Source organism: Streptomyces sp. NPDC050423, assembly GCF_040655445.1.
Taxonomy (GTDB): Bacteria; Actinomycetota; Actinomycetes; order Streptomycetales; family Streptomycetaceae; genus Streptomyces.
On the sequence record NZ_JBFAJY010000013.1, the window covers coordinates 1 to 56724 of the forward strand.

Below are 56724 nucleotides of genomic sequence, written 5' to 3' on the forward strand. Positions count from 1 at the left end.
GCTAGGTTTATTTTTTTTCATTTCCCCAATAAAATAACCCTCTATTTTTCTCCCCGCCCCCCCGACTCCATCGGCGGACCGTCACGAAACTTCGAGGCTAGGCCATTCATCTGCCAAGATCACACTCGACACCTACGCACACTTCATGCCCGGAGCCGGGCGACGAGGGGTCGCAGCCATGGATTCGTGGCTCGCCCAAGACCACGGTCAATAAGTCCCCGAGAAGTCCCTGGCGATACCCGGCATACCCGGCATACCCGATCTTCTCGCTGAACAGCAGGTCAGAGCCCTGGCTGCCCGTCGCTGTCCGATGTAGATCAACTACAAGGGGCGGCGGGGGCCGGGGGCGGCGTCGTGACAACGGGGCGATGGCTGCTGCAGGAGCCCTGATCGGGCATCTCTCTCCTTGGCCGGCCGGGGGTCATCGCGACCGGTGAGGCCGTTCCCGTACGACTTCGGCCGCGGCCCTGTCCGGCCGGAGCCCCAGAAAGCGCGGATGGCGCAGCATTCCGTCGCGGGTCCATTCCGTGAAAGCGATCTCCGCCACGAGGACGGGCTCGACCCAGTGGATGTTTCTTTCACGCACCGGCGTGGTGAAGGGCGAGGTGGAAACTTCCAGTGCGTCGAGCCCTTCACGGAGCCCGGCCAGGGTGGCGTCGTCGAAGCCGGTGCCGACCTTGCCTGAATAGACGAGACGGCCGTTGTCGTAATGGCCGAGGAGCAGCGCGCCGAATCCGGTGCGCGCCCCGGCCGGTTCCGTGAAACCGCCGATCACGAGTTCCTGCCCGCTCGCGCACTTGAGTTTGAGCCAGTCCGGGGAGCGGCGGCGCCGGTAGCGGCTGTCGGCGCGCTTGGCGACCAGGCCCTCCCAGCCTCGGGCGCAGGCCTCATCGAGCTGACGCTGCCCGCCCTGGTTCCTGTGCGAGGTGAAGCGCACGGGAGCGTGGAAGTCGAGAGCACGCCGCAGGAGAGACTTACGGGTGCGCAGCGGGAGCCTGGTCAGGTCGATCCCGTCCAGCCGGAGGATGTCGAAGACGTAGTACGTGACGGCGACCCCAGTGGCCCGTGCCCGGCGCGGGTCGGTGAGCTGCATGCGCCGCTGGAGACGGGCGAAGTCGGTACGGCCGCGGTCGAAGGCGACGATCTCGCCGTCGATGGTGAAGCCCTGGCTCGGCTGCCCGGCGAGTGCCTCGGCAATCTCCGGAAAACCTCCCTGCACCGCACGGCCGGTGCGAGAGAGCAGGCGAACGTGGTCCGCGTCGCGGGTGGCCAGCACCCGCATCCCGTCGAGCTTACGTTCGAATAGCCAGCCGGAGCCGAAGTCGCGCCGGTCGCTGAGAACGGCAAGCATCGGGTCGGCCGCGGACTCTCCCGCGGCCGGTGCGACAGTCAGCAGCCGCTGCTGGGCCTCGGGCAGTGCCCGGAGCAGTTCATTCATCCGGCATTCTCCAAGTCCTCTTCGGCGACCGTTGCCGTTCGCGTCCGCTGCCTCCACGTCCAGCGGGAGGAGTGCCGGCTTCCACTGTCGCGCCTCGCGGCACCGCTCGCACGTGGCTCATCCCCGATGCCGGCATCTCGCGGGACCAACGGATGGGCGAGCGGAGCACACGGCATATCTGCGGGCCACCCGGCGGATTCTGAGCTGCGGCCTCGCTCCGGATGCGGTAGGGCCTGCCAGGGCCAAGGATCGAGGTACGGGCGGTGGCCGGGCCGCGTCGACGGCGGCCGCCGCTCCGGCCGGCGCACCGGACGGCAGGGGATAAACAACTGTTCCTATTTTTCTTTCAGTGGTTGCGCGGCATTGTCTGCGAATATGCTGATGTGGTGAAGCTCCGCGAAGCCGGCTCACGCTGTGGTGCGGCGAAAGAAAAGCTGCTCCTGGGCGTGAGGGTCTTCGAGTGCGACACCGGCGTTCTTGTCCTGCAGTCCGAGACGGGAACGCCGGATACAACCGTTCGCCCTCTCAACCGCAACGCTTGCCTCACAGGTACCGGAGTGGCCGGAGACCTGGGCCCCGCCGTGGTGGCGGGGTCGAAGCCCCGTGGAGCAGACCGTAGGACCCGCACCACCTGTTCGTGCCGCGAGGCACGGGCGGGGCGGGCAGGTGGCGAAATCTCCGGCCCCTCGGCCGGGACGGAAACGGGAGACCGCCAACAGGACACCAGGGCGCAACCCGCGCTCCAATGACACCGTTACGGACCATTCCGACAGAAACGCCGGAATTGCCGAGAGCTACTGATACTCAAAGCAACGGCTATGGAGGTGAGTGCGTATGCCGCGGCCATTGTGGACCGGCGCCATCAGCTTCGGCCTGGTCACGATTCCCATCAAGATCGTCAGCGCCACCGAGGATCGTTCGATCCATTTCCGTCAGGTCCATCTGGAGGACCTGGGGAGGGTCCGTACGCGCAAGGTCTGCTCGATCGACGACGAGGTTCTGCCGCAGGACGAGATCGGCAAGGGCTACGAGGTCACCAAGGACGACCTCGTCCCCGTCACCGACCAAGAGCTCGATGACATGCCGCTGCCGACGGCGAAGGCGATTGAGATCGTCTCGTTCGTCGACGCCGGCAGCATCGACCCGATCCGGATCAGTGACAGCTACTACCTCGCGTTCGACGGCCAGGTCGCCAAGAAGCCGTACACCCTTCTCCGTAAGGCCCTGGAGCGGTCCGACAAGGTCGCCGTCGCCAAATTCGCCTGGCACGGACGGGAACGCCTCGGGCTCCTCAGGGTCCGCGAGAACGCCATTGTGCTGCACGCGATGCACTGGCCCGACGAGATCCGCAGCCCGGAGTCCCTCGCGCCGAAGGCCGTCGACCTGGACGACGACGAGATCGAGCAGGCGGTCAGGCTCACCGACACGATGGCCGCCGACGACACCTCGGAGTTCCGGGACCACTACCGCGACGCCCTGGAGGAGCTCATCGAGGCCAAGGCCGACGGCAAGGAGATGCCGGAGCCGGCGGAAGGCGGAAAGGAGGGGTCCGGGAAGGTCATGGACCTGATGGCCGCGCTGAACGCCTCCGTGAAGACGGCCAAGGAGAACCGCGGCGATGGCAAGGACGCCACCGTCCACCCCATGCGGCCGGGCAAGAAGAGCACAGCGAAGAAGAGCACGGCCAAGAAGAGCACGGCGAAGAAGTCCGCAGCGCCGAAGTCGACGACCGGGAAGACCACGGCCACCAAGAGAGCCTCGGTCAAGAAGACCTCGGCGAAGAAGCGCAGCGCGTCCTGAGGAATGGCCCGCCGGCCCTGCGGCCCCGGGTCGGCAGCCCCGTCCGTGGTCTCGATCGTGGCGGCCTTCTCCGGGGCCGCCGGTACGTGGTCCCCACCGCAGGTGGCCGATTGCCGATGCCGCCACGGCGCGCAATGGTGGGACGGGGCGGAAAAGCCGTCCGCTCGGACGAGGAAGGACAAGCTGATGCCTGACCACGACGTGAGCGAGCGGAAGGTACTGGCCGTCGTCACCAACTACGGCGTCGAGCAGGACGAGCTCGTCGTACCGGTCGATCACCTTCGCGGATGGGGTGCCAAGGTCGATGTCGCCGCCGTGACCATGGACGACGTCGAGACCCTCGTCGGCGACAAGGAGCCCGGCAAGTCCGTCCGCCCCGATCTCACCCTGGACGACGTCGATCCGGCCGGCTACGACCTCCTGCTCGTGCCGGGCGGTACGTTGAACGCGGACACGCTCCGGCTGCGGGACTCCGCCACCCGGATCGTGCGTGCCTTCACCACATCCGGGCGCCCGGTCGCAGCCATCTGCCACGGCCCCTGGGCGCTGGTCGAAGCCGGGGCCGTCGCCGGCAAGCGGCTCACCTCGTACGCCTCGCTGCAGACCGACATCCGCAACGCGGGCGGTGACTGGGCCGACGAACCGGTCGTCACCGACGATGCGGGCGGCTGGCAGCTCATCACCTCGCGCAACCCCGGTGACCTGGAACCGTTCGTCCGAGAGATCGACGCGGCACTGGCTGTCCGGGACGGGTCGCAGAAGTAGCGTCGGCCGCCCGGACCACGCGAGGCGGACGGAACTTCTCGCACACGACCTGGACCTGCGGTAGGGCAGTGGCTCCGCTCCTGTCATCTGCGTCTGCGGTTGCCCGCCCGCCTGGGGAGGATTCAGCCGTACGGAAGCCCGAAGCGCTGCACGATTCGCTCAGGGAGGACGTCATGAGCGCCACGGCCACGCGCCGCAACACCGTCCGCGCACTGCTCGACAACCATGGGCAGACCTATGCGGCCCAGGCCGGGATCCGGCTCCGGGACACGCCCCAGCCGCTCTACCAGCTGCTCGTCCTCACCTGTCTTCTCAGCGCGCGAATCCGCGCTTCAGTCGCTGTCGACGCGGCCCGTGAACTGTTCGACGCGAACATGCGAACCCCCCACCGGATGCAGGACGCCACCTGGCAACAGCGGGTCGACGCACTGGGGGCCGGCCACTACCGGCGCTACGACGAGAGCAAGTCCACCACCCTCGGCGAAGGCGCGGCATTCCTCCGCGAGCGCTACGGAGGTGATCTGCGGCGTCTGCGCGAGGAGGCCGGCAAGGATCCCGCGCGTATGGAGGAGCTGCTCCAGGAGGTGCCCGGGATCGGGCCTGTCGGCGCCGCCGTCTTCCTGCGCGAGGTCCAGGGGATCTGGACCGAGCTGGAGCCCTGTCTCGATGGCAAAGCCGTCCAGGGGGCGCAGCGCCTCGGGCTGCCGGCGAACCCCCGCGAACTGGCGGAACTGGTGGCCCCGGAGCAGTTGGCCGTCTTCGCCGCGGCCCTCGTGCGGGCCGCGCTGGACAAGTCCGTGGTGGAAGACGTGAGGGAGAGGTCGGACACGGCCGCGCACACGTCCCGCGGCGACTGACCTGCCGCAGCCTGCCAGTCGGGTGGCGCAGCCGGCCGGGGCGGTCGCGCGTCGGTCAGGCGTTCACCAGGTGCAGTTCGGTTCCCGAGGCCCGCACTCCCTCGGCCGCCGCGTCGGCCAGAGGGCTGTCGGAGATGATCGCGTCGAAGGCGTTGAGGGGTGCCACGCGGTACTTGCCGAAGGTTCCGAACTTCGAGGAGCCCGCCACGAGCACGGAGCTGCCCGTGCACTCGCCCTGGACGGGCGGGCCACCGGCCTGACCCACGAGGCCCACCCCTCCGGGGACATCCGCCGGCCCGCGCCGAGGACGTCTCAGGTTCGGCCCCCGCCGTCGAACGGCCACGCCTCGATGTCGCGGTAGCGGACCGGTCCCGGGCCGCCGCCGGTCGTGCCGCCGACCAGGTGCAGGCGTTCGGCCGGCCACGGGAGGCCGGTGAACCCGGCGAACGTCGCGGCGATCTCCGCCACCGAGGACCGATCGCCCCGGCGGGCACGGGCCAGCGTCAGGTGGGGTCGCAGGGGCCGGTCCTCCAGGGCCACGCCGCAGCTCCCGACGGCGCTGCGCACGTCGGCGGCGAGTGCGTGCAACGCGTCGAGCTCTCCGTCGACGCGGCTCCACAGCACCCGGTCGTCGAAGTTGCCGCCGTCGCCCAGGGCCAGCCGCAGTGGCCGCCGGGCCGCCGCGAGGGCGGCGAGCGGCCCCATCAGCGGGGGAACGGCCGCGGCGGGGAGCTCACCGAGGAACGCCAGGGTGATGTGCCAGTCCTCGATACGGTTCCACCGCATGTCCGGGTGCGTGGCGTAGGCGGGGCGCAGCTCCCGGGCGAGTTCCTCCTTCGCCCGGTCGGGCGGAGCGAGCGCGATGAACAGGCGAAGGGTCGCGGGCCGGATCTGTTCGTTCACCCGGAATTCGTACACCATCCGGCTGGACGGGCGACGAGCGGGTGACGCGGAGCCGCGGTCCCGCTCGTGGCACGCCCCGCACGACGAGCAAGTGAGTACTTGCCTATGATGCGGTGGTGGCCGACGACCTCTTCAAAGCTCTGGCCGACCCCACCCGTCGCACCATCCTCGACGAGCTCACGGAGAAGTCCGGGCAGACACTGTTCGAGATCTGTTCGCGGCTGAGCACGAGACACGGGCTCGGCATCTCGCGTCAGGGGATCTCGCAGCACCTCGCCGTGCTGGAAGCCGCCGGGCTCGTCGAGACCAGACGGGAGGGCCGTTACAAGTTCCACGACCTGCGTACGGCTCCGCTGCGGCGGATCACCGGGCGTTGGCGCGTGCCCGATACATCCGGACCGGAGGAGAGCACCTCATGAAGATCCATCTGACCAGCGTCTTCGTCGACGACCAGGACAAGGCCGAGCGCTTCTACACCGAGATCCTCGGCTTCGTGAAGAAGCACGACGTCCCGGTGGGCGAGACCGACCGGTGGCTGACCGTCGTCTCGCCCGACGAGCCCGGCGGTACGGAACTCCTCCTGGAGCCCCTCGGCCACCCGGCCGCCAGGATCTACCGCGACGCGCTCGTGGAGGACGGGATCCCGCTCGCCCAGTTCGCCGTGGACGACGTGAAGGCGGAGTACGAACGCCTGAGCGGTCTCGGCGTCCGCTTCGTCCAGGAGCCGCTGGAGACGGGCCCCGTCACCACCGCCGTCCTCGACGACACCTGCGGCAATCTGATCCAGCTCGCGACTCAGCCGCGGTAGGAGCCGGGCGGTTCCGGCGGCCGGATACCCGCCCGCGGTGGGCCGTCGGCCGGGCCGCACGTTGCCCTCGGCGTCACCGCGTGTCGGCGGTGATCGCCCAGCGCTCGTGGTCGCGCCAGCCTCCGTCGATGAAGAGGAAGTCCGGCGAGAAGCCCTCCAGCCGGAAGCCGGCCCGGCGCACCAGTGCGAGCGAGGCCTTGTTGCCCGGCTGGATGTTGGCTTCGAGGCGGTGCAGGCCGAGGGGCCCGAAGGCGTGCCGCAGAACCAGGTCGAGCCCCTCGGCCATCAGCCCGCGCCCGGTCGCGTGGGCGAAGGCCCCGTATCCGAGGGCGCCGCAGCGGAAGCCGCCGATGACGATGTTGTTGATGTTGATGAAGCCGGCGATGGCACCGTCGGCCGCGCCCTCCGCGCCGTACCGCTCGCACACGAGGAAGCCGGCCTTTGTCGGGTCCTCGATGAGCACGGTCGCGTACGCGGCGTACCTGTCCGGATCGGCGGGCGGGAACAGCCAGGGCCGGTGCAGTTCGCGGCTCTCCCGGGACCGTGCGGTGAACTCGTCGGCATCCGCGAGGGTGAAGGGGCGGATCGCCGTGCGCGACCCCTCGGCCAGGTAGGTGGTGTCGGACATCGGCCCAGCGTAGGTGCTGTACTCGGGACGGGCCGGTGCTACTTGGGCCGCCTGCGGAAGACGTAGGCGCCGCAGGCCATGCCTGCCACGAACATCACGATCAGCGCCACGTAGAGCGGCATGGTCACCAGCGGGATCAGGAGGCGGACCGTCACGTCGCCGGTGTTCTCCGCGATGAACACCACCGACAGGACCGCGACGACGAGAACCAGAATACGGGCCGGGGTGAACGGCCCGGTGCCTCTTGTCCCGCCGCTCGACACATCTTTCGGGCTCATGAACCGGCCCCTTCCCTGCTCCTGGCGCGCCTCCGCCCCCGGAGCACCAGGATGACTCCGTCCGGGTGCCGGCGGGCGGTCCTGTACGCCCATACGGGTGGCAGGGGCGGGGCAGGCGCTCGCCTCATCGGTTCACGGTGCCGGCCCCGGTTCGGGCCGGGAAGCCCCCGCCCCGCTCAGACCAGCGCCGGCACCTCGACCGTGAGGGTGGCCGGCCCGCCGTCCGCGGGCGCGTCCAGCACGGCCGGTACCCCGAGCGGAATCGTCAGCCCGGTGGGGCCGTGACCGAAGCCGAGCTCCTCGACGACGGGGACACCGAGGCCGCCGAGCCGGTCGGCAAGCACCGCCCGCACCTTCGCGTACGGCCCGCAGCCCGCCCAGGAGCCGCAGGCCACCCCGGCGATATCGTCGAGCGCCCCGGCCCGCAGCAGCTGGGTGAGGATGCGGTCGATGCCGTACGGGTCCTCGGTGGTGTCCTCGATGACCAGCAGCCCGCCGCGGGCCGACCGCCGCGCGTGCGGGGTGCCCAGATCGGCGGCCAGCAGGCTCACGCAGCCGCCGTAGGTGATCCCCCGGGCCCGGCCGGGCACCATGACCCCCGCTCCGTCGAGCCCCAGTGTCCGTACCGTCTCGGGCTCGAACAGGGTGGCCCGCAGGGACTCCTGGGTGCGCGGGTCCTTGAGGAAGGCCTCGGTGCCGACCATGGGGCCGTGCAGGGTGGCGAGCCCGGCCCGCAGGGCGAACGCCTCGTGGAGCACGGTGATGTCGCTGTATCCGACGAACACCTTGGGCCCGGCGGCCCGCATCGCCGCCCAGTCGAGCAGATCGACCATGCGGTGCGCCCCGTACCCGCCGCGGGCGCAGATCACCGCGTCGACCGACGGATCGCACCAGGCGTCCTGGAGGTCCCGGGCGCGCGCCTCGTCCGTACCGCCGAGGTAGTCCAGCTCCGGGTGCACGTCCAGGACGTGCGGCAGCGTCACGGGGTCCAGGCCCCAGCCGCGCAGGACGTCGAGGCCCGGCTCCAGGCGGTCGACGGGCACCGGCCCGCTCGGGGAGACGACGGCGACCCTGGCGCCCGCGCGCAGCCGGGCCGGGCGGGTCAGGGGTGCGAGGGGTGCGGAGGGCGTGAGGGTCACTTCCGCAGCTCCAGCCGCGGCACGTCGGTCCGCTCGATACCGAAGGTCTGGGCGTAGAGGGAGAGTTCGGCCTCCAGCGCACTGATCATGGTGTCGGCGCGGCGGAAGCCGTGACCCTCGCCCGGGTAGGTGAGGTAGGCGTGCGGGATGCCGCGCCCCTCCACGGCGGCGAGGAAGCGTTCGCACTGCACGGGCGGGCAGATCGGGTCGTCCTCCCCCTGGAGCAGCAGGAACGGCGTGGTGAGCCGGTCGGTGCGGGTGATCGGCGACCGTTCACGGTAGCGGTCGGGGACCTCGGCGAGCGGGCCCACCAGCGACTCCAGGTACTGCGACTCGAAGTCGTGGGTCTCCCCCGTGCCCCAGCCGGTCAGGTCGAGGATGGGATAGATGATGGTGCCGCAGGCATAGACGTCGGTGCCGGTCAGCGAGGCGGCGGTCGTCCACCCGCCGGCGCTGCCGCCGCGGACGGCGAGCCGGTGCGGGTCCGCGGTGCCCTCGGCGGCGAGCGCCCCGGCGACGGCGGCGCAGTCCTCCACGTCGACGACGCCCCACTGTTCGCGCAGGCGGTTGCGGTAGGCCCGTCCGTAGCCGGTCGAGCCGCCGTAGTTGACCTCGGCCACGCCGATGCCGCGCGAGGTGAAGTAGGCGATCTCCAGGTCGAGGACGAGCGCGGCATGGCCGGTGGGGCCGCCGTGCGCCCACACGACGTAGGGCGGCAGTTCGTCGGCCGGTCCGGTCCGGTCGGGGCTGTGCGGCGGGTAGATGTGGGCGTGGATCTCCCGGCCGCCCGGACCGGCGAAGGTGCGGTCGGCGGGGCGAGGGTAGTACGCGGGGTCGACCGCGTCCTCGTGGGGTGCCCCGATGATCCGGGTGTGCCCGCTCGACGTGTCCAGCTCCACGATCTCGTAGGCGCTGTGCGGGCTCGCGGCGATGCCGATGACCCGGCTGTCCTGCACGGCGAGCGTTCCGGCCCATTCGGTCCAGGGTCCGGCGATGTCGACGAGACTGCCGGTCTCCGGGTCGAGGATGCCGAGCGTGGTGGACCCCTTGCCGTGCAGGGTGGCGATCAGCCCGTTCGCCAGCGGCCGGAACCAGCTGAGGCCGATCTTCCACAGCGGTCCGGCGAACTCCTCCTGCCTGGGACAGAGTTCCACCGCTTTGCCGTCCGGACCCGCGCGGTACAGGTTCCACCACCCGCTACGGTCACTGGCGAGGAGCAGCTGTCCGTCCGCGGCCCACTGGATCTGCGGTACCGATTCCTCCGGACCGCCCAGGAGGGTCCGGGGGGCGTGGAACGTACCGTCGTCGCCGAGGTCCGCGACGATCACCTCGGTGCCGTCCCACGGCATCCGCGGGTGGTCCCAGGCGATCCAGGCCGCCTGCCGTCCGTCGGGCGAGAGCTCGGGCCCGGTGACGAACCGGTGCCGGCCGTCGGAGAGTTCGCGTACCGCCGACCTGTCCCCGGCCGCCGAGCCGTCGAGCGGCACGGCGGCGATCAGCCTGCGCAGTTCGCCCGTTCCCTCGCCGGTGAACTCCTCCAGGACGCACCAGACCTCGCCCGACGCGCTCCGGTCCGGGTGCAGTCGCGGATCGACCCAGCGCAGTCCGCCGCCGACCGGAGAGAGGGGGGTGAGCGGCCAGGGTTCGCCGGGCCCGTCCGGCTCGTAGGCGTACAGCCGCTGGTCGTCGAAGTGGACGAAGACGATCAGCGGGCCGCCCTCGGCGCGTTCCGTGCCGGTCCAGGGCCGTCCGCCGTACTCGATGACCCGGCTGCGGACGTTCCAGGGGGCGGGCAGCTCCGCGGTGGTCCCGTCGGCCAGGCGTCGCACGAGGGCGCGCCGGCCGGCCTGGGCCGGGCGCGGCTCCGTCCACCACAGTTCGTCGCCGACCGCTTCGACGTACTCCGGCCGGCCGTCCCGCGAGGCGGCCAGCGCGGCGTCGATCGGTGACGGCCAGCTTCCGTAGGCCCCTGTGGTTGCCATGTTCGATTCCCCCGAGTGGGTCAGGCGGTGCGGAGATAGTGGTCCAGGACCCGGACGCCGAAGTGCAGCGCCTCGACGGGGACACGTTCGTCCACGCCGTGGAAGAGGGCCTGGTAGTCGAAGCCGACAGGCAGCTTCAGCGGTGAGAAGCCGTAGCCGGTGATGCCGAGCCGGGAGAACTGCTTGGCGTCGGTACCGCCGGACATGGAGTACGGCACCACGTGACCGTCCGGGTCGAACCGCTCGACTGCGGCCCGGAGCTTGGCGTACGTGGGTGAGTCGACCGGGGCTTCCAGGGCGATCTCGCGGTGGTGGAACTCCCAGTCGACCGAGGGGCCGGTCAGCCGGTCCATGGTGGCGTGGAAATCGTCCTCACCGCCGGGCACCGTCCGGCCGTCGATGAAGGCGGTGGCGTGGCCCGGGATCACGTTGACCTTGTAACCGGCGTCCAGCATCGTCGGGTTGGCACTGTTGCGGACGGTCGGTTCGACGAGGGCCGCGGCGGGTCCGATCTTGCCGAGGAGTTCGTCCACGTCGAAGCCGGGGGCGTCGAGGTCGGGGTGGATGCCGTGCAGTGCGGCGATCTCGGTGAGCGCGGCGCGGACCGTCGGGGTGAGGCGTACCGGCCATTCGTGTGCGCCGATGCGGGCGACGGCGGCGGCCAGCGTACTGACGGCGTTGGCCTTGTTGACCTTGGAGCCGTGTCCCGCTTTGCCGTGTGCGGTGAGCTTGAGCCATCCGGTGCCGCGTTCGCCCGCCGCGATGGGGTAGAGCGGCATGTTCGGTCCGGCGTGGAAGGTGAAGGCGCCGGATTCGCTGATGCCCTCCGTGCAGCCCTCGAAGAGTCCGGCGTGCTGATCGGCCAGGAAGCCCGAGCCGTCGTCGGCGCTGGCCTCCTCGTCGGCGGTGTACGCGATCACGATGTCGCGGCGGGGCCGGATGCCGGCCCTGGCCCAGAACCGGACGACGGCGAGGACCATCGCGTCCATGTTCTTCATGTCGATGGCGCCGCGGCCCCAGACGACCCCGTCGCGGACCTCGCCGGAGAAGGGGTGCACGGTCCAGTCGTCGGCCTCCGCGGGCACCACGTCCAGGTGCCCGTGGACCAGGAGCGCTTCGGCGGACGGGTCGGTGCCCGCGATCCGGGCGACCACGTTGGTACGGCCGGGGGTGCGCTCCAGGAGCACGGGGTCGAGTCCGGCTCCGGCCAGCCGCTCCGCGACGTACTCGGCCGCCGGGCGTTCGCGGCAGTCGCCGCCGCCCCGGTTGGTGGTGTCGATGCGGATCAGTTCGGAGGTGAACGTCACCGATTCGTCGAGCGCGAGGTCGTCGACGCGGTTCTTGGGGTTGGTCACCTCAGCCATACTGTTCCTCCACGGCGGAAGACACGATGGTCGTCACCGCCTTGAACGTGCGGATACCTTCGTACATCGTCTCGCTCGTGTAGGCGACACGCCTCTCGCCGGACGCCGCCGCGCCGGGTACGACGGTGGCTGCCGCGGCCAGGTGCTCGGCGTCGAACTCCAGCTCCACGGTGAACGGTCCGCCCTCGACCGCCGGGTACCGCCCGGCGAGAGCCGTCGCCTCCTTGGCCGCCGCACGGATGTCGGCGGCGGTACGGGCGGGGGTGCGGCAGACCGCGGCGTACCGCGAGACGTAGTCCTTGACCGCGACCGTACGGGCGTCGGGGGCGTACCCCCGCGCGTCCACACAGGTCAGGTCGTCCCCGGTGACGAGGACGACGGGGACGCCGTACTCGGCGGCGACGTGTGCGTTGAGCAGCCCCTCGCTGGCCCTGACCCCGTTCAGCCACACCCCGGTGATGGAGTTGGCCAGATAGGTGTGGGCCAGGACGCCTTCCGTGCCGGCACCCGTGTGGTAGCCGACGAAGGCGACCGCGTCGACGTCCCCGTGCTGGATGCCCTCCACCATGCTGAGCGACTTGTGCTTGCCGGTGAGCATCTGGACCCGGTCGTCGAGCCGTTCCAGCAGCAGGTTGCGCATGGTCCAGTGGGCCTCGTTGATGAGCACCTCGTCGGCGCCGCCGTCGTAGAACCCGAGGGCCGCGGCGTTGACGTCGGAGGTGAACAGGGAACGGCACCGCTCCCACTGCGGGGTGCCGGGCAGCACATCGGCCGGCCAGGTCACACCGGTGGCGCCTTCCATGTCGGCGCTGACGAGGATCTTCATGCGGCCACACGGTACGCGTCGCGGAACGGGCGGGCCAGGGCTGTCCGGACCTCCAGTGGTCCACTCCACTGAAGGAGGTCCGTTCCGCCGGAAGAGGGCCCGTCCGCCGCCGGGGGCCCGTCCGCCGCCGGCGGCCGGACCGGAGCGGGCCTCAGCGGCGCTTGGCGCCCTTCAACAGCTTTTCGATCCGGCTGAGTTCCTTGTCGCTGAACTCCAGGTTGCGGACCGCCTGGACGCTGTTCTCCAGCTGGGCGACGCTGCTCGCCCCGACGACGGCGGAGGTGACCCGGCCGCCGCGCAGCACCCAGGCCAGCGCCATCTGCGCCAGCGACTGACCGCGCTCGGAGGCAAGTTGGTCGAGCTCGCGGAGCGATCCGACCAACTCCGGGGTGACCGAGTCGGCGGACAGGAACGGGCTGCTGCCCGCCGCCCGTGAACCCTCCGGGATGCCGCGGAGGTATCGGTCGGAGAGGATGCCCTGCTCCAGCGGGGAGTACGCGATGGAGCCGGTGCCCAGCTCGTCGAGGGCGGCGAGCAGGCCGTCCTCGACCCAGCGGTCCAGCATCGAGTATCGCGGCTGGTGGATGAGCAGCGGGGTGCCGAGGTCCTTCAGGATCCGGGCGGCCTCGCGGGTCTGCTCGGCCGAGTAGTTGGAGACACCCACGTAGAGCGCCTTGCCCTGCCGCACCGCCGAGTGGAGCGCGCCCATCGTCTCTTCGAGCGGGGTCCCGGGGTCGGGCCGGTGGGAGTAGAAGATGTCGACGTAGTCGAGCCCGAGGCGGCCGAGGCTCTGGTCGAGCGAGGAGAGCAGGTTCTTGCGCGAGCCCCACTCCCCGTAGGGGCCGTCCCACATCAGATAGCCGGCCTTGGTGGAGACGATGATCTCGTCCCGGTGCCGGGCGAAGTCCGTACTCAGCGCGCGGCCCATCGCGGTCTCGGCGGAGCCGGGCGGCGGGCCGTAGTTGTTCGCCAGGTCGAAGTGGGTGATCCCGAGGTCGAACGCCCTGCGGAGGATCTGTCCCTGGGTCTCCGGCGTCCGGTCCCCGCCGAAGTTGTGCCACAGGCCGAGCGAGAGGGCCGGCAGCTTCAGCCCGCTGCGCCCGGTGCGCCGGTAGGGCATGTCCTGGTAACGGTCGGCGGACGGGATGTACATGCGGGGCTCCCCGGGAGAGATCGTTCCGGCCGCCGGGGACGCGCCGCTGTTCGGCTCCGCCCCGGCGAGGTTGCGGGGTCCAGGTTCGCCCACATCGATCCAGCAGTCCAACAGGAGATTCCGCTTGGATTCAGCGCCTATATTTCTCAATCATGGAGTTGCGCCAGCTGGAACATTTCGTCGCGGTCGCCGAGGAGCAGCACTTCACCCGGGCCGCCGAACGCCTCGCCGTGTCGCAGTCCGGCCTCTCCGCCTCCGTCCGGGCGCTGGAACAGGAGCTGCGGACCCCGCTGTTCAGCCGGACCACCCGCAGTGTGCGGCTGACCGAGGCCGGGCGCGCCCTGCTGGTGGAGGCCGAGCGCACGCTGGCGGGCGCGCGGGCGGCGAAGGACGCCGTCGACGCCGTACGAGGACTGCTGCGCGGCACCCTGTCGGTGGGCGTCGAGCAGTGCGTGGCTGGGGTGAGCCTGCCGCGGCTGCTCGCCGCCTTCCACCGCGCGCACCCGCACATGGAGATCCGGCTCCGCCAGGAGGGGACGACGAGCCTGGTGGACGGGGTGGCCGGAGGACGGCTCGACATCGCGTTCGCCGCCACGGTCAGCTCCGTGGAGTGGCGCGGCGAGCTGGTCCCGCTGGCTCGTGAGCCCATGGTCCTGCTGTGCGCCCCCGGCCATCGGCTGGCCGCGACGGACCGGGTCGGGTGGGACGAGCTGCCGGGTGAGCCGTTCATCGACTTCCATCCGGACTGGGGTCCGCGCCGCGCGGCCGACGAGGCGTTCGCGACGGCGCGGCTGCGCCGCACGGTGGCGCTTGAGGTCAACGACGTGCACAGCCTGCTGGAGCTGGTGCAGGAGGGCCTCGGCATCGCGGTGGTGCCGCACCACTTCTCCCGCAAGCCCGAGGCGCGGCACCTGGTGACGGTCCGGCTCGACGGTGCGGTCCAGCCGTACTACGAGAGCGTCGTGGTGCTTCCGGACGCGCGGACCATGAGCCCCGGAGCGCGGGCGCTCATGACGCTGGTGCGGGACGAGACGGGGCGGTGAGCGCGGCCGGGTCGAGGACTTCGCGGCGAGAAGGGGCCGCGGCTGCTGCCCTGAGGGACGCCTCCGGCCCCGGACGGTTCGCGCGTCCGGGGCCGGACCGCGCGTCGGATCAGCCGACGGCCAGCACGTACCACCTGGCCGGCAGGTCGATCCGGGTCCCGTCGGGCAGCTGCTCGGTCTGCGGCAGGGCCGTGTCACCGCTGTCCAGGATGGTCAGCCCGGCCGCCCTCAGCAGGTCGGGCACCTCCTCCTCGCCGGCGTCGGCCGGCTTGAGCCCGTGGTCGTAGACCCGGCGCAGCTTCTTGGGCGGCCCGTCCGGCCCCTGCGCCGCCCGCCGGAGCACGTCCTTGGAGGCCGGGGTCAGCTCGGCGACGAAGGCCCGGCCACGCGCCCCCAGCAGCGTCGCCACGGCTGCGGCGACCGCGGGCCTGTCCTCGGCCTCGCTCTGGTGGATCACCGCTCGCATATAGACGTTGGCGTCCCCGATCCGCTCGTGCAGGGCGCGCACCGCGCCGCCGTCGGTCAGATCCAGCTGGGCGAACTCGGCGACGCCCTCGGTGTCCGCCCGGCGGGCATGGCCGATCGCGGCGTGCGAGAGGTCCACGCCGATGGCGCGGGCGAACCGGGTGGCCAGGTAGCGGGTCTGGGTGCCGTTGCCGCAGCCGAGGTCGGCAACGGGCAGTGCGGCGTCGGCGTAGGGCAGGAGCAGTTCGCTGTGCGGGGCGGCGCTCAGTGAGGGGTCCGCGTCCCAGATCGCCTCGCCGGGCTCGTCCGATGTGGCGGCCCAGAAGCCTTCCCACGCCTCGCTGTACCGCTGTGAAACATCCATGCGCACTCCCGAGTCCCGTCGCACTGAGGCACCTTGCACAACAAGGGACTACCGCCCCCCACTGAGCAGGGCAAGGGTGCGCACAGGACCGGACACCGGGGGCGGCTGCTTTTACCAGCCGTTGCGCCGGGGGCGGGGCAGCCGGGAGAGCGCCAGCTCGAACCAGACGGTCTTGCCGCGAGCCGTGGTACTGCTGCCCCACTCCCGGGCGAGGCCGCTCACCAGGACGAGCCCGCGGCCGAACTCGTCGTCGGCGGTGGCTTCGAGGAGCGTGGCGGGGGCGGGCTCGTCGTCAGTGACCTCGCAGAGCAGGGCGCCGGTACGGACCAGCCGGAGCCCGATGTGATGGGTGCGTCCGTGCTTCACGGCATTGGTGACGAGCTCGCTGACCATCAGTTCGGCCGCCTCCACGGCGTCCGGCAGCTCCCAGTCGAGCAGCTTGCCGCGGACCATCCGGCGGGCGCGGGCCACCTCGCGTGGATCCAGGGCGAGTTGCCACTCGACGACGTCGTCGTCGGGGATGCCGTTGAGGCGGGCCATCAGCAGCGCGACGTCGTCCTTGCGGCCGCCGCTGGGGTTGAGCGCGCGGATGATCGTGTCGCAGGCGTCGTCCATGGACGCGGCGGGGTGCGCGGCGGAGGCGCAGAGCGCGGCGAGACCGGCACCGATGTCCTGGCCGCGCACCTCGACCAGGCCGTCGGTGCAGAGCACCAGGCGGTCGCCCGGCAGGACGCGCACGGTCGCGGTCGCGAAGGCCACCCCGCCGACGCCGATCGGGGCCCCGGTCGGCAGGTCGAGCAGTTCGGCCCGGCCGTCCTCGGCACGGACGAGCACCGGCGGGATGTGCCCGGCGTTGGCGATCTGGAGTTCGGAACGGATCGGGTCGTACACGGCGTAGAGGCAGGTGGCCAGATACTGTTCGCCGAGGCGCTGGGCCAGGTCGTCCAGATTGCGCAGCAGCTGCGCCGGCGGCATCTCCATGGTGGCCATCGTCAGTACGGCGGTACGCAACTGGCCCATCATCGCCGCCGAGTTGAGCCCGTGTCCCATCACGTCGCCGACGACCAGCGCGGTCCGGGAGCCGGGAAGCTTCACCGAGTCGAACCAGTCGCCGCCGACCCTGCCGAGCCGGGCGCCGGGCAGATAGCGGGTGGCGATGTCGCAGCCGGCCATGCACGGCTCGACCTGGGGCAGCATGCTGTCCTGGAGCGTCTCCGCGACGTTCTCCTGGTAGGTGTACATGCGGGCGTTGTCGAGGACGAGCCCGGCCCTGGCGGCGAGTTCGGCGCCGGTGGTGCGGTCCATGTCGTCGAAGGGTTCCCGGCCGGGGCGCCGCATCAGGACCATGAAGCCGAGCACCACGTCGCGGGCCTTGAGCGGCACGATGAGCAGGGAGCGGTGGGTGATCAGCGGACGCAGATCGCGCTTCTCGAACTCGCCCGAGATCCGGTTGCTCAACTCCTCGCTGACGTAAGGGATGATGACCGGCTCGCCGGTGACCATGCACTGGAAGAACGGGGTGTGTTCCGGGAACGCGATGGACTCGCCGACCGGCACGGTGTCGTCCCAGCGGCCCGGTTCGTCGTTGTGCTCGACCCAGACCCGGTGCCAGACCGTCGTGATGTCGGGCGGGCCGTCCGGGAAGCCCTCGCCGGCGAGGACCGCGGCGCGCAGATGGGTGCCCGCGAAGTCCGTGAAGCGGGGCACCGCGGCGCTGGTGACCTCGCGGATGGTGCGCTCCAGGTCGAGGGAGGAACCGATCCGGCCGCTGACCTCGTTGAGGAATTCCAGCCGTTCACGGACAGCCGCGTATTCGAGGTCCAGCTCGGGGCGGGGCGCCGCGCGGGGCGCGAGCCGGCCGTCGGTGACGTCCCGCGGGTCTCGCGGTTCCCGGTGCCCGGCGCGTTGCGGCACTCCCCAGTCGGGGGTCACCGGGATTCGATCGTGTCGACTGAATTCCAGCACGGGATAGCCGAGTTCGAGTACCTGGGAGACGATCCGAGTGGCCTCGTGGACGCTCATGCTGGGCAGGATCTCGGGCAGCCGCCCGGACAGCTCCCGGTAGCCGGGGAAATCGGTGTGCAGGGCGAATCCGGGTGCGATCGTCTCGGCGCCCCGGCCGTCCCCCGCCTCCGCGCCGCGTACCTGCGCGGAGTCCGCGGCGAGCACGAGCAGCCGCTCGGGGCCGGGGCCGACGAGCGGATAGGCCCACCACAGGACCTCGATCCGGCCGCGGTCCGGTTCGTCCACCCGGGCCCGGCCCGCCGTCGGGTAGGCGACGGTGCCGCTGAAGGAGCTGTCGAGCTCGGGGCCGTACTCGGCGTACGTCCCGCCTCGCGGCGGTTCACCGTGGTCCCGTAACGCCCCGGCGACCGGGAGCAGTTCACCGGCCGGGCAGCCGACCGCGTCGTCCCGGGCGACTCCGAAGAGCCTTCTGGCCCCGGTCGACCAGTGCGACACGAGTCCGTCCGCGTCGACGACGACCACGGCGAGCGGCACTCGGCCCGCCGCGGCGTCTCGCGGTTGTGGTGTCCTCTGCGACGGCACACCGAGGTCCATGGGTGGAAGGCTCCTTCCCCACCGCAAAGTTCTGCGGTACGAGGCTCCACCGTACGGGGCCGCGACGGACGCTCGCCGGTCATCGACCGAATCGCCCCCGAAGGTGGTGCGCCCCGCGCACTCGGGGGCGCACTACCTTCACCACCCGTCGCGGGTTCAGTCCTCGTGTCCCAGCTGGAGGTCCCTTTCGGTGCGCCCGCCGCCCGCGACCTGGAGGACGGTGGCCACCGGCGGGTAGCCGGCGGCGATCACGGTGTACTCGCCGGTGGACAGGTCGACGAACCGGAAGGCCCCGTCGGGCCCGGTGGTCAGGGTGTCGACCACATTGCCCGCCGCGTCCAGGAGCGTGACCCTCGCGTCCTCCACGAGCCGCCCGCCGCTGGCGCGTACGACGCCGCGGAGCACGGCGCCGCCGGCCAGTTCGATGTCCTGCCGGGTCTCGCGGGCCGCCTGCACGCTGACCGGCAGTGCGGCGGGCCGGAACGCGGGGGCGCTGGCCGCGAGGGTGTACTCACCCGCCACCAGTTCGGAGATCACATAGCCGCCCTCGCGGCCGCTGCGGGTGGAGGAGACCACCTCGCCGCGTACGTCGGTCAGGGTGACGGCCGCGTCGCGCACCGGAACGCCGTCCGCCGTCAGCACGGTCCCCGCCAGCCGGCCCGCACCGCCGAGCACCACGTCGAGTTCCACGGGCCGCTCGCCCACGGTGACGCTGACCGCCTGCGGCTGGTGGCCCCCGGCAGCGGCGATGAGGACGTACGAACCGGCGCCGGGGACGCTGAGCGCGTACCGTCCCTCGTCACCGCTGGCGCCCCTGCCGACCTGCTGTCCCTGGACGTCGATGAGGGTGAGGGCGGCGCGCGGGACCTTCGTGCCGTCGGGGTGCTGGACGCTGCCGCAGACGGGCACCCCCGAGAGGGGGCCGGCGGGCTGCGTGCCCGGGTCGGTGCGGGCGGAGGGGATCGTCGCGGGCTCGGCTGCGGTTTCGGGGCTGTGGTGGGACACCAGCGGTTTCTCCTTGAGGAAGAAGGCGAAGAACAGGCCCAGCACGAGGACCGGCACAAGGTAGAGGAAGATCCGGGGCATCGCGTCGGCGTATGCCTGGATATAGCTGTCACGCAGCACCGGGTCCATGGCGTGGACCAGCTGCGGCGTGATCGACTCGGGGTCGGGCAGATCCGCTCCGGACGGCAGGCGCACCGCGAGCGCGTCGGCGAGCCGCCCGGCGAAGAGCGTGCCGAACACGGCCGCGCCGACGCTGCCGCCGATCTGCCGGAAGTAGTTGTTGGCGCTGGTGGCGGTGCCGAGGTCGGCGGGCCGTACGGAGTTCTGCACGGCGAGCACCAGCACCGGCATGATCAGCCCGATCCCGAGACCGAGCACCGCCTGCGAGACGCTGTACTCCAGCCGCGGGGTGTCCGTCTCGAGCCGGGACAGCAGCCACATGCCCACCGCCGCGAGAGCGCTGCCGGCGATCGGGTAGACCCGGTACTTGCCGGTGCGGGAGATCAGCTGGCCGGAGACGACGGACGCGGCCACGATGCCGCCCATCATCGGGAGCATCAGCAGCCCGGACTCGGTGGCGGTGGCCCCGTCGACCATCTGGAGGAAGGTCGGCAGGTAGCTGGCGGCGCCGAACAGGGCGACTCCCACGACCGCGCCGACGAGTGCGCTGACATTGAAGATCGAGTCACGGAACAGCCGCAGCGGAATGATCGGTTCGGGCGCGCGGTGCTCGACGACGACGAACAGCAGAGTCGTTCCGGCGGCTCCGGCGGCCAGCCCCAGGATGGTGCCCGAGCCCCAGGCGTACTCCGTGCCGCCCCAGCTCGTCAGCAGCACCAGACAGGTGGAGGCGGCGGCCAGCAGCAGCGCGCCGAGGATGTCGAGCCGCGGCCGGACGGTGGGCTTCGGGAGCTTCAGCACGACCGTGATGACGGCGAAGGTGACCAGGCCGAACGGGATGTTGATGTAGAAGCACCAGCGCCAGGAGGCGTGGTCGGTGAAGAAGCCGCCGAGCAACGGGCCCGCCACGGAGGCGAGTCCGAAGGCCGCGCCGATGAGCCCCATGAACCGGCCGCGCTCCCGGGGCGGCACGACGTCCGCGATGATCGCCTGGACGCCGATCATCAGCCCGCCGCCGCCGACGCCCTGGAGGGCACGGAAGGCGATCAGTTCGTCCATGGTGCGCGACCAGCCGGCCAGCGCGGAGCCGATGACGAAGACGACGATCGCGAACTGGAAGACGCCCTTGCGGCCGAAGAGGTCGCCGAGCTTGCCGTAGACCGGGAGCCCGATGGTGGAGGCGAGCAGATAGGCGGTGACCGCCCAGGACATCTTCTCCAGGCCGTGCAGCTCACCGACGATCTTCGGGAGCGCGGTGGCGACGATCATCTGGTCGAGCGCCGCGAGCAGCAGCGTGAGCATCAGCCCGATGAAGATCAGCCGGATGCGGCGGGGGTCCGTCTCGGGTGCCGGGGGCACGAACGGAGCGGCTGGTTCCGCCGCGGTCGGCGGCGGGGGCGGTTCGGACGTCCGCACCGTTCCGGTGCCGCCCGTACCGTCTGGCTCGTCCTTCACCAGAGTGATCCCACCCACCACGTGCCGCTCCCCTCGTCGCATCTGCGCCGCCCATTTCTCGCATTGCGATACAAGGGAGGGCAAACGCGGCGGGGGGCACTGACGGCGCACTTGGAGGGCTTAGCCGCCGATGGGGGCCGCTACGGCGCACAACCGTCCGGACGGAAAGATCACCCGAACCGGTGAGGCCGGAAAGCGGGACCGGGAGTTACTTCTCCACCTCGGTGGCGAGATTCTGCAGGAGCTCGTCGTAGATGCGGCCAAGTCCCTTGGGTGCGAAGGTCCTCTCGAAGAATCCGCCGATGCCGCCGGCCCCGTTCCACACGGTCGAGACGACCGCCTTGGACTTCCCCTCGCCGGCCGGGGTGACGGTCCAGGTCGTGACCATCGAGGAGTTGCGGTCCTTCTCCACGAGCTGCCCCTCGGTGGGCTCGCTGACCTCCAGCAGGCAGTCGCGCACCCGCTTGCTGGTGGCCTGGAGCTTCCAGTGGACGAGGGTGCCCTCGCCGTCGCCGCCCTCACGCACCTCGTACTCGCTGAAGTGGCCGGGCAGCACCTTGCCGCGGACGTCCTTGTAGTCGGCCAGCGCGTCGAACACCGCTTCCGGGTCCGCCGCGATGATCCGCTCTGTCGTGGCCTCGACCTGCGCCATGGCTGTTCCTCCAGCACTCGGTTGTTCGGGGTGTGCTGAGCCAACCACCTCCGGCACCCGGCTCAAAATCCGGCCGGGGACGAAGGGGAGAAAACGATCAAGGGAACAAGTGTTCTATTCTCGGGTCAGTGCTACCTAGGAGGCGTCCATGCGCTGGGACAATCTGGCCGAAAACCGCGCCAAGACCACCAAGAGCGGAGAGGCCGCGCTCTTCGCCGCGGACGCGGTGACGACGCGCACCTTCGACACCCCGGAGTTCCGCGGCATCACCTTCCACGAAGTCCGGGCCCGATCGATCGTGAACCGGGTGCCGGGCGCGTCCCGAATGCCGTTCGAGTGGACCGTGAACCCCTACCGCGGCTGCTCGCACGCCTGCGTCTACTGCTTCGCCCGCAAGACCCACAGCTATCTGGACCTCGACACCGGGCTGGGCTTCGACTCGCAGATCGTCGTCAAGGTCAACGCCCCGGAGCTGGTGCGCCGCGAGCTCGCCGCCGGCCGCTGGCACGGCGCGCACATCGCGATGGGGACCAATGTCGACTGTTACCAGCGCGCCGAGGGCCGCTACCGGCTGATGCCCGGCATCCTCGCGGCCCTGCGCGACCACGCGAACCCCTTCTCCATCCTGACGAAGGGCACGCTGATCCTGCGCGACCTGGAGCTGCTGCGGCAGGCGGCCGAGGTCACCGAGGTCGGCGTCTCGGTCTCCGTGGGCTTCGTCGACCCCGAGCTGTGGCGCACCGTGGAGCCCGGCACCCCCTCCCCCGAGCGCCGCCTGGACGTCGTGCGCACCCTCAGCGAGCACGGCATCGGCTGCGGGGTGCTGATGGCGCCCGTCATCCCGTTCCTCGGCGACCGGCCGGACCAACTGCGGGCGACGGTCCGCGCGATCGCCGCCGCCGGTGCGACCTCGGTGACCCCGCTCGTCCTCCATCTGCGCCCCGGCGCCCGGGAGTGGTTCATGGAGTGGCTCGGCCGGCACCACCCCGAGCTGGTGGGGCGGTACGAGCGCCTGTACGCGGACGGGGCGTACGCGCCGACGTGGTACCAGCGCCGCGTCACCCGCCACGTGCACGAGCTCGCTGCCGAGTACGGCATCGGGCCCTCGCGCCGCGGGACCCCCCGCGCACTCCCCGGGCGCGGCGAGCCGCAGCCCCCGCCCGACGGCGCCGAGCCCACCCAGCTGACCCTGCTCTGACCGGACCGCCGTCGATCCGGCGCACCGGGCACCGGGCAGCGGCAAACGGGTCATCTCTCACCGGAACAGGTCCTTACGGCTCCGATGCGGGGAGCATCCGGCGGGGGCTGCCGTCACGCGCAGCCGTGTTCCCCCCACCACGGGAGGCCATATGACGAAACGTTCAGGAATTCTGTTCGCCGTCGGGGCGACGGTCGCCGGTCTGGTGACCGCCGTGCCGTCCCCGGCGACCGCCGACACCGGTGCGCAGCGCGCCGTATCGCTCAAGTGGGCCGACTGCGCCACCAAGTCGTCCCCGACGCTCCAGTGCTCGTCGGTGAGTGCCCCGCTCGACCATGACGACCCGTCCGGCCGGAAGATCACCCTCGCCCTGACCCGGGTCCCGCACACCTCGAAGACCTTCCAGGGCCCGCTGCTGGTCAATCCGGGCGGCCCCGGTGGCAGCGGACTGTCGATGGCCGGTTTCGTCGCCGCCTCGCTGCCGAAGGCGGTGGCCGCCCAGTACGACGTGATCGGCTTCGACCCGCGCGGCGTGGGCAAGAGCCGGCCGGCCCTGGACTGCGTGCCGAAGTACTCCGATCCGGTACGGCCCGACTCGGTGCCGCGCACCCTGCGGGACGAGCAGGCCAACCGGGACCGCGCCCGGTCCTTCGCGGCCGCCTGCGGCAAGAAGTACCCGGACCTGCTGCCGTACATGGACACGGTCAGCGCGGCCAAGGACCTCGACGTGATCCGCCGGGCGACCGGCGCGGCGAAGCTCAACTACCTCGGGTACTCCTACGGCACCTACCTGGGCTCGGTGTACGCGAAGCTCTTCCCGGACCGCGTCCGGCGCCTCGTCCTCGACTCGAACGTCGACCCGACCGGCGTCTGGTACGACGACAACCTCAGCCAGGACTACGCGTTCGACACCCGCCACAAGGCGTTCATGGCCTGGGTGGCGAAGTACCACAGCACGTACGGGCTGGGCAGCGACCCGGCGAAGGTCGAGGCGGCCTGGTACCGGATGCGGGACGCGGTCAAGAAGCATCCCGCGGGCAAGAAGGTCGGCGCGAGCGAGCTGGACGACACGTTCCTGCCGGGCGGCTACTACAACGGCTACTGGCCCGTGCTGGCCGAGGCGTTCGCCGGTTACGTGAACCACAAGGACGAGAAGACGCTGGTCAAGGCGTACGAGCGGTTCGGCGCGGTCGACGCCGAAGGCGACAACGGGTACTCGGTCTACACGGCCGTTCAGTGCCGGGACGCCCAGTGGCCGCGCGACTGGAACGTCTGGCGCAACGACGCCTGGAGGGTGCACACCAAGGCGCCCTTCATGGCCTGGAGCAACACCTGGTACAACGCGCCGTGCGCCGACTGGCCGGTGGAGCCGCTGAATCCGGTCCGGGTCTCCAACCACGACCTGCCGCCCGCGCTGCTCTTCCAGGCCACGGAAGACGCGGCCACACCGTACGAGGGCGGAGTCACCCTGCACCGCAAGCTCCGCGGTTCCAGCCTGGTCGTCGAGCAGGGCGGCGGCAACCACGGCGTCACACTGAGCGGCAACGACTGCCTGGACAAGTACCTGGCGGACTATCTCGCCAAGGGCACCGTCCCGCGCGGCAGGAGCGGCGACGTGGACGCGGTCTGCGCGAAGACGCCCGACCCGAAGCCCGCGACCGGCAAGGCCGCGAAGGCGGCGCCCCGTACGGGCGCGGAGGGCCGGGGCAGCGCGCTGCACGGAGTGCTCGGCTTCCGGGGCTGACGGGGCCGGAAGTCGCGTTCCCTACCGGGGGCGTGCGCGAGGATGGGCGTGTGACCACACATCCCACTCCGGCGCACGCCCCCGAACTGCTGATCCGGGACATGACCGTCGAGGACTGCGAGGCCGTGGCGACGGTCCGGGTGCGCGGCTGGCAGAGCGCCTACGCGGGGCTGATGCCGCAGGCCCATCTGGACGCGATGAGCATCGCCGAGGACGCGGAGCGGCGCCGCGGGTTCCTCGCCGAGGGCAACGAGGTCGTCAACGTGGTGGCGGAGCGGGCGGGCCTCGGCGTCGTCGGCTGGGCGGCGTACGGGCCGTATCGCGAGAACGGCAGACGGCTCGCACGCAGTGAGCTGTACGCGCTCTACGTGCTGCCGGAGCGGACGGGGACGGGGGCGGGCCGGGCCCTGATGTCCGAGGTACTGGCGCGCGCCACCGCGGCCGGTCACCCGGAGCTCGTGCTCTGGGTGCTCAGGGAGAACGCGTCGGCCCGCCGCTTCTACGCACGCGCGGGCTTCCGCCCGGACGGCGCCGAGGAGCCCTTCGAGGTGGATGGTGTACCGGTCCCCGAGGTGCGTTACGTGCGCTCGCTCGGCGTGCTCTGAGGGGCGCTGACCGCACACCGCCGCGCCCCTCAGAACGCCGGCAGCCTGCCGAGCGCCTCCCCCGCCGCGCCGCCCAGTCGCGGGTGCGGCAGGGCCGCCTCCAGCACCGGGCGGGCCCGTGCGTCGCCGAGCCGCCCCAGCCCCTCGACGCAGGCCAGCGCCACCCGCCAGTGCGGTTCGTCCGGCCCGAGCAGCCTGCGCAGGGTGCTCACCAGGGCCGGTACGGACTCCGGGGCGCGCAGTTCGCTGAGCAGCCGGACCGGGTACAGCGCGTAGGCGGTGCGCAGGGAGTTGGTGGCGAGTGCGGCTGCGGCGCGCGGGGTGCGCGGGTCACCGAGGCGGGCCAGGGCGTGGGCGGCGCCGGCGCAGCGCTCCGCGTCGCGGTGGTTGAGCAGCAGCACCAGGGTCTCGAAGGCCCGCCGGTCCCCGCCGCAGCCCAGCCGGAACGCCGCGATCTCGCGGGCCCACAGCGGGCGTTCGCGCTCGATGAGGACCTGCGCCAGCTCCTCGTCGTCATCGGTGACCAGGAGCCGGCGGTAGGCCGCCGACTCCCCCGCCTCGTCGGCCAGCCGGTGGGTCAGCGACCGCAGCTCCTCGTCCATGACCGTCAGCGTATCGGTGAACACGCAGCGTGCCGAGGAGGGTGGTGAATGTGAGGGGGCGCACAACAACCCGGGGCTGGCGCGCTCGTTACTCGCCGGTTAACCTCATGTGAGCGGGACACTCCCCCGCCGGCTCCGGTGGCCTGGTGACGCAGCCACCCGGAGTGAATGTCGGTTCGGCAGCTGTGCGAGGCGTGACTCCGGGACAGAGTCCGCCGCTCCTTCCCGGTCCCGGCGTACCCCGTACGCCCGGACGTGAGCACCACGACAGACAACTCCCGTACGCCGCGCACCCTCGGCCCCTCTCATCGGCCGCGCGCCGTGCGTCCCTCAGTCGTCACTCATCCCTGGAGTCCCGTGATGGACACCCCGCTCAGCATCATCGCCGTCGTCGGCCTCGGCACGATGGGCACCGGCATCGCCGAGGTCCTCGCCCGATCCGGCCGCGAGGTCATCGGAATCGACATCAATGACGCGGCCGCCCGCCAGGCGGTCGCCAGCCTGGAGGCGTCCACCGCACGCGCCGTGCGGCGCGAGCGGATCACCGAGGAGGAGCGGCGCGACGTCCTCGCCCGGTTCCGTACCTTCTCCGACCTCCAGGCCGCCGCGGACGCGGAGCTGGTCATCGAGGTCGTGCCCGAGACGTACGAGATCAAGCAGCAGGTCTTCCGGGATCTCGACGCGGTCGTCTCCCCCACCGCGATCCTCGCGACGGGCACCAACGCCCTGTCGGTGACCCGGCTCGCCGCCGAGTCCCGGCACCCGGAGCGGGTGCTCGGCCTGCACTTCTTCAACCCGGCGCCCGTGATGAAGCTGGTCGAAGTGGTCTCGTCCGTGCTCACCGCGCCGCCTGCCGTCGCGGCGGTCACGGAGCTCGCCCGCCTGCTGGGCAAGGAGCCGGTCGCGGTCGGGGACCGGCCGGGGTTCGTGGCCGACGGGCTGCTGTTCGGCTACCTCAACCAGGCCGCGGCGATGTACGAGGCGAACTACGCCTCCCGCGAGGACATCGACGCGGCGATGAGGCTGGGCTGCGGTCTGCCGATGGGCCCGCTCGCCCTGCTGGACCTCATCGGCATCGACACCGCCCGTACCGTCCTGGAGGCGATGTACTGCGCCTCGCACGACCGGCTGCACGCCCCCGCGCCGATCCTCGGCCAGCTCAGCGAGGCCGGGCTGACCGGCCGCAAGACGGGCCGCGGCTTCTACACCTACGCGGGGCCGGGCAGCCAGGACGTGGTCCCGGACGCGCTGACGCCCGCGCGGGACAGCGCGGCGGGGACCGGGCGCACCGTGCGCTCGGTGGGGGTCGCGGGCTCCGGGACGATGGCTTCGGGGATCGCCGAGGTCTTCGCGAAGGCCGGGTACGACGTGGTGCTCGCCGCGCGCAGCCAGGAGAAGGCGGAGACCGCCAGGGGCCGGATCGCGAAGTCGCTGGAACGTTCGGTCACCAAGGGGCGGCTGACGGCCGGGGACCGGGACGAGACCCTGGCCCGGATCACCGCGGCCGGTTCGCTGGACTCCTTCGCCGAGGTCGACCTCGCCGTCGAGGCCGTGGCCGAGGACCTGCTGGTCAAGCAGCAGCTGTTCGCCACCCTGGACAAGGTGTGCAGGCCGGGCGCGGTGCTCGCCACCACCACGTCCTCGCTGCCGGTGGTGTCGGTCGCCCGTGCCACCGCCCGGCCGGAGGACGTCATCGGGATGCACTTCTTCAACCCGGCGCCCGCCATGAAGCTGGTCGAGGTGGTCCGCACGGTCCTGACCGCCGACGAGGTGCACGCCACGGTCCGCGAGGTCTGTGTGAAGGTGCGCAAGCACCCGGTGGACTGCGGGGACCGGGCCGGGTTCATCGTGAACGCGCTGCTGTTCCCGTACCTCAACAACGCGATCAAGATGGTCGAGGAGCACTACGCGACCCTCGACGACATCGACGCCGCGATGAAGCTGGGCGGCGGCTACCCGATGGGGCCCTTCGAGCTCCTGGACGTCGTCGGCCTCGATGTCTCACTCGCCATCGAGAAGGTGCTGCACAGCGAGTTCCGCGACCCGGGTCTCGCCCCGGCGCCGCTGCTGGAGCATCTGGTGGCGGCCGGCTGCCTCGGCCGCAAGACGGGGCGCGGCTTCCGCGAGTATGCCCGCCGCTGAGGGGGCCCGGTCCTCCGGGCCGGGAGCCGGTTGGGGCGGGCTGCTCGGTCCTCCGGGCGGCCCGCCCCCGCAGGAGCGCTCCCCAGCACCGATGCAGTACGTTCACACCATGTCCCAGCCCGCCAGGTCCCCCCGTGTGTCCGCCGCGCCCGACGCCCCGGAAAGTGCCGCGGGCACGCGTGCCGCCGCCCAACGGCTCAAAATGCGCCGTGAACTGGCCGCCGCGGCGATGGAGCTCTTCGCCACGAAGGGGTACGAGGCGACGACGGTCGACGAGATCGCGGGCGCCGCGGGCGTCGCCCGGCGGACCTTCTTCCGGCACTTCCGTTCCAAGGAAGAGGCCATCTTCCCGGACCACGACGACACCCTCGTACGCGCCGAGGCGGTCCTGAACGCCGCTCCGGCGCACGAGCACCCGCTCGACACGGTCTGCCGGGGCATCAAGGAAGTCATGAAGATGTACGCGGCGAAGCCCGCGGTCTCCGTGGCCCGCTACAAGCTGACCCGCGAGGTGCCCACCCTGCGGGAGGCCGAGATCGCCTCGGTGGCCCGCTACGAGCGGCTGTTCACGCGCTATCTGCTGGGCCACTTCGACGAGCGCGACCACCATGTCGGCAACGACGACCCGCTGCTGGCGGAGGTGGCGGCGTCCGCCGTGGTCACCGCGCACAACCATGTGCTGCGCCGGTGGCTGCGGGTGGACGGCCAGGGCGATGTGGAGGCGCAGCTGGACCACGCGTTCGCCATCGTCCGCGACACCTTCGGCACCGGGATCGGTGCGGGCAGGACCGCCGGGAGCGAGCCGGCGAAGGCGCCGGCCGCCTCGGTGAGCGCCGAGGGCGAGGTCCTGGTCGCCGTGGCGCGCACGGACGCGCCGCTGGACGAAGTGATGCGCACGATCCAGCAGGCGCTCAAGGAGCGCTGAGCGGCCCGTACGCCCGCGCGCACCCGGTGCGGAATCCGGTTGCCGTCGCCCTGCCCTGCTGCTGTGGTGAGCGGATGAACGAAACCCCTCCGCACGACCCCGCATCCCTGCTGGCCGTCTTCGACCGGGAGATGCGCGAGCACGCCCGCCCCGACGGCCCCGGCGTCCGCGTCGAGCGCACCGGCGACGTCGTACGGCAGTCCGGCGCGGCCCATGACTGGAACGGGGTCGTCTGGTCGTCCCCGGACCTGGACGCCGCACGGGCCGACGCGGCGATCGCCGCGCAGGTGGCCCACTGCGTGGAGCGCGGGTACGACGAGTTCGAGTGGAAGCTGTACGCGCACGACCGCCCGGCCGATCTCGGGGCCAGGCTGCTGGCGGCCGGTTTCGAGGCGGAGGACCCGGAGACCCTGCTGGTCGCGCCGGTCCCGGACCTTCCCACCGAGGTCGTGCTCCCCGACGGCGTCCGGCTGCGCACCGTGCGGGACGAGGCCGATGTGGAGCTGATGGCCCTGGCCCATGAGCAGGCCTTCGGCTCGGACTGGACCCGGCTGCGGCACCAGGTGCTGGCCCGGCTGGAGGAGGACCCGGACCACTTCGTGGGGGTGCTGGCCATGGCGGGCGAGGAGCCGGTGAGCTCGGCCCGGATGGAGCTGTACCCAGGCACCGGCTTCGCCGGGCTGTGGGGCGGCGGCACGGTGGAGGCGTGGCGCGGCAGGGGCGTCTACCGGGCGCTGATCGCCTTCCGGGCCGGGATCGCCGCGGAGCGCGGATTCCGGTACCTCCAGGTCGACGCGACCGAGCAGAGCCGCCCGATTCTGCAACGGCTCGGATTCACGGCCCTGGGCACGACGACCCCGTACGTCTACCGCCCCACGTCTTGACCCTCCCCACTCGCCGCCTCGGCACCTGCCGCCTCCGCGTCGGGGCACAACGCACCAAAACGCCCCTCGTGTTGCTCATGCGTGGCACCCGGATGACAATTGAGGGAAATTACTGGCACCGAGTGCCTTGTCAGCTGTCACAGAGTGCCATACGTTGAAGTCGTCCGGGCGGCCGGCGTGCTGAGACCTCACGTACGCCGGCTGTCCCCGCAAGCCAGGTGCCTGCGTGCCCGGACGCCTGCGTCACAGGCAAACCCTTCCGCTCCACAGAGCAAGCAGCCGAAGCATCACCAGCCGAACCGACGGCACACCTCCACGCACCACCGCTCCCCTGCTTCGCAGGACCCTCAAGCGTTCCCTCAAACGCAGCTCCATCGGAGGCACACCGTGAAGGAAATCCTGGACGCGATCCAATCGCAGGACAGCACGGCCGCGGACTTCGCGGCGCTGCCCGTCCCCGAGTCGTACCGCGCGGTGACCGTGCACAAGGACGAGACGGAGATGTTCGCCGGGCTCGACACCCGTGACAAGGACCCCCGTAAGTCGCTGCACCTCGACGAGGTGCCGGTGCCCGAGCTCGGCCCCGGCGAGGCGCTGGTCGCCGTCATGGCCAGCTCGGTGAACTACAACTCCGTCTGGACCTCGATCTTCGAGCCGATGGCCACCTTCGGCTTCCTGGAGCGCTACGGAAAGCTCAGCGAGCTCACCCGGCGCCACGACCTGCCGTACCACGTCATCGGCTCCGACCTGGCGGGCGTCGTCCTGCGCACCGGCCCCGGCGTCAACGCCTGGAAGCCCGGTGACGAGGTCGTCGCGCACTGCCTGTCGGTCGAACTGGAGTCCTCGGACGGCCACAACGACACGATGCTCGACCCCGAGCAGCGCATCTGGGGCTTCGAGACCAACTTCGGCGGGCTGGCCGAGGTCGCCCTGGTGAAGTCGAACCAGCTGATGCCGAAGCCGGACCACCTCAGCTGGGAGGAGGCCGCGGCCCCCGGGCTGGTCAACTCCACCGCGTACCGCCAGCTCGTCTCGCGCAACGGCGCGGGCATGAAGCAGGGCGACAACGTGCTGATCTGGGGCGCGAGCGGCGGGCTGGGCTCCTACGCGACGCAGTTCGCGCTGGCCGGCGGCGCCAACCCCGTCTGCGTCGTCTCCAGCGACCAGAAGGCCGAGCTCTGCCGGAAGATGGGCGCCGGGGCGATCATCGACCGCAACGCCGAGGGCTACAAGTTCTGGAAGGACGAGCACAACCAGGACCCGCGCGAGTGGAAGCGGTTCGGCAAGCGCATCCGTGAACTGACCGGCGGCGAGGACGTCGACATCGTCTTCGAGCACCCGGGCCGCGAGACGTTCGGCGCGAGTGTGTACGTGACCCGCAAGGGCGGCACGATCGTCACCTGCGCCTCGACCTCCGGCTACACCCACGAGTACGACAACCGCTACCTGTGGATGTCGCTGAAGAAGATCGTGGGCTCGCACTTCGCCAACTACCGCGAGGCGTGGGAGGCCAACCGCCTGGTCGCCAAGGGGAAGATCCACCCGACGCTGTCGAAGGTCTACTCCCTGGAGGACACCGGCCAGGCCGCGTACGACGTGCACCGCAACCTCCACCAGGGCAAGGTCGGCGTCCTGGCGCTGGCACCGCGCGAGGGGCTGGGCGTGCGCGACGAGGAGCTGCGCGAGCAGCACATCGACGCCATCAACCGCTTCCGGAGTGTCTGACATGACGGGCCGCCAGAAGGACCGCCCCTGGCTCATGCGGACGTACGCGGGCCACTCGACCGCCGAGGCGTCCAACGAGCTCTACCGGCGCAACCTCGCCAAGGGCCAGACGGGCCTGTCGGTCGCCTTCGACCTGCCGACCCAGACGGGGTACGACCCCGACCACATCCTCGCCCGCGGCGAGGTCGGCCGGGTCGGCGTGCCCGTCTCGCACCTCGGCGACATGCGCCGGCTGTTCCAGGACATCCCGCTGGAGCAGATGAACACCTCGATGACGATCAACGCCACCGCGATGTGGCTGCTGGCGCTCTACCAGGTGGTCGCGGAGGAGCAGGGAGCGGACGCGGACAAGCTCCAGGGCACTACGCAGAACGACATCGTCAAGGAGTACCTCTCGCGCGGGACGCACGTCTTCCCGCCCGGCCCCTCCCTGCGGCTGACCACCGACATGATCACGTACACGGTCAACCGCATCCCCAAGTGGAACCCGATCAACATCTGCAGCTATCACCTCCAGGAGGCGGGGGCCACCCCGGTCCAGGAGATCGCGTACGCCATGTCGACGGCCATCGCGGTCCTCGACGCGGTGCGCGACTCCGGGCAGGTGCCCGAGGAGAAGTTCGGCGCCGTGGTCGCCCGGATCTCCTTCTTCGTGAACGCGGGCGTCCGGTTCATCGAGGAGATGTGCAAGATGCGCGCCTTCGGCCGCATCTGGGACCGGATCACCCGGGAGCGCTACGGCATCACCGATACCAAGCAGCGCCGCTTCCGCTACGGCGTCCAGGTCAACTCGCTCGGCCTGACCGAGGCCCAGCCGGAGAACAACGTCCAGCGGATCGTGCTGGAGATGCTGGCCGTCACCCTCTCCAAGGACGCCCGCGCCCGCGCGGTGCAGCTGCCCGCCTGGAACGAGGCGCTGGGGCTGCCGCGCCCCTGGGACCAGCAGTGGTCGCTCCGCATCCAGCAGGTGCTCGCCCACGAGAGCGACCTGCTGGAGTACGAGGACATCTTCGCCGGGTCCCATGTCATCGAGGCCAAGGTGGACGAGCTGGTCAGCGACTCGCTCGCGGAGATCGACCGGATCCAGCGGATGGGCGGCGCCATGGCGGCCGTTGAATCCGGCTACCTCAAGTCCGAGCTGGTCTCCTCGCACGCCGCCCGGCGGGCCCGGATCGAGGGCGGCGACGAGAAGATCGTCGGCGTCAACATCTACGAGAGCACCGAGCCCAATCCGCTCACCGCCGACCTGGACGCCGCGATCATGACGGTCGACCCTTCGATCGAGGCCAAGGTCGTCGCCGCGCTCCACGAGTGGCGCGACAACCGCGACGAGGCCCGCGCCACCGAGGCGCTGGCCGTCCTGAAGAAGGCCGCCGCGGGGACCGAGAACATGATGGAGGCCACCGTCGAGTGCGCCCGCGCGGGCGTCACCACGGGCGAGTGGTCCTGGGCACTGCGCGATGTCTTCGGCGAGTTCCGCGCACCGACCGGAGTGTCGTCCGCCCCGGTCGCGGTGACGGCCGAGGAGGGCACCCCGCTGGCCCTGGTACGCGAGAAGGTCGCCCGGACCGCCGCGGACCTGGGCGCGGGCCGGCTGCGGCTGCTCGTCGGCAAGCCCGGCCTGGACGGGCACTCCAACGGCGCCGAGCAGATCGCGGTACGCGCGCGGGACGCCGGTTTCGAGGTCGTCTACCAGGGCATCCGCCTCACGCCCGAACAGATCGTCTCGGCCGCCGTCGCCGAGGACGTGCACTGCGTCGGCCTGTCGATCCTGTCCGGCTCGCACGCCGAGCTGGTGCCCGACGTGCTGACCCGGCTCCGCCGGACCGGCGCGGACGACATCCCGGTGATCGTCGGCGGGATCATTCCCCCCGCCGACGCCGAGGCGCTGATCAAGGCCGGTGTCGCCGCCGTATTCACCCCGAAGGACTTCGGCATCACGGAGATCATCGGCCGTATCGTCGACGAGATCCGGAAAGCGAACGAGCTCGACCCTCTGGAGGTCCCCGCATGACCACGCCCGACCCGTCGCCCGCCACCACCCCGAACCCGGGCGGCTCCGCCGCGCACCCCTCGAACCGGCTGCGTCCCCGTCGTTCCTGTCTGGCCGTGCCCGGCTCGAACCCCCGCTTCCTGGAGAAGGCCCAGGGCCTCCCGGCCGATCAGGTCTTCCTGGACCTGGAGGACGCCTGCGCGCCGCTCGCCAAGGAGGGCGCCCGGCACCACATCGTCGACGCGCTGAACAAGGGCGACTGGACGGGCAAGACCCGGGTCGTGCGGGTCAACGACTGGACGACGCACTGGACGTACCGCGACGTCATCACGGTCGTCGAGGGCGCGGGTCCCAATCTCGACTGCATCATGCTGCCCAAGGTCCAGGACGCCCAGCAGGTCGTCGCCCTGGACCTGCTGCTCACCCAGATCGAGAAGACGATGGGCTTCGAGGTCGGGAGGATCGGCATCGAGGCGCAGATCGAGAACGCCAAGGGCCTGGTGAACATCGACGACATCGCCGCCGCCTCGCCCCGTCTGGAGACCCTGATCTTCGGCCCCGCCGACTTCATGGCGTCGATCAACATGAAGACCCTGGTCGTCGGCCAGCAGCCGCCCGGGTACGGCGCGGACGCGTACCACTACATCCTGATGCGCATTCTGATGGCGGCCCGCACCCACGACCTCCAGGCGATCGACGGTCCGTTCCTGCAGATCCGCGACGTGGACGCGTACCGCGAGGTGGCGGGCCGTGCGGCGGCCCTCGGCTTCGACGGCAAGTGGGTGCTGCACCCCGGCCAGGTCGACGCGGCGAACGAGGTGTTCTCGCCCTCGCAGGAGGACTACGACCACGCCGAGCTGATCCTCGACGCCTACGACTGGTGCACCTCCGAGGAGGGCGGCAAGAAGGGCTCGGCGATGCTCGGCGACGAGATGATCGACGAGGCCAGCCGCAAGATGGCCCTGGTCATCGCGGGCAAGGGCCGCGCGGCGGGCATGGAACGCACCTCCAGGTTCGAAGCTCCGGAGGCCTGAAATGCAGTTCGGACGCACATACGAGGAATTCGAGATCGGTGCCGTCTACAAGCACTGGCCCGGAAAGACCGTCACCGAATACGACGACCACCTCTTCTGTCTGTTGACCATGAATCATCACCCGCTGCACATGGACGGCAACTACGCGGAGAAGACGACCGATTTCGGAAAGAACGTTGTCGTCGGCAACTACATCTACTCCCTGCTGCTCGGCATGTCGGTGCCGGACGTCTCCGGAAAGGCGATCGCCAACCTGGAGGTCGAGTCGCTGAAGCATGTCGCACCGACGTTCCACGGCGACACTCTCTACGGCGAGACGACGGTCCTGGACAAGACTCCGTCGAAGTCCAGGAGCGACCGCGGAATCGTTTATGTGGAGACCAGGGGATACAAGCAGGACGGCACAGTGGTCTGCGTATTCCGTCGCAAGGTGATGGTCCCCACGGAGACGTACATCAAGGAGCGGGGCGGAGAACAGCCCGGCCGCCCGGAGCCGAAGCAGCCTTCGCAGAAGAACGTGGAGAAGTAGCCATGGCCCGACTCGCCCAGACCGCCGGCCTCAACGATGTCCAGCAGGAAATTCTCTCCACGGTCCGCGATTTCGTCGACAAGGAGATCATTCCGGTCGCGACGCAGCTGGAGCACCGCGACGAGTACCCGACCGAAATCGTCGAGGGTCTCAAGGAACTCGGACTTTTCGGGCTGATGATTCCCGAGGAATACGGCGGGCTGGGTGAGTCCCTGCTCACGTACGCCCTGTGCGTGGAGGAGATCGCCCGCGGCTGGATGAGCGTGTCCGGGATCATCAACACGCACTTCATCGTGGCCTACATGCTCAAGCAGCACGGCACGCAGGAGCAGAAGGACACGTTCCTGCCCCGGATGGCGCTGGGCGAGGTGCGCGGCGCCTTCTCGATGTCCGAGCCGGCCCTGGGCTCCGACGTCGCGGCGATCACCTCCAAGGGCGTGCGGGAGGGCGACGAGTACGTCCTGAACGGCCAGAAGATGTGGCTGACGAACGGCGGTACGTCCAATCTCGTCGCCGTTCTGTGCCGGAGTGACGAGGGCCACCCCGAGGGCACGCCGCCGCACAAGTCGATGACGACGTTCCTGGTGGAGAAGGAGCCCGGATTCGGCGAGGTCCGGCCCGGCCTCACGATCCCCGGGAAGATCGACAAGATGGGTTACAAGGGCGTCGACACGACCGAACTCATCATGGACGGGCTACACATTCCGGCCAATCGCGTACTCGGCGGCGCCACCGGCCGGGGGTTTTACCAAATGATGGACGGAGTGGAGGTCGGCCGGGTAAATGTCGCTGCCCGTGGCTGCGGCGTCGCGCAGCGTGCATTCGAGCTGGGCGTTTCCTACGCACAGCAGCGCCATACCTTCGGAAAACCGATCGCCCAGCACCAGGCGATCCAGTTCAAGCTGGCCGAAATGGCCACCAAGGTAGAGGCCGCTCATGCGATGATGGTAAATGCAGCGCGCAAAAAGGACTCCGGGGAACGAAACGACCTGGAGGCAGGGATGGCGAAGTACCTCGCCTCCGAGTACTGCAAGGAAGTCGTCGAGGACGCCTTCCGGATCCACGGCGGTTACGGCTTCTCCAAGGAGTACGAGATCGAGCGCCTCTACCGGGAGGCCCCGATGCTGCTGATCGGCGAAGGTACCGCCGAGATCCAGAAAATGATCATCGGGCGCCGACTCCTCGAGGAGTACCGGTTCCAGGGTTGATCGCCCCATTCGCGGTGATTTAACCGCGAAGAAGATCACACCCTGTCATCCTCACCCGGTGCCTTCCAGACGTCCGACTCGGCTGCTGGCTTGCCCAGTTGCGGTCAGCAACCGATAACATCGCCGGAAAAGCCGCCGTCCCCCGTTGCCAGCGCGGCATCATCCGCTACGAAGGTCATCCATGCCCGACAGCCATACCTCTGCACCACGCGGCGGGGTCCGCCTTGCACGCGGAGCTTCGCCGTGGCTCCTCCCGACCGTCGCCACCGCCGCACTCAGCCTGTCCCGGGCCCGCAGGTCCGGACGCTGGGCGGCCGTGGCCGTGCCCACCACCGCGCTCGCGGCGGGCATGCTGTGGTTCTTCCGCGACCCCGAGCGCGAGATCACCCAGGGCCGCGTCATCTCACCGGCCGACGGCGTGGTGCAGAGCATCATGCCGTGGAAGGACGGGCGCACCCGCGTCGCGATCTTCATGAGCCCGCTGAACGTCCACGTCAACCGCGCGCCACTGGCCGGTACGGTGACATCGGTCGAGCACATCCCCGGTGGCTTCGTTCCGGCGTTCAACAAGGAGAGCGAGAACAACGAGCGCGTTGTCTGGCACTTCGACACCGAGCTCGGTGACATCGAGATGGTGCAGATCGCGGGTGCAGTCGCCCGTCGTATCGTCCCGTACGTCCCGCAGGGCACGAAGGTGGACCAGGGCGAGCGGATCGGCCTGATCCGGTTCGGCTCCCGAGTCGACATCTACCTTCCGGAAGGTATCGATGTCGCGGTCGAGGTCGGCCAGGCCACCACCGCGGGGGTGACTCGAATTGACCGTGATTGATCCCGAGACACAGGCGGGCTGGGTGCCCGAGGCGGATGCCGAGGACGACACCGAGGACATGCCGCTCTCGATGCGGCTGTCGATAGCGGACACCCTCACTCTCGGTAACGCCACGTGCGGTTTCATGGCGGTGTACTTCACCACCACGGGCATCCTCATCCCGCACCTCACGGGCAGCGACGAGAGCGGCATGGCCCGGCACTCCGCGGCCACCGCTGTCATCCTGATGCTCATGGCCGCGATCTTCGACCTGTTCGACGGACTCGTGGCCCGCAAGCTGCGCTCCTCGCCGATGGGTGCCGAGCTGGACAACCTCTCGGACCTCGTCAGCTTCGGGCTCGCCCCGGCGTACTTCGTCCTCGTCTACGGCATGGTCGCGGACGACGCACACCAGCGGGTCTCGGCCCTCGCGGCGATCGTCGTGCTGCTGGCGGTGGTGCTCAGGCTTGCGAGATTCTCCTGTGTGACCTTGAAGGACGGCATGTTCCAGGGCATGCCGAGCCCCTTCGGAGCGCTCACGGTCATCTCGATCGTGCTCCTGGAGCTGCCCTTCGTGCCGACGCTGCTCGCGATCGTCGGAGTGGCCTGGCTGATGGTCAGCCGGGTCGAGTACCCCAAACCGCGGGGTGTCCTCGCGGTGGCGATGCTCGGCTGGATCGTGGCCGCGATGGGGCTGCTGGCCGCATGGGCGTTCGACGCCCCGGGCGGTCAGCTGCTGCTCCAGACCGGCTGTGCGCTCCAGGTCGTCCTGGGGGCGGTCATCCCGCTGTTCGCGACCGCCCGCCGGGTGAACACCTTCCGCGACAACCGGCGCGAGGCGAGGGCGGCGCAGCTGCCGTAACGGCTCACGCACGTCATGCGAGAGGGCCCGGATGCTCCCCAGCATCCGGGCCCTCTCGCATGTCCCGGGAAGACGTTCACCGAACAGGCGCCCGGTCAGTCCACATGCTGCCCGGGCTGCCCCCGAATGACATGAACGAGCGGTCCGGTCCCCGATCCGCCGGACGGTCCCTAAGCCTGTGCTATTGACCCGGCACGCCTTGAGCGAGGGCTATTGACCGGGCAGCCCTTAGCGGGGGCTGTTTGTCGAAGGGCGCATACCCAAGGCAGTCGCAGATATTCTCCGTTCGATTCCATCACCGGCGCCATCGCCACCGTTGCCAGTCTGCCGTTCCGGGCACTCGGCCGGCATTCCTTATGCCGTGGGAGCACATCACTCATACATGCCACGGGCACGTCCCTCATACGGAAACCTCTCCACTTTCACGCCTGGCCCGGCGGTACGGTGCCGGCGCGAAGGCACCGCCCGTGACGCGGCGGGACCGGAAGAGGGGTATTCAGCGGATGTCGGACCGGCCACTGGCGATCGGCGTGCTCGGCACATTGACGATGCTGTTCTTCCTCTGCGCCGGTGACCGGTTCGTCGGCGTCATGGGCGGACGCACTCCCTGGGGCGTCTTCGGATTCGTCGTGTCGCAGATGGTGGAGAAGGGCGTCTGGTTCTTCCCCGGCTCCACCCCCGCCTGGTACGGGCCGTCGACCTACGTCTCGGCGATGGTGGCCGGCCTCGTGGGCTTCGCACGCCTCCAGCTGATCACGGCGGAGCAACGCGCCAACCCGGAGAACGACCCGTTGTCGGCGAACGAACACGCGGCTTCCACCGAGGAGCGGCTGCCGAGCTACGCCGTATCGTACGATCTGGCGGTCCTGGACCTGGCCGTGGACGACTTCCGTACCGCCACCCGCCAGAGCGTGGGACACGGCTCCCACCTCGTCCATGTCTGCACCCTCATCCGGGCCGTGAGGATGCGGTACGAGCAGCTCGGGCGGCTCCAGGATCTCGACGAGGCCCATCGGGACGGGTGAGCGGGCCGGTCGGGCCCGGGGCGCACGGCAGGCCCGGTCCGGGCGGCCGGGACGGCCGGCGGAGGGGTGGCGGGCGGCGCGGTGGCAGGCGGGGAGAGGGGTTCCAGCACATCGGTGTCCGCCGCCCTGATGTGGATCCCGGCGCTGTCCCGGACGGGCCGGACGAAGCTGCCGTCCGGCTTCATCAGCCACGCCGACTCAAGGTAGATCTCGGGGGCCTGCGGATACGAGGTGGCGTAGGACCTGGAGCAGGGTGAACGGGGACTGTCCCATCAATGCCCCGCAGCCCCTCGGACGGATCGTGCGCGATCAGTCTCGCCCGCCGCGCCCGGACCGCCAGCACGGCCGCGGCCACCACCGTCGAGATCGCTACCCAGGGCCTCGCGTGCACGATCCCCGCGGCGATGTCCGACTGCCGGGAGAAGGCCGCCGCGACCAGCACGCCGCCGACCAGCCACAAGGCCCCCGACACCCGCCTCGGAGCGGTCATCTCCGCGAGCAGCAGGAGCGCTCCGAGCAACGCGGTGACGGCCACCGCCATCGTGACGGATCACTCGCCACGAACACCCGGTACTCACCGATGTTCATCAGGCACGCCACGGTCAGCCACTTGGCCCGGCCGAAGCCGATGAGGGGCGACAGGACCACGAGCGCCAGCACCATCGCGTAGACCACCGACTCCGGTACCTGCATGGACCGACTCCCCCGCCCCGCTGTACGCCCATCAGCGCCTGCGGGAGGGAAATGCTAGTCAGGTCCGGGGAACATCGAGGTCCCCCGTTCGGGTGATTGCCGTGCCCCATGGTTTCCGCCACGACCGCCGGCCCTCACCCTCCAGTGCCAGTCGTTTTTTACGCACGAATGCAAATATTTTGCACGCCACCCGAGGCCGCCACGGACAGGACTTACCCCTCGCCGAGCCATCAGGCACCTCAGATCCCGCATTCTTCGCATGCTTGAGTCACAGATTTGAGTAACTCAAGCGAAATCTTGCGCAGCAGCATGGACTTCCTTGCGGTACTGCTCCTAGCCTGTGGGGCGTCCGAAGAGCCCCCACGAGCCGCAAGGACGACTGATACGTGACCCCACCTCCCAGACGCAAGCTGCTCAGACGCTCCATATCCGCCTCCCTCTCGCTGGCACTCGCCGCGTTCGGCACCGCTGCCGCCGTGGTCATGTCCAGCGCCCCGGCCGCCCAGGCGGCAGGGGTACCCGCCCCCTCCCCCGTGGCGGTTCCCGGCCGCGGTGCGACCGTTCCGTTCAAGGAGCAGGAAGCCGAGTACGCGGCCACCAACGGCACGCTGATCGGCCCGAACCGGCTGTACGGCACGCTGCCGTCCGAGGCCTCGGGCCGGCAGGCCGTGACACTGGACGCCGTCGGCGAGTACGTGGAGTTCACGCTCACCGCACCGGCCAACGCGATGTCCTTCCGGTACTCGCTGCCGGACAACGCCGCGGGATCGGGCCGGGACGCCTCGATCGACGTGCTGGTGAACGGCGCATCGCCGAAGGCGGTGCCGGTCACCTCGAAGTACGGCTGGTACTACGGCGGTTACCCCTTCAACAACAACCCGGGCGACACCAATCCGCACCACTTCTACGACGAGGCCCGGACCATGTTCGGGTCGACCCTCGCCGCCGGTACGAAGGTCCGGCTGCAGGTCTCCTCCACCTCCGCGTCACCGTCGTTCACCATCGACCTGGCGGACTTCGAGCAGGTGGCCGCGCCGACCGCCAAGCCGTCGGGCGCACTCGACGTCGTCTCCGACTTCGGCGCCGACCCGACCGGGGCCGCGGACTCGACCGCCAAGATCCAGGCGGCCGTGGACGCGGGCAAGGCACAGGGCAAGGAGGTCTACATCCCGCAGGGCACCTTCCAGGTCCGCGACCACATCGTCGTGGACAAGGTGACGCTGCGCGGCGCCGGCCCGTGGTACTCCGTGCTGACCGGGCGCGACCCCTCGAACCGGAGCAAGGCCGTCGGTGTCTACGGCAAGTACGCCAAGGACGGCGGGAGCAGCAACGTCACGCTCAAGGACTTCGCCATCATCGGTGACATCCAGGAGCGGGTGGACGACGACCAGGTCAACGCCATCGGCGGTGCGCTGTCGAACTCCACCGTCGACAACATCTGGATGCAGCACACCAAGTGCGGCGCCTGGATGGACGGTCCGATGGACAACCTCACCATCAAGAACAGCCGCATCCTGGACCAGACCGCCGACGGCGTGAACTTCCACTACGGCGTCACCAACTCCACCGTCACCAACACCTTCGTCCGCAACTCCGGCGACGACGGCCTGGCTATGTGGGCGGAGAACATCCCGAACGTGAAGAACAAGTTCACGTTCAACACAGTGATCCTGCCGATCCTCGCCAACAACATCGTGACGTACGGCGGCAAGGACATCACGATCTCCGACAACGTCATGTCGGACACCATCAGCAACGGCGGCGGGCTGCACATCGCCAACCGCTACCCCGGGGTCAACTCCGGTCAGGGCACTGCGGTATCGGGCACCACCACAGCGGCCCGCAACACCCTGATCCGGACCGGGAACAACGACTACAACTGGCAATTCGGCGTCGGCGCGATCTGGTTCAGCGGGCTCAACGAGCCCATCAACGCCACCATCAACATCTCCGACACGGAGATACTCGACAGCTCCTACGCCGCGATCCACCTCATCGAGGGCGCGACCAACGGGCTGCACTTCGACAACATCAAGATCGACGGCGCCGGTACCTACGCGCTCCAGATCCAGTCGCCGGGTACGGCCACCTTCACCAACGTCGTGGCCACCCATATCGCGCAGTCCAACCCGATCCACAACTGCGTCGGCAGCGGCTTCCAGATCACCCGGGGCGCCGGCAACTCCGGCTGGTACTCCGACCCGCCCGCGTGCACCGGCAACTGGCCGGCCCCGGTATGGACCAACGGCGGTGTGCCGCAGGGCGGCAACGGTCCGACCGACCCGCCGACCGATCCCCCCACCGACCCGCCGACGGACCCGCCCACAGACCCGCCGGCCGACACGGGCAACCTCGCCCAGGGCCGTCCGGTGACCGAATCGGGCCACGCTGACGTGTACGGCGCGTCCAACGCGGTGGACGGAAACGCGAACACCTACTGGGAGAGCGCCAACCACGCCTTCCCGCAGACGATCACCGTCGATCTCGGCGCGGCCAAGGCCGTCAAGCGGGTGGTCCTGAAGCTGCCGCCGGCAGCCGCCTGGTCCACCCGCACGCAGACCCTGAGCGTGTCGGGCAGCACCGACAACAACACCTTCAACTCACTGAAGGCTTCGGCGGGTTACACCTTCGATCCGTCCAGCGGCAACAAGGCGACCGTCACTCTGCCCGGCACGTCGGCCCGCTATCTGCGGCTGACGTTCACCGGCAACACCGAGTGGCCGGCGGCGCAGCTCTCCGAACTGGAGGCGTACACCAGCTGACCCCGACGCGACCGGTCGCCGGACGGACACACTGAGCGTGTCCGTCCGGTGGCCGGTCCCCGCCGTGAGGCTGATGTCGAGCCCCACCGGCGATTGAGGAGCGGGGAGGTCAGCGCAGGAAGTCCCGGGCGATGGACTCCGCCGCCCGCTCCAGCAGCGGCCCCGCCTCGGCCATGCACACCGCCGGATCCGGCTCCAGCTCGGTGAGCGCGTACGCACGGCGGATCCCGGCCCGGCCGAGCGCCTCGGGCGCCAGCGCGAGGCGGCCGCACACCGCGACGACCTCGATGCCCGCCGCACGGGCCGCCGCGGCGACGCCCGCCGGGGCCTTGCCGTGCAGGGTCTGCTCGTCGAGCGAGCCCTCACCGGTGATCACCAGCGTGGCGCGGGCCAGTGCGGGAGCGAAGCCGAGCACGTCGAGCATCACGTCGATCCCCGGCCGGAACCGCGCACCGAGGGCGACCAGCGCCCCGTACCCGATGCCGCCCGCCGCCCCGGCCCCGGGCAGTCGTGCATGGTCCGGCCCCAGCACCGAGGCGTAGTGGGCGAGCGCCGCGTCGAGGACCGCGATGTCCTCCTCGGTCGCGCCCTTCTGCCGCCCGTACACCTCCGGCGCGCCCTTCGGCCCGGTCAGTGGGTTGTCGACATCGCTCGCGAGGATCAGGTCGATCCCGGCGAGCCGCGGGTCGAGCCCGGACAGATCGGCCGTGGCGAGGTCGGCGAGCCCGCCGCCGCCGGGGCCCACCGGCTTGCCGTCCGCGTCCAGGAACCGTGCGCCGAGCGCGGCCAGCATGCCCGCTCCGCCGTCCGTGGTCGCACTGCCGCCGACCCCGAACACCAGGGTCCGGGCTCCCGCCTGGAGCGCGGCGAGCAGCAGTTCGCCCGAGCCGTACGTGGTCGCGGTGAGCGGGGCGAACACGCCCTCGGGCAGATGCTGGAGGCCCGAGGCCTCGGCCATCTCCACCACCGCCGTGGTGCCGCGCAGGGCGTACGCCGCCGTCACCGGCTCCCCCAGCGGCCCGGTCACCCGCGCCTCACGGCGCTCGAACCCGGCGGCCACCGCCGCCGCCACCGTGCCGTCGCCGCCGTCCGCCACGGGCAGGGTCTCGACCCGCACCTCGGGGGCGATGCGCCGCAGCCCGGCCGTGACCCGCTCCGCGACCTGTACGGCCGTGAGCGAGCCCTTGAACTTGTCCGCCGCGACGAGCACGCGTGCGGTCTCCATCACTGCTCCGTCCGTCACCTTGATTCCCTTTGCTTTCGAACAGGCAGTCGCGCCGCCCCGACCTTATCCGGACCGCCCGCCCCCTGCCCATGGGTGTCCGTGCCCTGGACCCGCGGCGCCCGGCGGGCTCCAGGAGTGTCCGCGAAGTAGCGTCGTCCGCCCGACGGACAGCCCTTAGGCTGCTCGCGTGACCACCGATGACTACGCCACGTATATCGACGGACTCCCCAAAGTGCTCGCGGGCGCGGCCTGCATCTTCCGCGACGCGGGGGGCCGGCTGCTGCTCGTCGAGCCGAACTACCGGGACGACTGGACCCTGCCGGGCGGCACGATCGAGTCGGCCGAGGGCGAGACCCCCCGGCAGGCGGCCCGGCGCGAGTCGGCCGAGGAGATCGGTCTCGACCTGGAGCCGGGCCGGCTGCTCGCGGTCGACTGGGCGCGCGGCACCGCGCGGCCACCGATCGTCGCCTACGTCTACGACGGCGGCATCCTCAACGAGCAGCAGCTGAAGGCGGTGCGCATTCAGGAGGACGAGCTGCTGTCGTGGAAGCTGGTCGGCCGGGCGGAGCTCGGCAGCCATCTGCCCGTCGGACTCGGGCTGCGGGTGAAAGCGGCGCTGGACGTCCTGGACTCGGGCGCGGGCACGGCGGAGCTGGAGGACGGTCTGCCCGTCGCCTGAGGCGAGGGGCGAGGGGCTCACATGCCCTGCGGTCGCGGCGGCTCATGCGGGCAGACTCCCGATCGGAACGTGGATGATCACCGCGGGACCGTACCGGGGCCCGCTGCCGGCTCGAACGGGTGAGCTCCCCGATGCCGGGTGCGGTAATGTTGATGGCTGCGAAGGGGAGTAGCCCTGCAAACCGGTCGTCGACACACTGGAACCCCCGGGTTCCCGGTGGCCGGGTTCGTGGATCGTCACGGACGGGCGAGACCTTCGGTCAGGTATGACACACCCGCGTTTTGTGGGTGCCGCCGTCATGCCGGGCCGAGTGGTCCTCCGAAAAGCCCGAGTGGCACTTCGCGGAAGGCCCCGGGGCCCGGCTCTTACAGAAAGCCACCCGGAATGCATCTCGACCCCCTGGCGATCCTCACCGCTTTCGGGCTGATCTTCCTCGCGGAGCTCCCCGACAAGACGATGTTCGCGTCGTTGGCCATGGGCACGCGCATGCGCCCGCTCTACGTCTGGTTCGGCACGTCGTCCGCGTTCATCGTCCATGTCGCCATCGCGGTCGGAGCGGGCGGCCTCCTCGGGCTGCTGCCCGACTGGATCGTCAAGCTCGTCTCGGCGTCCCTCTTCGCGTTCGGCGCGTTCATGCTGCTCCGGGCCGACGCGGGCGACGAGGACGACGAGGACGGCCCGAAAACGGTGACCGGCTTCTGGCCCGTCTACTCGACCGCCTTCATGGCGGTGTTCATCAGCGAATGGGGCGACCTCACCCAGATCACCACGGCCAACCTGGCCGCGAGCAACGGCGCCTGGTCCACCGCGATCGGGTCCGCGGCGGCCCTGATGTCCGTATCGGCGCTGGCGCTGCTCGCCGGGCGCTTCATCGCCAAGCGCGTACCGCTCAAGACGGTCCAGCGGGTCGGCGGCGTGTGCATGCTCGGCCTGGCGATCTGGACGGCCGTCGAGATCTTCACCGGCTGACGCGAGGGCCCCGTCACGGGGCACCGATGCGGGCCCGTCCGCCCGACGCGTGGGCGGGCGGACGGGCCGTCGCGCGCTCTAGAAGAGCGCCTGGACCGTGTCCCGCGTACCGTTCTCGAAGGCCAGCAGCCGCTGCTTGCGGTCGAGTCCGCCGCCGTATCCGGTGAGACTTCCCGACGCTCCGATCACCCGGTGGCAGGGCACGATGATGCCGACCGGGTTCTTGCCGTTGGCCAGTCCCACCGCACGCGAGGCCCCGGGCTTGCCGAGGATGTCGGCCAGTTCGCCGTACGAACGCGTCTCACCGTACGGAATCCGCTGGAGCTCCGCCCAGACGGTGCGCTGGAACGGGGTTCCGTCGAGGTGCAGCGGGAGGTCGAACTCCCGTAGTTCACCCGCGAAGTAGGCGTCCAGCTGCCGGATCGTCTCGTCGAAGGGGCCGTGATCGGGCTCGCCGAAGGTCTCCTCGGGCGGACGGTGCCGCTGAGCGGTCATGTAGAGGCCGGCGAGGACCCCGTCGGTGGCGACGAGGGTCAGCGGGCCGTAGGGGCTGTCGGTCACGGTGTGCCGCCGGGACGCGCCGGTGGTGGTGCGTGCTGTGGTCACGGTGAACTTCCTGGTGCGGGAAGGTGGTTGATGGGGTGGTCGTCGACGGTCCACAGATACTGGACCGCATACGCCCGCCAGGGGCGCCAGGCCGCCGCGCGGGTGGTGAGTGCGGCCGGTGTCGAGGGGAGACCGAGTTCCCGCGCGGACCGCCGGATGCCGAGATCCGTCGGCAGGAAGGCGTCCGGATCGCCGAGTGCCCGCATGGCGATGACCTCGACCGTCCACGGCCCGAAGCCGGGCAGCGCGGCCAGTTCGGCGCGCGCCTGCTCCCAGTCGGTGTCGGTGCCGAGCCGCAGCGAACCGTCCGCCAGCGCCTCGACGAGTGTCGTGAGCGTCCGGCGGCGGCTGCGCGGCAGGGCCAGCTGCTCGGGATCGAGTCCGGCCAGCGCCCCGGATGCCGGGAAGAGGTGGGTGAGACCGCCCTCCTGGTCGTCGACGGGCGTGCCGTGGGCGGTGACCAGCCGGGCCGCGTGGGTACGGGCCGCGGCGGTCGACACCTGCTGGCCGAGCACGGCCCGGACGGCGAACTCCGCACCGTCGACGGTTCTCGGCACCCGCCGCCCCGGCGCCTTGTCGACCAGCGGGGCGAGCAGCGGATCGGCGCGCAGCTGCTCGTCGACCGCGACCGGGTCCGCGTCCAGGTCCAGCAGCCAGCGGCAGCGGCTGATGGCCAGGGTGAGATCGCGCGGGTCGGTGAGCGAGAGCCGGCAGGCGATGTGGTCGGAGTGCGGGGTGAGGGCGGCGATGCCGTGCCCGTAGGGAAGGCGGAGCGTGCGGCGGTAGGCGCCGTCGCACCACTCCTCCACACCGGGGACGGCCGTCGCGGCGAGGTGTCCGAAGAGGTTGCTGGGATTGAGCGGTGCGCGGTACGGCAGCCGCAGCGCTATCACGCCCGGCGTGGACGGGGGTTTCGCCGACCGGGCCGCCCGGCCGCGCAGCTCGCCCGGGGCGAGCGCGAAGACTTCGCGGACGGTGTCGTTGAAGGTGCGGATCGAGGCGAACCCGGCCGCGAACGCCACCTCGGCCATGGGCAGCCCCGTCGTCTCGATGAGCACCCGCGCGGTCTGCGCCCGCTGCGCCCTGGCCAGCGCCAGCGGCCCCGCACCCAGCTCCGCGAGGAGCTGCCGCTCGATCTGCCGGGCGGAGTACCCGAGCCGGGTGGCGAGCCCGGGTACCCCTTCCCGGTCGACGACCCCGTCCCGGATGAGCCGCATCGCACGGGCGACGGAGTCGGCGCGGGCGTTCCACTCGGGCGACCCCGGGCTGGTGTCGGGCCGGCACCGCTTGCAGGCCCGGAATCCGGCCTGCTGGCAGGCGGCGGAGCTCGGGTAGAAGGTCATGTTCTCGACCTTGGGCGGCACGACGGGGCAGCTCGGCCGGCAGTAGATCCCGGTGGTCAGGACCGCGGTGAAGAACCAGCCGTCGAAACGGGCGTCCTTGGACCGGACAGCCCGCACGCAGCGCTCGGTGTCGGTGTGCATGGTTCAAGCATGGGGCACCCGGCCGGGCCGGGGCTGGCGAGAATCCGACATCAGCCCCGAGCCACCCGCACCTGCGCGATCCCGGCCTCCTCTCGCCCCGTTCCGGACTTCGCACGAGAATGGGACAGGGCGGGGCCGCTGCGGCGAGCGACGAGAAGGAGGCCCGACGATGACGGACGCACAGGCGACACCGATCTGCTCCCACCTGGACCAGGTGCGGCAGGTCACCCCGGACAGTGCCGACTCCTGCACGGAATGTGTCGCGAAGGGCGACACCTGGGTGCATCTGCGCGAGTGCCCGACCTGCGGACACGTCGGATGCTGCGACTCGTCCCGCAACAAGCACGCCACCGCGCACCACTCCACCACCGGGCACCCGCTCATCCGCTCCTACGAGCCGGGCGAGACCTGGTGGTGGTGTTACGAGGACGAGGTGACCTTCGATGTCGAGGGAGCCGGACCGGCGCGGACCGCCTGAGGGCGAGCGGTCCGGGGCTCCCGGCGCCCACTCCGCCCGCACCGGTCAGTAGACATCGCGGACGTACCGCTTGTCGGCGGCCAGTTGCTTGACGTACAGAGCCGCTCCGTCGTGATCGAGACCGCCGTGTGCGACGACGATGTCGCGCAGCGCCCGGTCGACGTCCTCGGCCATGCGCGCGGCGTCGCCGCAGACGTGGAAGTGGGCGCCGTCCCGGAGCCAGGACCAGAGCCTGGCGCCGTGTTCGCGCATCCGGTCCTGTACGTAGACCTTGGCACGCTGGTCGCGCGAGAAGGCGGTGTCCAGCCGGGTGAGGGTCCCGTCGGCGAGGAAGGCCGTCAGCTCCTCCTCGTAGTAGAAGTCGGTGGCTCGGTGCTGTTCGCCGAAGAAGAGCCAGTTGGGGCCGCGATGGCGGCGAGCCCGGCGCTCCTCCAGGAAGCCGATGAACGGAGCGACTCCGGTCCCCGGGCCGACCATCACCATCGGGGTGTCGGGGCCCGCCGGAGGCCGGAAGTGCGGGGCCCGCCGCACGGTGACCGGCACCGGGGCGTCGGGGGCCGCGTCCGCGAGGAAGGCTGAGCACACCCCGTTGCGGGGGCGGCCGTGCGGGTTCTCGTAGCGGACGACGGAGACGGTCAGGGACACCTGGTGGGGGTCGGTGAGCGGGCTGGACGATATCGAGTACAGGCGGGGCTGGAGCCGTTTGAGGACGCCGGCCCATTCCTGCGGCGTGGCACGGACCGGGTACTCGGCGAGGACGTCGACGGCCTGGCGGCCCCAGGACCAGCGCGCGAGTTCGCCCTTGTTGTCGGGGCGCAGCATCTTCTTCAGGGCTCTGTCGCCGGTGCGCTCGGTGATGAACCCGAGCAGGGCGGGGGTGAGCCCGGTGATGTCCAGGTGGCGGTGCAGTGCGTCGGACAGCCCGATCGCGCCGAGGCCGGTGACGTCGACTGTGGTTTCGGGGTCGAGACCGGTGACGGTCAGCCATTCGCTCACCAGGTCCGGGCTGTTGACGGGGTGTACGGCGAGGGCGTCGCCGGCCTCGTAGTCGAGTGGGCCGTCTGCGCTCCGGGTGTCGAAGGTGAACCGGCGGACCTCCTTGGCCGCGCCGGGGAGGCCGAGGAGCCGGTTCCCGACCAGCCGGGCGGCGACGGGCACCGGCCTGGCGCCGCGCACCGGCGCGGCGGCGGGGGCAGGGGCGGAAGGAGCGGCGGGCGGCGGGGAGGCGGTCGCCGGCTGTGCGGTGAGGCCGGCGAGGACCTGGTCCAGCCAGGCCAGGGCGGAGGGCTCGTAGTCGGGTTCGCAGTCGGAGCGCGGGGCCAGCCGGACCGCCCCCAGCTCGTCGAGGCGCCGGTCCAGACGCCGGCCGTGGCCGCAGAAGTCGTCGTACGAGGAGTCGCCGAACGCCAGGACGGCGTACCGTCTGCCGTCCAGGGGCGGGGTGTCGGCGGCGGTCAGGGCCGCCCAGAACCCGGAGCCGTTGTCGGGGGCGTCACCGTCGCCGAAGGTGCTGGTGATCAGCAGGAGGTCGGCGGCGGTCGGCAGGGCCCGCGGGTCCGCGTCGTCCATGCCGACGAGCCTGGCCCGGTGTCCGGTCGCGGTCAGCCGGTCGGCAGCGGCCGTGGCGAACTCCTCGGCGTTGCCGGTCTGCGAGGCCCACAGGACGACCACCTCGCGGCCGGCGGAGGGGGCCGTCGCAGCGGGCTCCCGCGCGGTCCGCGGAGCACGTGAGTACATCCCGGCGAGGACGCCGTTCACCCACCGCGCATGCTCCCCGGTGAACGGCGCGCCGGGCGGCAGGACGGGAACGCCGGGCGGGCCCGACGCAAGTCCGGCGAGGAACCCGGCCAGGTACTGGCGTTCGTGCTCCGCGAGCACGGGCGGCGGCGTGTTCTCCAGCCCCAGCACGGCCGCTGCGCCGGGCGCGGCGGCGGCCGGCAGGAGCGGCGCCGGCTCCTCGGCGGGGGCGGCACCGGGCGCCCGGGAGGCACCGGGCGCGGGGGCGACCTTCGAGAGGGTCACCGCGCACATCTTGAACTCCGGCTGGAAGGAGACCGGGTCCACGGCGTCGCTGGTCACCGCGTTGACGCAGCGGTACTCGCCGAACAGGTCGTTCCAGTGGAAGGGCGCGAAGCAGCAGCCCGGCCGCACCCGGTCCGTGACCACGGCCGGGAGCACGGCCCGGCCACGCCGGGACGCGACCTCGACCGAGTCGCCCTCGGCGATCCCGAGCCGCCCCGCGTCCTCGGGATGCAGTTCGACGAACGGGGCCGGATCGAGCCTGTTGAGCCGGGCGACCTTCCCGGTCTTGGTGAGGGTGTGCCACTGGTGCTGCAGGCGGCCGGTGTTGAGAACGAACGGGTAGTCGTCGTCCGGCATCTCCGCGGCCGGGACGTGCGGGCGCGCGAAGAAGACGGCGCGTCCGCTCGCCGTCGGGAACACCGGACGGCCGTCCTCGGCGAGGTAGCGGATCGGGTTGCGGTCGGGACCGTCGGCCGACGGGGCGGGCCACTGCACGGGCGTGGTGCGCAGCCGTTCGTACGTCACCCCGCGCAGGTCGTAGCCGGTGCGCGGATTCGCGGCGCGCTTGAGCTCCTCGAAGACGTCCTCGGCGCTGTTGTACGTGAAGGCGTCGGCGTATCCCAGCTCGCAGGCGATCCGCGCGATGATCCGCCAGTCCGCGAGCGCCTCACCGGGAGGGTCCACGGCCTGGCGGGCGAGGGTGAGGTTGCGTTCGCTGTTGATCAGTACGCCCTCGCTCTCGCTCCACAGTGCGCCGGGCAGCATGACGTCGGCGTGGGCGTTGGTCTCGGTGTCCGCGAACGCGTCCTGGGTGATGACGAGTTCGGCCTTCTCCAGGGCTTCGATGACGGTCCGGCGGTTGGCGACGGAGGCGACGGGGTTGGTGCAGATGATCCAGCAGGCCTTGATCTCGCCAGCCGCCATCCGCTGGAACATGTCGACGGTTCCCTCGCCCGAGCCGTCCTTGCGCACGGTGCCGGGTGCCAGGCCCCAGAGGTCGTCGGCGAAGGCGCGGTCCTCGTCCACGAGCACCGACCGCTGCCCCGGCAGACCGGGCCCCATGTAGCCCATCTCGCGACCGCCCATGGCGTTGGGCTGGCCGGTGAGCGAGAAGGGTCCGCTGCCGGGGCGGCAGATCGCCCCGGTGGCCAGATGCAGGTTGATCAGGGCGTTGGTGTTCCAGGTGCCGTGCGTGGACTGGTTCAGCCCCATGGTCCAGCAGCTCATCCACTCCCCCGCGCCGCCGATCCACTGCGCCGCCCGGCGGATGTCCGCCTCCGGGATGCCGGTGATCTCCGCGACGGCGGCGGGCCGGTAGTCCGCCAGGAACTCGGGCATCGCCTCCCAGCCCTCGGTGTGCCCGGCGATGAACGCGGTGTCCGTGTGCCCGTTCTCGTGGAGGAGGTGCAGCAGGCCGTTCAGGAGCGCCAGGTCGGTTCCGGGTCTGATCCGGAGGAAGAGACCGGCCTTGTCGGCGGTGGCGGTACGGCGCGGGTCGACGACGATCAGTCCGGCGCCCGCCTTCACCCGTTCCATCATGCGCAGGAAGAGGATCGGGTGGCAGTCGGCCATGTTGGAGCCGATGACGAGGAAGACGTCCGCCTTCTCGAAGTCCTGGTAGGAGCCGGGCGGGCCGTCGGCGCCCAGGGAGAGCTTGTAGCCGCTGCCCGCACTCGCCATGCACAGCCGCGAGTTGGACTCGATCCGGTTGGTCCGGACAAAGCCCTTGGCGAGTTTGTTGACGAGGTACTGGGCCTCCAGGCTCATCTGCCCGGACACGTAGAAGGCGACGGCGTCCGGTCCGTGCTCGTCGATGACCGCCCGCAGCCGTCGCGCCGTTTCGGTGATCGCCTCGTCCACGGCTGCCGGTACGGGCTCGGCGCCACGCTCGGGACGTATCAGTGCGGTGGTCAGCCGTCCGGGCGCGGCGAGCATGTCGGCGGTCGTCGCGCCCTTGGTGCACAGCCGGCCGAAGTTCGCGGGGTGGGCCTTGTCGCCGGACGCTTTGAGGACCTTGCGGTGGCCGTCGGGGCCGGAGCCGATGTCGAGCACCATGCCGCAGCCCACCCCACAGTACGAGCAGACCGTCCGTACCGGAGTGACGGCGGCCGACGAGCTCTCTGGGGGCACCGGGGGACCTTCCCGTGGATCGGATCGTGGCCCCGACGGTACGAATGGCCCATTACGCCGGTGTGACCCGGGCGGATCATGGGCGGTAACGCTCGCCGCACACGCGCTGGACCGGCGCTGTGAGATGAATCAGACTGGTGCGGATGCCAGGCATGGGGCGGTTTTCTCCCCGCGGTGGGCGGGCACGGCGCGGTGCTGGGCGTCGACGTGACACAGGCGATGCCCGGCGCCGCCGCCCGCACCGGACGCGCCCGTCTCCCGCGCAGGGCCGGCCGGCGCCTCGTCAGGCACGACGACGCCGATTCCCGCTTCCTCGCCCTCGCGGACCCGCACCGCCCATGAGCCGGAGGGTCACCTGCGGGACGGACCCGACTCCCGCAGCCGGCGCCATACCGCCTTCGCCGCGTGGTGTCCGGACATGCCGTGCACACCCGGTCCGGGCGGAGTCGCCGACGAGCAGATGAAGACCGCCGGATGCGCCGTCGCGTACGGCACCCGGGCGAGCCTGGGGCGGATCACCGTCTGCAGCCCCGAGAAGGCACCGCAGGCGATGTCCCCGTCCACGTAGTTCGCGTTGCGCGCGGCGAGCTGGGGAGGTCCCGTCACCGCGCGGGCGAGCACCAGGTCACGGAAGCCGGGGGCGAAGCGCTCCAGCTGGCGTTCGATGACCTCGGTGGCGTCGCCCTCCCAGCCTGCCGGGACGTGTCCGTACACCCAGAACACCTGCTTGCCCTCGGGGGCGCGGGACGGGTCGACGAGGCTGGGCTGGGCGGTGATCAGGAACGGCACACTCGGGTCGTGGCCGGTGACCGCGGCGTGCAGGGCGGAATCGATCTCGCCGGCCGTGGGGCCGATGTGCACCGTGCCCGCCCGGCGGGCCTCATCGGCGGTCCAGGGGACGGGGCCCGACAGGGCGTAGTCGATCTTGAAGCAGGACGCGCCGTAGCGGTAGCCCCGATAGGCGTTGCCCAGTCCGGCGATCCGGGCCAGTGCGGTCGGCGAGGTGTCGAAGATGTAGGCGCGGGCCGGCGGGAGTTCGTCCAGGCGCTTGACCTCCGTACCGGTGTGGATGACACCGCTCTGTTCCCGCAGGTACGAGGCGAGGGCGTCGGAGATGGCCTGGGAGCCGCCGCGCGGCACCGGCCAGCCCTTCTCGTGCGCGGCCAGGGCGAAGAGCAGCGCGATTCCGCCGGTCGCGACACCGCTGGTGGGGGCTATGGCATGGGCGGCCAGTCCGGCGAAGAGGCCGCGCGCCTTCTCGCCGCTGAAGCGGCGGGACAGGAGCGTGGCGGGCTGGATGGCGTCCAGACCGAAGCGCACCCAGCGGTACGGGTCGTGCGGCAGCCCGTCCCACGGGGTGCGCAGGAAGTCCTGGGCGAGGCTGTCCCAATGGCCGAGGAACGGTGCGAGGAGTCTGCGGTACGCCCCCGCGTCACGCGGTCCGAGCGACATGGCGCTCTCCCCCACCGAAGCGGCCAGCACGGCGGCGGACCCGTCCGGGAACGGGTGGGCGAGGGCCAGCCGGGGCTGCAGCCACTCCAGGCCGTGCCGGGCGAGCGGCATCGCGTCGAAGGCGGGCGAGCCGATGCCCAGCGGGTGGACCGCCGAGCAGGGGTCGTGGCGGAAGCCGGGGAGGGTCAGCTCCTCGGTGCGGGCTCCGCCGCCGACGGTCCGCCCGGCTTCGAAGACCTCCACGGCGTAGCCGCGGCGGGCCAGTTCGACTGCGGCGGTCAGCCCGTTGGGGCCTGCCCCCACGACGACTGCGTCAAGCATCGACGGCACCTTCGGACTCCTTTGTCAGCCGACGGTCGGAGTCCCCAGGGTATTCGCAGGCGCCGGCGCTCCGGGCGCGGGTAGGGTTCCCGCTCGATGACCACTGCGAACCCGGCGCGGCCGCCGCGCCCCACACCGCTCCCCGGCTCCGGGGCGGCCCCGGAGGATTCCGGGCCGTACCGGTCGATCGGCGCCATGGCCGAACGGCTCGTCGCCGTGCCCGGGATCCGGGCCGTCGTCCTGGGCGGCAGCCGGGCCCGGGGCACCCACCGCCCGGACTCCGACTGGGATCTGGGCCTCTACTACCGCGGCGTCCCGGACCTGGCCGCGCTGACCGCACTGGCCCGTGAGGTGCAGGGTTCGCCGGTCGAGGTGGCCGGGCCCGGCGGCTGGGGGCCGTGGGTCAACGGCGGGGCCTGGCTCCGGGTGGACGGCACGCCGGTGGACTGGATCCTGCGCGATCTGGACCGGGTCGAGGCGGTCTGGTCCGACTGCCGACAGGGGCGCTACGAGGTGGGCGTCCAGCCGGGCCACCCGCTCGGCTTCTGGTCCCCCGCCTATCCGGGCGAAGTCGCTCTCGGGCGCGTACTCGCTGACGCACAAGGGGAATTGACGGAGCTTCAGGCCGAGACGCGCGACTATCCGGAGCCGCTGCGCACGGCCCTCGCCGACGCGGCCTGGGAGGCGGAGTTCTCGGTGGCGTCGGCCCGCAAGTCGGCTCCTTCCGGCGACCGGCTCCATGTCTCGCTCTGCCTGTCCCGGGCGTTCGGCATCCTCGCCCAGTCGCTGCACGCCCATCACCGCACCTGGTGCCTCAACGAGAAGGGCGCGCTGACTGCGGCCGCCGCCCTGCCGGACACGCCGGCGGACTTCGCGGACCGGGCCGGCGAGGCGCTGCGGGGGCTGGACGCCGCGGCGGTGGAAACGGCCGCGGAGGTAGTGAATGACGTACGGGCGGTCCTGGCCGGTACGTCCGCCCCGGACTCCGACCGCGCCTGAGCCGTCGGACAGGCCCTACGATTCCGCCATGATCGCCGAACTGCAGTGCGTGGTGCTCGACTGCCCCGACCCCGCCCGTCTCGCCGGGTTCTACCACTCGCTGCTCGGCGGGCGCGTGAACCGGGTGGACCGCCGGTGGGCGCTCGACGAGAACTGGGCGACGCTGCACACCGCTGCCGGGCTGGTGCTCGCCTTCCAGCGGGTGGCGGACCACCGGCCGCCGCGGTGGCCCGATCCGGAGCGCCCGCAGCAGTTCCATCTGGACTTCGGGGTCCCCGACCTGAACGCGGCCGAGTCCGAGGTGCTGGCGGCCGGTGCCGCCGTACTCGACGACGGCGCCGGGTCCGGGCGGCCGTGGCGTATCTACGCCGACCCCGCAGGGCACCCGTTCTGCCTGGTCAAGCATGGTACAAGCGTGAACTGAGGGGAACCCGCCCAGTCCCGCTGGACGGCCGTGACGCAACGGGACGGTCGCGGCGAGGCCCGCGCCTGCCTCGCCGCCCCGTCCGCTCAGCCTCCGGCGCGCAGCGCGGCCAGGACGATGTCGGCCGTCGCCCGGTCGCGGGCAGCCGTGAAGGGCAGGTCGTTGCCCCCGGCGATACGGAACGGGACACCGGACAGCGTGGCCTGGGCGCCGCCCGCCTCGGTGACCAGCAGGAGGCCCGCCGCGTGGTCCCAGGCGAACTCCCAGTTGAAGGCGACCGCCTCCGCGTCGCCGCGGGCAACGCCGAGGTATTCGAGACCGGCCGAGCCGCAGGGGCGGGCGTCGATGCCCTCGGTGCGCAGCCCCAGCAGTGCGCGCTTCTGGGCATCGGTGGTGTAGTCGGGGTGCGACATCGCCACTCGCAGGACCGTGCCGGGCGCGGGCGAACCGGCGTGCAGGGGCGCACCGTTGAGTGTCGCGCCCCGGCCCCGGACGGCCACGGCCATCTCGTCCAGGGCGGCGGCGTACGTCCAGGAGGCCAGGGTCTCGCCGTGGTGCGCGAGGGCGACCAGGGTGCAGAAGCCGGGCTCACCGCGCACGAACTGGCGGGTGCCGTCGACCGGGTCGACGATCCAGACGGGCGCCTCGCCGCTCAGTGCCTCGTACACCTTCGGATCGGCGTGGACCGCCTCCTCACCGACGACCACCGATCCGGGCAGGAGCCGGCTCAGGGAGGCGGTGAGGTGTTCCTCGGCGAGGCGGTCGGCGGTGGTCACGAGGTCGTGCGGACCGTTCTTCTCGACGATCTCGTGTGCGGCGAGCTGCCGGTAGCGCGGCATGATCTCGGCGGCGGCCGCTGCGCGGACCGCCGCCTCGACCTCGGTCAGGTCCCCGGCAAGGAAGTCATCGATCATGCCCCCAGCTAAGCACGTGGGGCCGGGGTGACGACGACCTGGTCATGACGGGTGGATGGCCGGCCGGGGTCCGGCCCGGACCGGCCCGGTCGTGGCCGGGTGGCGGCGCCGGGTGGCGGAGCCGGTCAGCGGCCGACCGCGTACCCCTGCATTCCCCGCGGGTTCGCGGCCGCGGACAGCACCCCGGTCCGCGGGTCGCGGGCGACCGCGCACATCCTGCCCTCGGACCACGGGTCACCGACCGTGACGTCATGGCCTCGGCGACGCAGCTCGGACACGACCTCCGGGTCCATTCCCTCCTCGACGGTGACGCTGCCGGGGCGCATGCCGCGCGGGAAGAAGGAGCCGGGGAAGCTGTCGTTGTGCCAGTTCGGGGCGTCGATGGCGCCCTGGAGGTCGAGGCCGCCGCGGACCTCGGCGCGCAGGGCGACGGCGAGGAAGAAGTGCAGCTGCCACTGGTCCTGCTGGTCGCCGCCCGGGGTGCCGAACGCCAGCACCGGAACGCCGTCGCGCAGGGCGAGGGACGGCGTTAGGGTGGTGCGGGGACGCCGCCCGGGGGTGAGGGAGTTCGGCAGGTCCTCGTCCAGCCAGGCCATCTGGAGGCGGGTGCCGAGCGGAAAGCCGAGCTCCGGCACGACCGGGTTGGACTGGAGCCAGCCGCCGCTGGGCGTGGCGGAG

At 71.1% G+C, this 56724-nt stretch carries 49 protein-coding genes and 2 pseudogenes (1 of these 51 only partly in view); 27 read left to right on the forward strand and 24 right to left on the reverse strand.

The annotated features are described in order from the left end of the window. Nucleotides 1-421: 421 nt before the first annotated feature. Nucleotides 422-1438 (reverse strand): non-homologous end-joining DNA ligase, encoded by a 1017-nt coding sequence (gene ligD / locus AB0I52_RS12250; RefSeq protein ID WP_363071556.1) that lies wholly within the window; start codon nt 1436-1438, stop codon nt 422-424. 834 nt (nt 1439-2272) lie between these two features. Between ligD and AB0I52_RS12255 the strand changes: the two genes are divergently transcribed. The 3 genes from AB0I52_RS12255 to AB0I52_RS12265 all read left to right on the forward strand — a co-directional run bounded on the left by AB0I52_RS12255 (nt 2273) and on the right by AB0I52_RS12265 (nt 4860). Next, nucleotides 2273-3238: a Ku protein gene (locus AB0I52_RS12255; protein ID WP_363071558.1), complete on the forward strand. Its 966-nt coding sequence runs from the start codon at nt 2273-2275 to the stop codon at nt 3236-3238. Nucleotides 3239-3424: 186 nt separating this feature from the next. After that, complete coding sequence (locus AB0I52_RS12260) at nt 3425-4003, forward strand: type 1 glutamine amidotransferase domain-containing protein (RefSeq protein ID WP_363071560.1); 579 nt, start codon at nt 3425-3427, stop codon at nt 4001-4003. 173 nt (nt 4004-4176) lie between these two features. Further along, nucleotides 4177-4860 carry an endonuclease gene (locus AB0I52_RS12265; protein ID WP_363071562.1) on the forward strand — a complete coding sequence of 228 codons (684 nt, stop codon included), beginning with the start codon at nt 4177-4179 and terminating at the stop codon, nt 4858-4860. A gap of 55 nt (nt 4861-4915) precedes the next feature. On the opposite strand, the pseudogene AB0I52_RS12270 reads toward AB0I52_RS12265, so the two are convergent. Further along, a pseudogene (locus AB0I52_RS12270) lies at nt 4916-5092 on the reverse strand (DeoR/GlpR transcriptional regulator); the annotation flags it as partial. 80 nt (nt 5093-5172) lie between these two features. Next, a complete protein-coding gene (gene thpR, locus AB0I52_RS12275) occupies nt 5173-5781 on the reverse strand; it encodes an RNA 2',3'-cyclic phosphodiesterase (protein ID WP_363071564.1) in 609 nt (202 codons plus the stop codon). Nucleotides 5782-5879: 98 nt separating this feature from the next. Here thpR and AB0I52_RS12280 point away from each other — a divergent pair, with 98 nt between their 5' ends. Both AB0I52_RS12280 and AB0I52_RS12285 read left to right on the forward strand, forming a co-directional pair. Continuing rightward, complete coding sequence (locus AB0I52_RS12280; RefSeq protein ID WP_363071566.1) at nt 5880-6182, forward strand: metalloregulator ArsR/SmtB family transcription factor; 303 nt, start codon at nt 5880-5882, stop codon at nt 6180-6182. Then, the gene (locus AB0I52_RS12285) at nt 6179-6571 is read left to right on the forward strand and encodes a VOC family protein (protein WP_363071567.1); all 393 of its coding nucleotides are present in this window, start codon (nt 6179-6181) and stop codon (nt 6569-6571) included. The genes AB0I52_RS12280 and AB0I52_RS12285 overlap by 4 nt, the downstream gene beginning before the upstream one ends. 73 nt (nt 6572-6644) lie before the next feature. Here AB0I52_RS12285 and AB0I52_RS12290 read toward each other — a convergent pair whose 3' ends face one another. The 7 genes from AB0I52_RS12290 to AB0I52_RS12320 form a co-directional block, all read right to left on the reverse strand. Next, a complete protein-coding gene (locus AB0I52_RS12290; protein ID WP_363071569.1) occupies nt 6645-7199 on the reverse strand; it encodes a GNAT family protein in 555 nt (184 codons plus the stop codon). Nucleotides 7200-7237: 38 nt separating this feature from the next. Next, nucleotides 7238-7477: a LapA family protein gene (locus AB0I52_RS12295; protein WP_362954451.1), complete on the reverse strand. Its 240-nt coding sequence runs from the start codon at nt 7475-7477 to the stop codon at nt 7238-7240. Between the two features lie 176 nt (nt 7478-7653). Then, nucleotides 7654-8616, reverse strand: a complete 963-nt coding sequence (locus AB0I52_RS12300) for an LD-carboxypeptidase (RefSeq protein WP_363071571.1) — start codon at nt 8614-8616, stop codon at nt 7654-7656. Further along, nucleotides 8613-10598, reverse strand: a complete 1986-nt coding sequence (locus tag AB0I52_RS12305) for a prolyl oligopeptidase family serine peptidase (protein WP_363071573.1) — start codon at nt 10596-10598, stop codon at nt 8613-8615. Before AB0I52_RS12305 ends, AB0I52_RS12300 begins: the two co-directional genes overlap by 4 nt. 20 nt (nt 10599-10618) lie before the next feature. Beyond that, complete coding sequence (locus AB0I52_RS12310; RefSeq protein WP_363071575.1) at nt 10619-11962, reverse strand: M20/M25/M40 family metallo-hydrolase; 1344 nt, start codon at nt 11960-11962, stop codon at nt 10619-10621. Next, nucleotides 11955-12788 (reverse strand): M55 family metallopeptidase, encoded by an 834-nt coding sequence (locus AB0I52_RS12315; RefSeq protein WP_362954458.1) that lies wholly within the window; start codon nt 12786-12788, stop codon nt 11955-11957. Before AB0I52_RS12315 ends, AB0I52_RS12310 begins: the two co-directional genes overlap by 8 nt. A gap of 151 nt (nt 12789-12939) precedes the next feature. Beyond that, nucleotides 12940-13941 carry an aldo/keto reductase gene (locus AB0I52_RS12320; protein WP_363071577.1) on the reverse strand — a complete coding sequence of 334 codons (1002 nt, stop codon included), beginning with the start codon at nt 13939-13941 and terminating at the stop codon, nt 12940-12942. A 152-nt stretch (nt 13942-14093) separates the two neighbouring features. On the opposite strand from AB0I52_RS12320, the gene AB0I52_RS12325 reads away from it, so the two are divergent. Next, the gene (locus AB0I52_RS12325; RefSeq protein WP_363071579.1) at nt 14094-14984 is read left to right on the forward strand and encodes a LysR family transcriptional regulator; all 891 of its coding nucleotides are present in this window, start codon (nt 14094-14096) and stop codon (nt 14982-14984) included. 109 nt (nt 14985-15093) lie between these two features. Here the strand turns inward: AB0I52_RS12325 and AB0I52_RS12330 are convergent, their stop codons facing one another. The 4 genes from AB0I52_RS12330 to AB0I52_RS12345 all read right to left on the reverse strand — a co-directional run bounded on the left by AB0I52_RS12330 (nt 15094) and on the right by AB0I52_RS12345 (nt 21604). Next, nucleotides 15094-15813, reverse strand: a complete 720-nt coding sequence (locus tag AB0I52_RS12330; protein WP_363071581.1) for a class I SAM-dependent methyltransferase — start codon at nt 15811-15813, stop codon at nt 15094-15096. Nucleotides 15814-15924: 111 nt separating this feature from the next. Beyond that, nucleotides 15925-18372 carry a SpoIIE family protein phosphatase gene (locus AB0I52_RS12335; RefSeq protein WP_363071583.1) on the reverse strand — a complete coding sequence of 816 codons (2448 nt, stop codon included), beginning with the start codon at nt 18370-18372 and terminating at the stop codon, nt 15925-15927. A gap of 156 nt (nt 18373-18528) precedes the next feature. Next, nucleotides 18529-20973 (reverse strand): MFS transporter, encoded by a 2445-nt coding sequence (locus AB0I52_RS12340; protein ID WP_363071585.1) that lies wholly within the window; start codon nt 20971-20973, stop codon nt 18529-18531. A 187-nt stretch (nt 20974-21160) separates the two neighbouring features. Beyond that, complete coding sequence (locus AB0I52_RS12345; RefSeq protein WP_363071587.1) at nt 21161-21604, reverse strand: SRPBCC family protein; 444 nt, start codon at nt 21602-21604, stop codon at nt 21161-21163. A 148-nt stretch (nt 21605-21752) separates the two neighbouring features. On the opposite strand from AB0I52_RS12345, the gene AB0I52_RS12350 reads away from it, so the two are divergent. The 3 genes from AB0I52_RS12350 (at nt 21753) to AB0I52_RS12360 (ending at nt 25151) form a co-directional block, all read left to right on the forward strand. Next, nucleotides 21753-22802, forward strand: a complete 1050-nt coding sequence (locus tag AB0I52_RS12350; RefSeq protein WP_363071589.1) for an Rv2578c family radical SAM protein — start codon at nt 21753-21755, stop codon at nt 22800-22802. A gap of 151 nt (nt 22803-22953) precedes the next feature. Beyond that, complete coding sequence (locus tag AB0I52_RS12355; protein WP_363071591.1) at nt 22954-24546, forward strand: alpha/beta hydrolase; 1593 nt, start codon at nt 22954-22956, stop codon at nt 24544-24546. 101 nt (nt 24547-24647) lie between these two features. After that, the gene (locus AB0I52_RS12360) at nt 24648-25151 is read left to right on the forward strand and encodes a GNAT family N-acetyltransferase (RefSeq protein ID WP_363071778.1); all 504 of its coding nucleotides are present in this window, start codon (nt 24648-24650) and stop codon (nt 25149-25151) included. A gap of 29 nt (nt 25152-25180) precedes the next feature. Here AB0I52_RS12360 and AB0I52_RS12365 read toward each other — a convergent pair whose 3' ends face one another. Continuing rightward, nucleotides 25181-25753, reverse strand: coding sequence for an adenylosuccinate lyase (locus AB0I52_RS12365; RefSeq protein WP_363071593.1), 573 nt, complete (start codon nt 25751-25753; stop codon nt 25181-25183). 360 nt (nt 25754-26113) lie between these two features. Here AB0I52_RS12365 and AB0I52_RS12370 point away from each other — a divergent pair, with 360 nt between their 5' ends. The 11 genes from AB0I52_RS12370 to AB0I52_RS12420 all read left to right on the forward strand — a co-directional run bounded on the left by AB0I52_RS12370 (nt 26114) and on the right by AB0I52_RS12420 (nt 38888). Then, nucleotides 26114-27895: a 3-hydroxybutyryl-CoA dehydrogenase gene (locus tag AB0I52_RS12370; protein WP_363071595.1), complete on the forward strand. Its 1782-nt coding sequence runs from the start codon at nt 26114-26116 to the stop codon at nt 27893-27895. Nucleotides 27896-28004: 109 nt separating this feature from the next. Further along, nucleotides 28005-28820, forward strand: a complete 816-nt coding sequence (locus AB0I52_RS12375; RefSeq protein WP_363071597.1) for a TetR family transcriptional regulator — start codon at nt 28005-28007, stop codon at nt 28818-28820. A 74-nt stretch (nt 28821-28894) separates the two neighbouring features. After that, nucleotides 28895-29704 (forward strand): GNAT family N-acetyltransferase, encoded by an 810-nt coding sequence (locus AB0I52_RS12380; protein WP_363071599.1) that lies wholly within the window; start codon nt 28895-28897, stop codon nt 29702-29704. A gap of 387 nt (nt 29705-30091) precedes the next feature. After that, entirely contained in the window at nt 30092-31429 is a 1338-nt protein-coding gene (gene ccrA / locus AB0I52_RS12385) for a crotonyl-CoA carboxylase/reductase (RefSeq protein WP_363071601.1), read from the forward strand. A gap of 1 nt (nt 31430) precedes the next feature. Continuing rightward, nucleotides 31431-33443 (forward strand): protein meaA, encoded by a 2013-nt coding sequence (locus AB0I52_RS12390; protein WP_363071603.1) that lies wholly within the window; start codon nt 31431-31433, stop codon nt 33441-33443. Beyond that, nucleotides 33440-34456, forward strand: coding sequence for a CoA ester lyase (locus AB0I52_RS12395; RefSeq protein WP_363071605.1), 1017 nt, complete (start codon nt 33440-33442; stop codon nt 34454-34456). The genes AB0I52_RS12390 and AB0I52_RS12395 overlap by 4 nt, the downstream gene beginning before the upstream one ends. A 1-nt stretch (nt 34457) precedes the next feature. Next, nucleotides 34458-34985: a MaoC family dehydratase gene (locus AB0I52_RS12400; protein WP_363071607.1), complete on the forward strand. Its 528-nt coding sequence runs from the start codon at nt 34458-34460 to the stop codon at nt 34983-34985. A 2-nt stretch (nt 34986-34987) separates the two neighbouring features. Further along, the gene (locus AB0I52_RS12405; protein ID WP_363071609.1) at nt 34988-36193 is read left to right on the forward strand and encodes an acyl-CoA dehydrogenase family protein; all 1206 of its coding nucleotides are present in this window, start codon (nt 34988-34990) and stop codon (nt 36191-36193) included. 181 nt (nt 36194-36374) lie between these two features. Continuing rightward, complete coding sequence (locus AB0I52_RS12410; RefSeq protein ID WP_024489890.1) at nt 36375-37022, forward strand: phosphatidylserine decarboxylase; 648 nt, start codon at nt 36375-36377, stop codon at nt 37020-37022. Nucleotides 37023-37044: 22 nt separating this feature from the next. Further along, entirely contained in the window at nt 37045-37863 is an 819-nt protein-coding gene (gene pssA / locus AB0I52_RS12415; protein WP_363071780.1) for a CDP-diacylglycerol--serine O-phosphatidyltransferase, read from the forward strand. A 503-nt stretch (nt 37864-38366) separates the two neighbouring features. Next, nucleotides 38367-38888, forward strand: a complete 522-nt coding sequence (locus AB0I52_RS12420; RefSeq protein WP_363071611.1) for a hypothetical protein — start codon at nt 38367-38369, stop codon at nt 38886-38888. Nucleotides 38889-38986: 98 nt separating this feature from the next. Here the strand turns inward: AB0I52_RS12420 and AB0I52_RS12425 are convergent. Continuing rightward, nucleotides 38987-39124 (reverse strand): annotated as a pseudogene (locus tag AB0I52_RS12425) (DUF6338 family protein); the annotation flags it as partial. A 250-nt stretch (nt 39125-39374) separates the two neighbouring features. Further along, nucleotides 39375-39581, reverse strand: coding sequence for a hypothetical protein (locus AB0I52_RS12430; protein WP_363071613.1), 207 nt, complete (start codon nt 39579-39581; stop codon nt 39375-39377). Nucleotides 39582-39967: 386 nt separating this feature from the next. On the opposite strand from AB0I52_RS12430, the gene AB0I52_RS12435 reads away from it, so the two are divergent. Beyond that, a complete protein-coding gene (locus AB0I52_RS12435; RefSeq protein ID WP_363071615.1) occupies nt 39968-42343 on the forward strand; it encodes a discoidin domain-containing protein in 2376 nt (791 codons plus the stop codon). Between the two features lie 109 nt (nt 42344-42452). On the opposite strand, the gene AB0I52_RS12440 is transcribed toward AB0I52_RS12435, so the two are convergent. After that, nucleotides 42453-43568 carry a glycerate kinase gene (locus AB0I52_RS12440; protein WP_363071617.1) on the reverse strand — a complete coding sequence of 372 codons (1116 nt, stop codon included), beginning with the start codon at nt 43566-43568 and terminating at the stop codon, nt 42453-42455. A gap of 187 nt (nt 43569-43755) precedes the next feature. Between AB0I52_RS12440 and AB0I52_RS12445 the strand changes: the two genes are divergently transcribed. Both AB0I52_RS12445 and AB0I52_RS12450 read left to right on the forward strand, forming a co-directional pair. Next, complete coding sequence (locus tag AB0I52_RS12445) at nt 43756-44247, forward strand: NUDIX hydrolase (RefSeq protein ID WP_363071619.1); 492 nt, start codon at nt 43756-43758, stop codon at nt 44245-44247. 384 nt (nt 44248-44631) lie between these two features. Further along, complete coding sequence (locus tag AB0I52_RS12450) at nt 44632-45216, forward strand: TMEM165/GDT1 family protein (protein WP_363071621.1); 585 nt, start codon at nt 44632-44634, stop codon at nt 45214-45216. A gap of 78 nt (nt 45217-45294) precedes the next feature. Here AB0I52_RS12450 and AB0I52_RS12455 read toward each other — a convergent pair whose 3' ends face one another. Beyond that, a complete protein-coding gene (locus tag AB0I52_RS12455) occupies nt 45295-45822 on the reverse strand; it encodes a methylated-DNA--[protein]-cysteine S-methyltransferase (RefSeq protein WP_363071623.1) in 528 nt (175 codons plus the stop codon). After that, nucleotides 45819-47306 (reverse strand): AlkA N-terminal domain-containing protein, encoded by a 1488-nt coding sequence (locus AB0I52_RS12460; protein WP_363071625.1) that lies wholly within the window; start codon nt 47304-47306, stop codon nt 45819-45821. The genes AB0I52_RS12455 and AB0I52_RS12460 overlap by 4 nt, the downstream gene beginning before the upstream one ends. Before the next feature lie 169 nt (nt 47307-47475). Here AB0I52_RS12460 and AB0I52_RS12465 point away from each other — a divergent pair, with 169 nt between their 5' ends. Further along, entirely contained in the window at nt 47476-47784 is a 309-nt protein-coding gene (locus AB0I52_RS12465; protein WP_363071627.1) for a UBP-type zinc finger domain-containing protein, read from the forward strand. Nucleotides 47785-47829: 45 nt separating this feature from the next. Here AB0I52_RS12465 and AB0I52_RS12470 read toward each other — a convergent pair whose 3' ends face one another. Then, complete coding sequence (locus AB0I52_RS12470) at nt 47830-51936, reverse strand: bifunctional nitrate reductase/sulfite reductase flavoprotein subunit alpha (protein ID WP_363071629.1); 4107 nt, start codon at nt 51934-51936, stop codon at nt 47830-47832. Between the two features lie 174 nt (nt 51937-52110). Between AB0I52_RS12470 and AB0I52_RS12475 the strand changes: the two genes are divergently transcribed. After that, nucleotides 52111-52278 (forward strand): hypothetical protein, encoded by a 168-nt coding sequence (locus tag AB0I52_RS12475; protein WP_363071631.1) that lies wholly within the window; start codon nt 52111-52113, stop codon nt 52276-52278. Between the two features lie 9 nt (nt 52279-52287). On the opposite strand, the gene AB0I52_RS12480 is transcribed toward AB0I52_RS12475, so the two are convergent. Further along, on the reverse strand, nt 52288-53718 hold the full coding sequence (locus AB0I52_RS12480) for an NAD(P)/FAD-dependent oxidoreductase (protein ID WP_363071633.1): 1431 nt from the start codon (nt 53716-53718) through the stop codon (nt 52288-52290). A 186-nt stretch (nt 53719-53904) separates the two neighbouring features. Between AB0I52_RS12480 and AB0I52_RS12485 the strand changes: the two genes are divergently transcribed. Continuing rightward, the gene (locus AB0I52_RS12485) at nt 53905-54708 is read left to right on the forward strand and encodes a nucleotidyltransferase domain-containing protein (protein WP_363071782.1); all 804 of its coding nucleotides are present in this window, start codon (nt 53905-53907) and stop codon (nt 54706-54708) included. A gap of 28 nt (nt 54709-54736) precedes the next feature. After that, nucleotides 54737-55132 (forward strand): VOC family protein, encoded by a 396-nt coding sequence (locus AB0I52_RS12490; RefSeq protein ID WP_363071635.1) that lies wholly within the window; start codon nt 54737-54739, stop codon nt 55130-55132. 86 nt (nt 55133-55218) lie between these two features. Here AB0I52_RS12490 and AB0I52_RS12495 read toward each other — a convergent pair whose 3' ends face one another. Beyond that, a complete protein-coding gene (locus AB0I52_RS12495) occupies nt 55219-56046 on the reverse strand; it encodes an inositol monophosphatase family protein (protein ID WP_363071637.1) in 828 nt (275 codons plus the stop codon). A 125-nt stretch (nt 56047-56171) separates the two neighbouring features. Beyond that, nucleotides 56172-56724: the 3' end of a gamma-glutamyltransferase gene (locus AB0I52_RS12500; RefSeq protein WP_363071639.1), read on the reverse strand. The gene runs 1313 nt beyond the window's last position; 553 of the gene's 1866 nt are visible here — the last part of the coding sequence; its start codon lies beyond the right edge, outside the window; the stop codon is at nt 56172-56174.

What these genes read in the sequence shown, in the direction of transcription:
- ligD (WP_363071556.1), bottom strand. Translation starts at nt 1,438, where the DNA reads ATGAATGAACTGCTCCGGGCACTGCCCGAGGCCCAGCAGCGGCTGCTG.
- AB0I52_RS12255 (WP_363071558.1), top strand. Translation starts at nt 2,273, where the DNA reads ATGCCGCGGCCATTGTGGACCGGCGCCATCAGCTTCGGCCTGGTCACG.
- AB0I52_RS12260 (WP_363071560.1), top strand. Translation starts at nt 3,425, where the DNA reads ATGCCTGACCACGACGTGAGCGAGCGGAAGGTACTGGCCGTCGTCACC.
- AB0I52_RS12265 (WP_363071562.1), top strand. Translation starts at nt 4,177, where the DNA reads ATGAGCGCCACGGCCACGCGCCGCAACACCGTCCGCGCACTGCTCGAC.
- thpR (WP_363071564.1), bottom strand. Translation starts at nt 5,781, where the DNA reads ATGGTGTACGAATTCCGGGTGAACGAACAGATCCGGCCCGCGACCCTT.
- AB0I52_RS12285 (WP_363071567.1), top strand. Translation starts at nt 6,179, where the DNA reads ATGAAGATCCATCTGACCAGCGTCTTCGTCGACGACCAGGACAAGGCC.
- AB0I52_RS12290 (WP_363071569.1), bottom strand. Translation starts at nt 7,199, where the DNA reads ATGTCCGACACCACCTACCTGGCCGAGGGGTCGCGCACGGCGATCCGC.
- AB0I52_RS12295 (WP_362954451.1), bottom strand. Translation starts at nt 7,477, where the DNA reads ATGAGCCCGAAAGATGTGTCGAGCGGCGGGACAAGAGGCACCGGGCCG.
- AB0I52_RS12305 (WP_363071573.1), bottom strand. Translation starts at nt 10,598, where the DNA reads ATGGCAACCACAGGGGCCTACGGAAGCTGGCCGTCACCGATCGACGCC.
- AB0I52_RS12310 (WP_363071575.1), bottom strand. Translation starts at nt 11,962, where the DNA reads ATGGCTGAGGTGACCAACCCCAAGAACCGCGTCGACGACCTCGCGCTC.
- AB0I52_RS12315 (WP_362954458.1), bottom strand. Translation starts at nt 12,788, where the DNA reads ATGAAGATCCTCGTCAGCGCCGACATGGAAGGCGCCACCGGTGTGACC.
- AB0I52_RS12320 (WP_363071577.1), bottom strand. Translation starts at nt 13,941, where the DNA reads ATGTACATCCCGTCCGCCGACCGTTACCAGGACATGCCCTACCGGCGC.
- AB0I52_RS12325 (WP_363071579.1), top strand. Translation starts at nt 14,094, where the DNA reads ATGGAGTTGCGCCAGCTGGAACATTTCGTCGCGGTCGCCGAGGAGCAG.
- AB0I52_RS12330 (WP_363071581.1), bottom strand. Translation starts at nt 15,813, where the DNA reads ATGGATGTTTCACAGCGGTACAGCGAGGCGTGGGAAGGCTTCTGGGCC.
- AB0I52_RS12335 (WP_363071583.1), bottom strand. Translation starts at nt 18,372, where the DNA reads ATGGACCTCGGTGTGCCGTCGCAGAGGACACCACAACCGCGAGACGCC.
- AB0I52_RS12345 (WP_363071587.1), bottom strand. Translation starts at nt 21,604, where the DNA reads ATGGCGCAGGTCGAGGCCACGACAGAGCGGATCATCGCGGCGGACCCG.
- AB0I52_RS12350 (WP_363071589.1), top strand. Translation starts at nt 21,753, where the DNA reads ATGCGCTGGGACAATCTGGCCGAAAACCGCGCCAAGACCACCAAGAGC.
- AB0I52_RS12355 (WP_363071591.1), top strand. Translation starts at nt 22,954, where the DNA reads ATGACGAAACGTTCAGGAATTCTGTTCGCCGTCGGGGCGACGGTCGCC.
- AB0I52_RS12360 (WP_363071778.1), top strand. Translation starts at nt 24,648, where the DNA reads ATGACCGTCGAGGACTGCGAGGCCGTGGCGACGGTCCGGGTGCGCGGC.
- AB0I52_RS12365 (WP_363071593.1), bottom strand. Translation starts at nt 25,753, where the DNA reads ATGGACGAGGAGCTGCGGTCGCTGACCCACCGGCTGGCCGACGAGGCG.
- AB0I52_RS12370 (WP_363071595.1), top strand. Translation starts at nt 26,114, where the DNA reads ATGGACACCCCGCTCAGCATCATCGCCGTCGTCGGCCTCGGCACGATG.
- AB0I52_RS12375 (WP_363071597.1), top strand. Translation starts at nt 28,005, where the DNA reads ATGTCCCAGCCCGCCAGGTCCCCCCGTGTGTCCGCCGCGCCCGACGCC.
- AB0I52_RS12380 (WP_363071599.1), top strand. Translation starts at nt 28,895, where the DNA reads ATGAACGAAACCCCTCCGCACGACCCCGCATCCCTGCTGGCCGTCTTC.
- AB0I52_RS12390 (WP_363071603.1), top strand. Translation starts at nt 31,431, where the DNA reads ATGACGGGCCGCCAGAAGGACCGCCCCTGGCTCATGCGGACGTACGCG.
- AB0I52_RS12395 (WP_363071605.1), top strand. Translation starts at nt 33,440, where the DNA reads ATGACCACGCCCGACCCGTCGCCCGCCACCACCCCGAACCCGGGCGGC.
- AB0I52_RS12400 (WP_363071607.1), top strand. Translation starts at nt 34,458, where the DNA reads ATGCAGTTCGGACGCACATACGAGGAATTCGAGATCGGTGCCGTCTAC.
- AB0I52_RS12405 (WP_363071609.1), top strand. Translation starts at nt 34,988, where the DNA reads ATGGCCCGACTCGCCCAGACCGCCGGCCTCAACGATGTCCAGCAGGAA.
- AB0I52_RS12410 (WP_024489890.1), top strand. Translation starts at nt 36,375, where the DNA reads ATGCCCGACAGCCATACCTCTGCACCACGCGGCGGGGTCCGCCTTGCA.
- AB0I52_RS12420 (WP_363071611.1), top strand. Translation starts at nt 38,367, where the DNA reads ATGTCGGACCGGCCACTGGCGATCGGCGTGCTCGGCACATTGACGATG.
- AB0I52_RS12430 (WP_363071613.1), bottom strand. Translation starts at nt 39,581, where the DNA reads ATGCAGGTACCGGAGTCGGTGGTCTACGCGATGGTGCTGGCGCTCGTG.
- AB0I52_RS12440 (WP_363071617.1), bottom strand. Translation starts at nt 43,568, where the DNA reads ATGGAGACCGCACGCGTGCTCGTCGCGGCGGACAAGTTCAAGGGCTCG.
- AB0I52_RS12450 (WP_363071621.1), top strand. Translation starts at nt 44,632, where the DNA reads ATGCATCTCGACCCCCTGGCGATCCTCACCGCTTTCGGGCTGATCTTC.
- AB0I52_RS12460 (WP_363071625.1), bottom strand. Translation starts at nt 47,306, where the DNA reads ATGCACACCGACACCGAGCGCTGCGTGCGGGCTGTCCGGTCCAAGGAC.
- AB0I52_RS12465 (WP_363071627.1), top strand. Translation starts at nt 47,476, where the DNA reads ATGACGGACGCACAGGCGACACCGATCTGCTCCCACCTGGACCAGGTG.
- AB0I52_RS12485 (WP_363071782.1), top strand. Translation starts at nt 53,905, where the DNA reads ATGGCCGAACGGCTCGTCGCCGTGCCCGGGATCCGGGCCGTCGTCCTG.
- AB0I52_RS12490 (WP_363071635.1), top strand. Translation starts at nt 54,737, where the DNA reads ATGATCGCCGAACTGCAGTGCGTGGTGCTCGACTGCCCCGACCCCGCC.
- AB0I52_RS12495 (WP_363071637.1), bottom strand. Translation starts at nt 56,046, where the DNA reads ATGATCGATGACTTCCTTGCCGGGGACCTGACCGAGGTCGAGGCGGCG.